This is a genomic window from Hymenobacter lapidarius, assembly GCF_001816145.1.
In the GTDB taxonomy this organism is placed as follows: domain Bacteria; phylum Bacteroidota; class Bacteroidia; order Cytophagales; family Hymenobacteraceae; genus Hymenobacter; species Hymenobacter lapidarius.
The window spans coordinates 1-55,572 of record NZ_MDZB01000098.1; the positions used below are offsets into that span (position 1 = coordinate 1).

The window sequence follows — 55,572 nt, forward strand, 5'->3', positions numbered from 1 at the left end:
CGAAAATCCTGCTCCTTCAGTAAATTACTGAGTATGCATGCTGCCCGCATTAAAATTGTAATTGATAAGCACAATACCACCTTGATTTAGACCATCGCCGCGCGGAGTTGCTATGCTCGCCTCCCCCCAACCAACCCTTCCTTCAAAACTAGCATCTTCGGGGCATGAAAAAACTAGGAATACTTCTTTTGCTGACTGGTATAAATGCATCAGCCCACTGCCAGACCGCTCCGGCGGCCTTGCCCGACTCTGTATCGAGCTTTCTCGATAAGAGCGTTACTCTATTGCAGACCTACTCGCTGGAACGCAACACCGTCAACTGGCCCCAACTACGCCAAGTGGTACACCAAAAGGCCCAGGGAGCTACTACCGTCCGGGACCTGATGCCCATTTATCCTTTCCTGTTCGAGCAACTGAGAGACGACCACGGCTGGCTCACCTATCAAGGCAAAACTTACAAATGGCATAATCCCGCCCGCTTGGCTTATGCGAATGAGGTAGTGAAGGCGGCGCTGAAGAAAAAGCCTGGCGTACTGGTGAAGATGCTGCCGGGCCGGGTGGGCTACATCCAACTGCCGGGCATCAACGCCGGGGGCAGCCTGGAGGCCATGCGCGTGGCGGCCCGAGCGGTGCAGGATTCGCTCTGCCGCCTCCCCCCTAACCAGGTCCGGGCCTGGATTCTCGACCTGCGCCTTAATGATGGCGGGGCTATGGTGCCCATGCTGGCCGGCATCGCCCCGCTACTCGGCGACGGGCATCTGGGCGGCTTCGTGGATAGCAACGGCCAGCCTGAACAGCAGTGGTACCTGCGCCAGGGCAACTTCTACATGGATACTATGAAGGTAACTACGCTGACAAACCGTTGTTCCGCTCGCCGCTCCAATTTGCCCATTGCCGTATTGCTCAGCGGGATGACGGCCAGCTCCGGCGAAATTGTCGCCATCAGCCTCAAGGGCCGCCCTGCCACCCGCTTCTTCGGAGAGACTACCTATGGGGCTACCACCGCCAACCAAAGCTACCCCATCAGTGGTGGGGCCTACCTCACCATTGCGGGCTCGCAGGATGCCGACCGTACCGGCACCGCTTACAAAACTAGCCTCCTCCCCGATGTACTCATCCTTGGTGGCGACAACTTTACCGACCTGAGCCAGGACGCTAAAGTGACGGCGGCGCTCAAGTGGCTGAAGAAGGCGCGAAAAGGTGGGCGAGGCTTGTAGGCACTGACGGTTTGCACACGCTCTGCACAAATAAGCCGCTAAGTTCTTATATCATTTTACAAACGGTCGTCTGCAACACGTAAAACCACGGCTTCAAAGGCTGTTTCCGGAGTCTTAACGGGCTCTGTTTTCCGATTTCTGAGAGGCCCTTTGGTTCTATGCAGAACCGGGGCTTTTCACATTATCAGGCTGGTTGCGGAGCACGAGACGGAGTAGCTACCACTGACCTTCGGGGGCCGTGCGGCGCTCGCAATGACAAGCGTAGCCCGTACCTTCACTGCACCATTCCCACCCCTGCTTTTATGTCGCACTACCACCGCCTCGGCCAGATTCCGCGCAAGCGCCACACCCAGTTCCGCCAGCCCGACGGCACCCTGTATTCGGAGCAGCTGGTGGGCACGCTGGGCTTTCACGGCGTGTCGTCGCTGCTGTACCACGTGCATCCGCCCACCCAAATCAAGCACGTGGGCGTACCCAAACCGTATGCGCCCAAGCTGCTGAAGGACCGGCCGCTGCAGCCCGAGCACCTGCGCACGCTGGCCCAGACCAGCACCGGCGGCGACTACCTCGCCGCCCGCCAAACGCTGCTCGGCAACGCCGACGTGACCATGAGCATCTGCAATCCTACGGACAAGCGGATGGCGTATTACTACAAGAATGCCCAAGCCGACGAGGTGATTTTTGTGCACGAAGGCCGGGGCGAATTGTGGAGCCAAATGGGCAAGGTGGCCTTCGAGCCCGGCGACTACGTGGTGGTGCCGCGCACGGTCATTCATCAGCTGCATTTTGAGGAGGGACCGGTTCGGCTGATGATAATCGAGTCCTTTAGCCCCGTGGAAACCGTGCGGCGCTACCGCAACCACTTCGGCCAGCTGCTCGAGCACTCGCCCTACTGCGAGCGCGACATGCGCCCGCCGAGTGAGCTCATCACCGAGGAATTTCCGGAAGGTGATTACTTGGTGTATACCAAAAAGGAAGGCCTGCTGCACGAGCTAACCTACGCGCACTCGCCGTTCGACGTGGTGGGCTGGGACGGGTACTTCTACCCGTATGCCTTCAGCATTCACGACTTTGAGCCCATAACCGGGCGCCTGCACCAGCCGCCGCCCGTGCACCAGACCTTTGAGGGCCACAACTACGTTATCTGCTCGTTTGTGCCCCGCCTTTTCGATTACCACCCGCTCAGCATTCCGGCGCCCTACAACCACTCCAACGTGGATTCGGACGAGGTGCTGTACTACGTGGCGGGTAATTTTATGTCGCGCAAGGGCGTTGATTTGGCCTCCTTTACCTGGCACCCCACGGGGCTGCCGCACGGCCCGCACCCCGGCACGGTGGAGGCCAGCATCGGCAAAAAGGAAACCCACGAGCTGGCCGTCATGTTGGACACCTTTCGCCCGCTGTACCTGACCGAGGCCGCGCTGTCCTATGTGGACGCGCGCTACCCCATGAGCTGGAACCCCGGCTTCGTGCCCGACCCGCCCCGCGCGGCCGACATGATGGACTAGCCCCATGAAGCTTTTTGCACTGTTTTTTTATCCTTATCCCATTCTTATGAAGATGAAGAAGATTCTCCTGTTTGCTCCGCTCGTGCTGCTGCTCGCCTTTATGGGCTGCAAGAAGATTGACCAGCTCCTCACCTTCAATGTAGACGTGACGCAGAGTGTGGTCATCCCAGGCTATTTGGTGGGCGCCCAGCTGCCCCCCGTGAAGGTAACCACCAAGTCGGAAGATTCCTTCCGGAACAACAAAACCACCCGCGACAAGGTGAAAAACGTGCTGCTCGACAAGCTCACGCTCACCGTGACCAACCCGGCCGGCACCAATTTCAACTTCCTCGACCGCATTGAGCTCTACATCAACACCACGCCGAATAACAAGATTTTGCTGGCCAAGCTCTACACCGTGCCCCGCGGCATGACCACCATCACCTTGGAGCCCACCACGGCCAAACTCGACGAGTACCTGAAGTCCGATACCTACGACCTCACGGCCGTAGCCACCGTCAACGGCTTCAACCCCGATGACTTCACGGTGCGCTCCGATGCTACATTCAAAGTGACGGCTAATCCGCTGTAAAACAACTCAGCACCAGTGCTGCTGCTCCACTACCCGCTGCGCACACCGCCACAAATTGCCAACGCCAGTTCAACCCCCAAACAGGGCTGGACTGGCGTTGTTAGTTGTGCCAGCAGGCAAAAAACGGCGGCTAGCGGTTGCGGCCGTACTGCTCGTGGCTGCTCACCCAGTCGGAGCTGCTGATGGCGGCGCCCAGGCTCAACTCGCCGGCCAGCACCACGCCGGCCACTATTTCGGCAAACTTGCGCACCGTGCCGCGGCCCACGCAGCCCAACATCTGCAGGCACTCGTTTTGGGTGGCAAGGCCGGTGCCGCCGCCGTGGGTGGCCACGATGAGTGAGGGAATGGTGATGCTGATGTACAAGTCGCCTTCCGGGGTGACTTCTGAATACAGAATCCCAGCCGACGACTCGCTCACGTTGGCCACGTCTTGCCCGGTGGCGATGAACATGGCCGTGATGCCGTTGGCGGAGTGCGCGCCGTTGTTGTTGGCCCCCGAGATGAAGGCGCCCACGTTGCTCACCTGGCCGTGGTAGGCCAGCTGCTCGGGTGTCACGCGCATGCGCTGCATCAGCACGTCGCGCTTCACCACGGCCTCGGCCACCACGCGCTTGCCGCGGGTGCGCATCACGTTGATTTGCGAGGCTTTTTTGTCGGTCGCAAAGTTCGATTCAAGGTAGAAATGCTCGACTTTGTGGTCCTTGTAGTTTTCCAGAATCCAGGAGCAGGCGGCGAAGGTGGCGCGGCCCACCATGTTCTGGCCCGCGGCGTCGCCGGTGCTGAAATTGAAGCGCAGGTAAGCGAATTTGTTGCTCAAATACGTGTCGATGTACTGCAGCTTAGCCACGCTGGAAGTGCTTTCGGCCTGGGGCCGAATCTGGTCGATGTGGTCTTCCACCCACTTGCCAAAATCGCGCGCCCCGCGCGCATCGTGGAACACAAACACCGGGGCGCGCTGCATGGCATCGCCCACCACGGTGCACTTTACGCCGCCGCACAGGTTCAGCACCTGAATACCGCGGTTGTAGCTCGCCACCAGCGTGCCCTCGGTGGTGGCCATGGGAATGAGGAAGTCGCCCTGGGCGTGCTCGCCGTTCACGGTGAGGGGCCCGGCCAGGCCCACCGGAATCTGGGCCACGCCCATGAAATGCTCGCAGTTGCCCTGCAACTGGTGGGCATCGAAGGAGAAGTGCTTAAGGTGCGTGAACTCCTTCTCCGAAAACTGCTCGGCAAAGCGCTGGCGGGCCGCAATGGCGGCGTCGGAGTAGTCGTCTTCCTCGGAGCGCGGAATGCGGGGCTTTTGGTTGGCCGCGCCCACAATGGCATCTTCCACTTCCACGTGCAGGTCGCCGAAGGCATCGGTTGAAAACCATACCTGCACCGGATGGATGCCCTCGGCCAGGGCGGGCGTGTCGAGCAAAAAGGTGAGGGCGCGGCCCACGGGCAGGTCAATGGCCCGGCCGTCGGCGTTGATGTCGGCCGCTGGCTGGAATTCGCCGCCGCCCAGGTCCACCCGAATGTTTCCGGCCGGAATCACCACCTCCCCAATCTGCACCTGCTTAAAACCGGTCACCTTCACGTTATCGAGCCGGTTTTTGATGCTGAAGGCGACGCCCGCTTCCTGGGGCAGGTTGTGCAGGCTGCCGCGGGTGTAGAGCAGCTTCAAGAGCATGGGGCTGGGAGTGAAAACCATATTGGTGGGCAATGAAGTGAGATAGGAGTGAGGCCGTGCGGTGCACAAAGGTGAAGGTGGGGAATTTTAGTCGGAATATCCAAGCACGGTGGCACCAGCGGCCCACCACGTTCCCGGCAACGAGCAGCAATGAACGGCCTTGATTGAAAAAAACAAGCCTTACTTCAGCCATTTTAATTAAAAAAAGGGGCTGCGCTAATAGAAAATAAAAGAGGTTTATTGTTGTGGTTTTTAGACGGTGAAAAGCAGGATGGGCGTGTGCCGCGCCGGCAATGGCCGGGGCGGGGGCAGCGGCTCCGGTTCAGCAAAGCCGGCCCTGCCTGGGCGAGGCCGCGAAACTCCTTCGCCTCGCCACGGTTGTCACCGGCTGGGCCGGGCCTTGCCAGAGCCCGCAAATGGGTGCCCGCGGCCACCTCCTTATCTTTACGCCCCCGTCAAGGCAGCGCCCATCGGTTGCCTCTACTACGCTATGTCCTTATCTGCTGACTATCCCCGCTTTTCGTTAGGACATTCCCTGACGATTGAGCAACGCGCTTTTTTTACCAAGTACGGTTTTCTGCACTTTCGCCCGTTTGCCTCCCCCGAGCACGTCCAGCAACTGCTCAACGCCACGCAGGAAGTGCAGGCCGAGTGGCTGGCCCAAGGCGTGGTAAAAGCCAACGGCGTGCCCATTAAATACGGCCGCGACGTGGACGGCTCGCCCATTGTGCAGCGCTTCGCCTTTGCCTCGCAGCACCACCCCGTGCTGCACGAGCTGGTGCAGGATGAGCGGTTCCGAGCCCTGTTTCCGCTGCTTGAGGCCGAAGGCGGCCGCGTGGGCGAAAACGAAAAGGACGGCCTCGTGGTGAACCACTACGTGAACGTGGAAGGCTCGGAGTTCTCCCAGATGGGCTGGCACACCGACTCGCTCCGTGACGTGTTCTACGGCAAGCGCATCGGCCCCATGCTCAACGTGGGCCTGCACCTGGATGGCACCAAAGCCACCAACGGCGGCCTGCGCATCATCCCCGGTACCCACCACCAGAGCCTGCACAAAATGCTGTTTCGGAAGAAGTACTACAAAGACGTGTACTACGACCCCAACGAAATTGCCATCGAAACCGAGCCCGGCGACCTCACCGTGCACGACGGCCGCATGTGGCACCGCGTGGCGCGCTCCCCGCTTACTGGCGAGGCCAGCCGCCGCCGCGTGATGTACGTGCCCATTATCGCAGGCAAGTACCAGCCCAAGAGCGAAGCCAGCCCCACGCCGTTCTACCTGCGCTTCCTCCACCTCGTCAAATAGAAAGTCAATCAGCAGTGAACAGTGAACAGTATTCTTCGTGCGGTTCACCACTGTACAGTTGTGCAGAAGTAAACGCACATTGAATGATTGGCAACTAATTGATAATCAAAACAAAAGCTTGCGGCTTGTAGCTTATGGCTAACCACTTAATTGCTCACTGTTCACTGCTAACTGAAAATGTACGCTCTCGTTACCGGCGCATCGCGCGGCATTGGCCGTGCCCTGGCCCTCTTACTGGCCCGGCGCGGCTACGACCTGCTTCTGGTGGCACGCTCCGAGGACCAGCTCACCGCCCTGGCGCAGGAAATAGGCACCCTGCACCAGCGGCAGGCCCGCGTGCTGGCCCTGGATTTGGCCGCGCCCGGCGCCGCCGAAACCGTGGCTGCCTGGGCCCGGCAACAAACCGACCAGTTGACCGTGCTGGTAAACAACGCCGGCTACGGCCTCTGGGGGCGCTTCGAGGCCCTGAGCCTGGCAGAACAGCAAAACATGCTGCAGCTCAACATGGCTCTGCCCGTGGCTCTCACGCACCTGCTGCTGCCCGCGCTGCACCAAGTGCCCCGGGCCTATGTGCTGAACGTGGCCAGCACCGCCGCCTACCAGGCCGTGCCGTCCCTGGCGCTTTACGCGGCCAGCAAGGCGTTTTTGTTGAGTTTCAGCCGCGGCCTGCGCTACGAGCTGAAGGCCACCAACGTATCCGTGACGTGCCTGAGTCCCGGGGCCACCACCACCAGCTTTGCCGACCGCGCCGGCATGGGCGCCGAGCTGCAGGCCACCGCCAACAAGGTCTCGATGACCGCCGAAGCCGTAGCGGAAGCCGCTGTGGCCGGGCTGCTGGCCGGCGAGGCGGAAGTGGTGCCCGGCGTCCTCAACAAGGTATCGGCGGGCCTCACCAGCTTCGTGCCCAAGGGCATTGTGGAGAAAATAGCGGCTGGCATCTACGAGAAGTATTTATAAGCTGGGCCGGCAACGGTCTGCCAGTGCCTGCCGCCGCAAGGGCTGCCCCATCGGGGCAGCCCTTTTTGCGTTGTCCAGAAACCGCCAAACTGAAAAAAAATCGTAGCATTGACAAGCAGAAAGTATTAAAAATGCATTAAAACAGGTATTTAATTAAAATAAAGTGAATTATTTCAATCCAATTCAGCTCCGTTATCGTAACATTTCAACAGGTGTGTGCTTTCCCGCCCGACCTGGTTGCTACACGATTTTCTTTTGGGCCCGACAGCGGCATTTGTTCACCTGCTGATTCGGTTTCTGCACCCGGTTTGTTTCCATTGCATTTCCGCACCAGGAGCAATGGACTGAGTACAATAATTCCAAGTACGAGTACTAGGTTGCCATACCGTCCCGGCGGTCATTTTATTTATTGCTAGTTCCCCTACCAATCACAACACTGGATTCCAGTGTTTTGTGATTGATGTTTTTGTAAAATATTGTAAGTCAGTATTTTAATTTGAGTTAACAAGTTTTGTTTGGTCCCATTTTTTACTTTTTTCATTTGCTGTCACCTATGAAAAACCTTTTAAGCAAGCCGCTGCACTGGGTGCTCGGGGCCTGTGCCGTCACGACCCTCTCGGTCTGGAGCGCTACTCGCCACATCCCACTGGAGGCCAGTAGCCACCGCGAAGCCCCGCTCATTGCCGACGACCCGTTGGCCGACGTCACGGACGTGTACGCCTTCCGGGCGCCCAATGCCCCGGACCGAGTCGTGCTCATCGCCGACTTCATTCCGTTCCAGCTGCCCCAGGGCGGCCCCACCTACTACACGTTCGGCGAGAACATCCGCTACGAAATTCACGTGAAAAACCGGTCGGAAACGCCCGGCGACGACGTAACGTACCGTTTTACGTTTAAGCAAGTCAACGAAGACCCCAGCACGTTTTTCTACATCCGGCTGGCCAAGCAGAACTTCAAAACCACTTACACTTGCGAGAAAAGCGTGGGCGGCGGCGCTTTCACCGCCATCGTCACCAACGGCGTGGTGCCCGCTTACAATGTGGGGCCGCGTTCCATCAACGGTCCGGCCGGCCTCAACCAGCCCGCGCCTTACGCCACGCTGCGTCAAAACGCCGTGACGAATGCCAGCGGCGGCGGCGGCGAACAAGTATTCTGCGGCTCGTCCGACGACCCCTTCTTCGTTGACCTCGGGGCGGTGTTTGATTTGGCCGGGGTGCGCATCAACCAGGGCGCCCGCGACGGCTTGGCGAAGTACAACGTCCACTCCATCGCGCTGAGCATTCCGATTCAGACCCTGCAGAAAAACAACCAGCCGGTATCAGCGGCCACCAGTATTCTGGACCCTAACTACATTATTGGCGTGTGGGCTTCCACCAGCCGCCCCACATTGCGCACCCTGAGCCCCACCGGCGGCCCTACCACCGACAACGCCACCTACGTGCAGGTGTCGCGCCTGGGCATGCCGCTCACCAACGAAGCAATCACGCCCATTGGCGGCAAAGACGTCTGGAACCGTCGCACGCCGTACAACGAGGACGCCATCACCGACGATTACCTCTCCAACCCCGAGCTGGCCCTGTACATGGACGACCGCCAGTTTGGCGGGGCGGTGCCGGCGTTGTCGGCCCTGCGCATCCAGACCAGCTCGCTGGCGGGCTTCCCGGGTTTGCCGGCCGGGGGCTTTGATTTTGGCAATACCCGCCCGGGCCTGTTTCCGCTCAAGGGCAGCCCGGCCGTGGCTGGTACCGCCCTCGACGACGCCGCGTTTGGCAACTACCTGCTGGTGGCAGGCAAGCCCCGCTCAGTCGACATTAAACCCATTTTCCACACTGGGGTGCCCAACCTGCGGCCGTACCAGCTGGCCACCGGCAAAGCCGGCAATCCGCTGGCGTTCGGCAAGCCGTTCGTGAACAACTTCCTGCCCCTGACGGCCCCGGGCCGCTCCAACCCCGGCGGCGACATGCTGCGCCTGAACATGGCCGTGCCCGTGACGCCCCGCAACTCGCCCGATTTCAGCAACCAGGGTCTGGTTGCGGCCGCCGTGCTGGGCCTCACCGACCCGCGCTTCAACACCAACGTGCCGGACACCAGCACCCCCGAGCCGGGCGATTTCCTGCCCCAGAACATCCCGAACATGGACGGCTTCCCCAATGGCCGCCGCCTGGAGGATGAGATAGTGAAAATTGAGCTGCAGGCCGTGAGCGGCGTGGTACTGGCCGCCCTCGGCCTGTGGTACGACGACTATACCCCCAGCAGTCCGTCGCCGGTAACGCCGCGATTAAAAGGCGTACTCAATTTCTCGACGGGAGTGGAAAGCAACGACGCGCCGTTTGCCGTCGGTTTTCCTTATGTGGCCACGCCCTGGGAGGGCTTCGCTACGCGTCGCTAACTCATTTCCTCATCCTTGATTCGTTCGAAGAAAATGACTTATAAAATTTTACGCACCTACCTCGTGCTGCCCGCGCTGGCAGCCACCGCGGTTGGGCTCTCGATGTGGAGCAACGTTCAACACACCCCGCTGGAGGCCAGCAGCCACCGCGAGGCCCCGCTGATTGCCGATGACCCGGTGGCCGACAACACCGACCTCTACGCCTTCCGCGACCCCAACGCCGCCGACCGCGTCGTGGTTATCGCCAACTACATTCCGTTTGAGCTGCCCCACGGCGGCCCCAACTACTCTACGTTTGGCGAAAACGTGCGCTACGAAGTGCACGTGAAAAACGACGGCAGCACCAATGTCGACGACATCACCTACCGGTTCACGTTCACGCGCACCAACGAGGACCCCACTACCTTCTTCAACATCCGGTTGAACAAGCAGAACCTGAAAACTACCTACATCTGCGAGAAGCTGGTGGACGGGGTGAGCCAGGGCAACATCATCACGGGCGGTGTGGTGCCGCCGAACAACATCGGCCCGCGCTCCATTGAAAGCCCGGTGGGCCTGGGCGCGCCGAATTACGAGTCGTTGCGCACCAATGCCATTACCACGGCTTCGGGCAGCGGCGGCGAGCGGATACTCTGCGCGCCGTCCGACGACCCGTTCTTTGCCGACCTGGGCGCCATCTTCGACCTGGCTGGCCTGCGGCCCGCCAACGCCACCGATGGCCTCTCGCGCAAAAATACCCACTCCATCGCGCTGAGCATTCCGATTCAGACGCTGCAGAAAACCGGCCGGGCCGTGACGACTGCCGCCAACATCCTGGACTCGGACTTCGTGATTGGCGTGTGGGCGTCGGCCAGCCGGCCGCAACTGCGCACGTTCGACGCCAACACCGGCGAAGGCGCCAGCGGCGCATGGGTGCAGGTGTCGCGCCTGGGCATGCCGCTCACCAACGAGGTAATCAACCCCCTGGGCAGCAAGGATGCCTGGAACGCGGCTTCTCCTTATTTTGAAGCCGCCATCACCGACGACTACCTCTCCAACCCGGAACTGGGCCTGTACACGGCCGACAACGCGCCCGTAGCGCCCGCCGCGCCCAAAACGGCCGGCCAGACCTTCTTCGGGGAAGCGGTGCCGGCTTTGAACGCCCTGCGGATGCAAACCAAATCGTTGGCCGGCCAGCCCGTTATCGGGCCGGACGGGTTCGACTTCCGCAACCAGGCCAACGGTCTGTCGGGCCTGGCGGGCAGCCCGCTGGTAACCGGCACGGCCTTCGACCCCACCTTGTTTGGGCCCTATCTGCTGGTGCCCGGCAAGCCCCGCTCGGCCGACATCAAGCCCATTTTCCACACGGGGGTGCCTAACCTGCCCCCGTACCAATTGGCGACCGGCAAAACGCCACTCTCAACGGGCAATGCGGCCGTAAATCCGCTTTCGGCCGGCAAGCCGTTCGTCAACAACTTCCTGCCCCTTACGGCTTCGGGCCGTACCAACCCCGGCGGCGATATGCTGCGCCTGAACATGGCCGTGCCAACGACAGACCGCAGCTCGGCTGACTTCAGCAACCAGGGCTTGCTGCAAGCCGCGGTGCTGGGCCTGACGGACCCGCGCTTTAACGCCAACGCCAGCCTGCAATTCATCCCGAACATGGACGGCTTCCCCAACGGGCGCCGTCTGGAAGATGCCGTGGACCAGATTGAGCTGAAGGCTATAGGTGGCCTCGTACTGGCCGCGACGGGCTTGTATTTCGATGATTTTATGCCGGGCAGCACGTCGGGCATCACCCCCAAGCTGCTGGCTGAGGTAACGTTTACCACCGGCGTTGAAGTCAACGACACGACGTTCCGCAGCTCCTTTCCCTACGTGCAGACGCCTTGGCGCGGCACCGGTTCGGCCAGCGGTCCGACCAACGTGCGCGTGATTCCGGACCTGACGGTGAACACCGTGATGCCCGTGGACGCCGGCGAGTATAACAACGTGACCGTGACAAGCTCGGGGGTGGCCATCTTCAACGGCCCTATCCGCATTAATGGCACCCTGACCGTGCAAACGGGCGGTGTGCTGAGCACCCGCGGCGTGCTGGCCACCAGTTGCCTGCCCATTACGGGCCCGGGTAGTTTCGTGCTGCAGGCCGGTGCCACGCTGCGGGTTTGTGATGCCGATGGCATTGCCGCCGGGGGCGCCACCGGGGCCATTCAGCTCACGGGCAGCCGCACGTTCTCGCCTGATGCCAGCTACGAGTTCAACGGCTTGGAGCCCCAGCGCACCGGTACTGGCCTGCCCAGCCAGGTGCGTAGCCTGACGGTGAACAACGCCGCCGGCCTGACCCTGAACAACGGCGGGGTCCGCATTGTGCAGACCTTGGCCTTGACCAACGGCAACCTGACCACGAGCACCGCTCAACTGCTCACGCTGCTCTCGACGCCCACGGCCGGTACGGCTCTGGTGGTGAACACCAACGGCGCCGTAACTGGCCCGGCCGTCATGCAGCGCGCCATCGATCCCGCCTTCAATGCCGGGTTGGGCTACCGCCATTACAGCTCGCCGGTGAGCAACACCACCCTGGCCGACCTGGCTACGCCGGGCTTCACGCCGGTATTCAACCAGGCCTACAACACGGCGGCGGTGCCGAATAACGTGACGCCTTTCCCCACGGTGTTTGGCTACAACCAGGCCCGCGTGGTGAGCGCCGCCAATTCGGTGGAAGCGTTTGACCAGGGCTTTGTGGTGCCTTCCGCCTCGGACCCCATGGGCCTGCTAACCGGCTACACGGTGAACATCGGAGCTAATCAAGTGGTGGATTTGAACGGTACGCTCAACAACGGCCCCATCAGCCGCAGCAACCTCACCCGTGGCTCGCAGCCGCAGAGTGGTTGGCAGTTCCTGGGCAACCCGTACCCGTCGCCGCTCGACTTCAGCCAGACGGCCGGTGTGACGCGCACCAACGTTGACGACGCGGTGTATGTGTTCCAGAGCACCGGTCAATACACCGGGCAGTACCGCAGCTACGTAAACGGCGTGGGCAACCCGCTGGTGGCGTCCATGCAGGGCTTCTTTACCCGGGTGAGTGCCGGGCAAACCACGGGCAGCTTCGCGCTCAACAACGCGGCGCGGGTGACCACCTTCGCGGCTGCTCCGAGCTTCAACCGCGGCACCTCCGAAACCCGGCCCTTGGTGAAGCTGCGCCTGCAAAACAGCAGCCCGCTCATTGACGAGACCTCCGTGTACTTTGAGCAGGGCGCCACGCCCGCGTTCGACGCCCGTTTCGACGCCTATAAGCTTACTAATTCGTCGCGGCTGAACGTGAGCAGCATCATTGCCAGCGACGAGCTGTCGGTGAATGGCTTGCCGATGCTGGTGGGTACCGTGACGGTGCCCCTCAACCTGACCGTGCCCGCCACGGGCAGCTACACGCTCAATGCCGTGGACCTGCTGAATTTCGGCGCCGGTACCCTGGTGTACCTGCTCGATACCGAGACTGGTGCCCGGATAAACCTGGCGGAGCAGCCCACCTACACGTTCAAGGCGCAGGCCCTGAACATGCCCGGCCGTTTCAGCCTGCGCTTCGGTCCCGCGGCGGCTCCCTTGGCCACCACGGCCGCAGCCCTTGCCAACCAGGTGCAGTTGTTCCCCAACCCGGCCCACAGCAGCTTCACGCTGCTGCTGCCCGCCGAGCTGGGCCGCGTACCGGTGACGGCACGCCTCTACAATCAAATTGGGCAGTTGGTAACCCAGCGCACACTGGCGGTTACGGCCGCGGGTGCTTCGGCTCAGTTTGATGTTTCGGGGCTGGCCCCCGGCGTGTACTCGCTGCGCCTGACCGGTGGCCCGGCCCCGGTAGTGAAGCGTGTGGTGGTTGAATAACGAATGCTGGATAACACAACCGGGGCTGGAAATGCCGGCCCCGGTTGTATCCCGAATACTTATTTGTTTAAACTCTTATTTAAACGACTTCGCAATGAATAAATCGTCTCTTGTACATGCATTCTACGGCGCTGTGGCCTGTGTACTGTTCACGGCCGGTGCCGCCCTGGCCCAGCCCGGTCCCGGTTCGGGTGGCCCCGTGCCCGGCACGCCACCCGACCCCGCGCAGGTGCCCATCGACGGTGGGGTGTCGCTGTTGCTGGCCGCCGGTGGCGCTTATGGCTTGAAGCGGCTACGCGCTGCCCGGGCCAAAAAATAACTTTCGAAGGATTTTCAGTTACCAAACAGCCTCGCCTATCCGGCGGGGCTGTTTGTGTTTGGGGTTGATGCCAGGCCCGCTAGAGCTTACCAACTCCACCCCGGCACACCCGCCCGGCCAGGTAATAAGCCAGCCACGCAAAGAGTGGCGCGGCTAGTACATCATAGGAGTAGTGCACGCGCTGCACCAGCACCAGCGCGCCCACGGCCATCGTGGTCAGGGCCAGGGCGCCGCGCCAGTAGCGGCCCCGCACCGCCAGGGCCAGCAGGGCCATGGTGGCTGTGTGGCCCGAAAAAAACAAGTCGCGCACCACGGGTTGGGTGGTTATTCCAAAGAGGCGGTCCACCATCGGGTCGTGCAGTATGACCAGGGCGGTGGGCGGGTCCAGCGGCAGCAGCCACAGCGTGAGCATGCGGAGCAATTGCAGAAAAAAATACGCCCATAACACCCGCAGCAGCAATTGTGGCCGGGGCAGCAGGAACGCCAGCGCGGCCGCAATGCTGCCATACATCAGCGTAAAGGTGGCCGCCGATACGTCGTGCACGGGCAGCAGCGCCAGCAACGGGTCGGGCAGGAGCTGGCCGGGGCGCGACTGAATGAAGTGGTAGAAGTGCGGCACCACGGCCAGCAAGCCCACCAGCAGCCCCAGCACCAGCCCCAGGCGCGCACGGAAGCCCGGCTGGTCCCAGGCCACGGGCCAGGACTTACCCAGCGGCTGGCTGGCCAGTGCTGCTGCTTGAGCCGGGGGCAAATCAACGGATTCCAGAAACGAAGCCATCGGATAGGATAAGGAGAGAGAAGACGACCACGGAAGCCGCCGCAAAAATACGCCGGCGCTGGAACAGTAGCCCGGGAGTTCCGGTCTGTGGCGTAACATTGCCTGTCGCGGCAGCCCGCGTCGTCCCATTGATTTCACTAACTCCCGCCCGTCCCATGCGCTTTGGTACCATCCTTTTTGCCGGTGTTTTGCTGAATACTGTTGGCCTGAACGCTCAGGCCCAAAACCCGGCCCTCGCCGCCCGCATTGCCCAACTGGCCACGCAGGAAGAAAGCAAGGTCATTGCCTGGCGGCGCGACCTGCACGAGCACCCCGAACTGGGCAACGAGGAAACCCGCACCGCCGGCATCATTGCCGCGCACCTCAAAAAACTGGGCCTGGAAGTGCAAACCGGCGTTGCTCGCACCGGCGTGGTGGGCATTCTGCGCGGCGGCAAGCCCGGCCCCGTGGTGGCCCTGCGCGCCGACATGGACGGCCTGCCCATCAGGGAAAACAACGAACTGCCCTTTGCCTCCAAAGCAACGGCCACCTACCTGGGCCAGCCCGTGGGCGTGATGCACGCCTGCGGCCACGACACCCACGTGGCCATGCTCATGGGCGCCGCCGAGGTGCTGAGTCAGGTAAAAAAAGACCTGCCCGGCACCGTCAAGTTCATTTTCCAGCCGGCCGAAGAAGGCTCCCTGCCTGGCGTGGAGGGCGGCGCCAAGCTCATGGTGAAGGAAGGGGTGCTGGACAAGCCCAAGGTGGACGCCGTGTTCGGCATCCACATCAACGCCCAGACCGAGGTGGGCAACCTGGCCTACCGCTCCGGGGGCATCATGGCGTCGTCGGACCGGTTCACCATCAAGGTGAGCGGTAAAGGCTCGCACGGTGCCTACCCCTGGAACAGCGTGGACCCCGTGGTGACGGCTGCTCAGATTATCCTGGGCCTGCAAACCATTGTGAGCCGCCAGGTAAAGCTGATTGACAACGCGGCCGTGGTGACCGTGGGCACCATCAACGCCGGGGTGCGCTACAACGTCATCCCGCCCGATGTGGAGATGAGTGGCACCATTCGCGCCCTGGATACGGAAGTGCAAAAGCAAATATGGGCGTCCATCAAGCGCATTGCCACCAACATTGCCGAGAGTGCCGGCGCCACCGCCGAGGTCACCATCGACCCCTACGTGCCCGTGACCAGCAACAACGCAGCCCTCATGGCCCGGATGCTGCCCACCCTGCAAACCGTGGCCGGCGCGGGCCACGTGCGCGAAATTAAGGCAGTGACGGGGGCTGAGGACTTCGCCTACTACCAGGAAAAGGTGCCCGGCGTGTTCCTCTTTGTGGGGGGGATGAAAAAAGGGCAGGACCCCGCCACCACTGCCGACCACCACACCGCCGGTTTCCGCATCGACGAAAGCGGCCTGACGCTCGGCGTTAAAACACTAGCAACCTTGGCCGCCGACTACCTGACGGCCAAAAAGCCCTGAGTAGCTACAGCGGGGCCGTGAAAGTTGCCTCGTAGGCAGCACTCACTGCCGGAGCGTTCAGCAACAAAAAACCCTTTCCAATTAATGGAAGGGGTTTTTTGTTGAAGGAGTAGCGCCGAAGGCTCCGGCAGAAGCCACCGCGCTACGAGCTAGCACCACCCACCGTACGCGGGAATCAAAACTGACACTCCCTTAGAGGCTAAGTATTGTGCCGAAAATTGAAATATGAGAAGAAGCCGGGACCCATGCCAGAAGCCTAGTGTTGAGCTAACTTCTTAAGTAAAAACTGGCTCAATTTTATTTCGCGTCAAAGGAATATTTCAATTTGTTATAATGCAATTCGGCTTTATCGGCTTGAACATAATTCGGGCATACCTGCGATTTTTTTAATTTAAACTATTGTTTGGAGTAAAAATGCCTATGTTGCGAAAGCATTGGTGCGAAAAAATAAAAAATTCGCACAATGCACAGTGCTCACTTACACTAATGTTGATACATGAGAAAACAATACTCTGCTGCTGCATTGCTAATGCTCGGCGCCTTGGCTTCCACCACCGCCCAGGCTCAGGATGCTACGCGCATCCAAAATAAGATAATTGGGGCCGACAACCAGCCCGAGCTGGTGGTGTTCAACGCCGCCGGTAAGGCCAGCTACAAAGCCGCCGACGCAGCCGTAGTGTTGCGCCAGCAGCTTAGCCTCACTACCGAGGACCAGATGCTCTCGGTTCGCACCGAAGCCGACCAGTTGGGTTTCACCCACCAAAAGTTTTCGCAGTACTACAAAGGCGTAAAGGTGGAGCACGCCAGCTACAGCGTGCACGCCAAAAGCGGCGCAGTAGAAAGCATCAGCGGTGACTTTGAGAAAATTACGGGTCTCAACACCACACCTTCGCTCAACGAAGCCGCAGCCCTGGCCCAGGCCTTGGCCAGTGTGGGCGCCCGCAAGTACATGTGGCAGAACGCCGCCGAGGAAGCCGGCCTGAAGCGCCAGGAAAATAACGCCAAAGCCACCTACGCCCCCAAAGGCGAATTGGTTATTGTGCGCGACGCCCGCCGCGGCGAGAGCGGCCCGATGGTGCTGGCCTGGAAATTCAACGTGTACGCTGCGCAGCCCATTAGCCGCGCCTTTATCTACGTGGATGCCCGCTCGGGCGAGGTGGTATTGAAGGACGACATCATCAAGCACGCGGCTGCTACGGGTACGTTCGCTACGGCCTACAGCGGCTCGCGCTCCATGGCCGACGGCACCACCACCAACGGCTACTACGTGCGCGAACTGACCCGCGGCAACGGCATCGAAACCTACAACTGCAAAAAGGGCAACAGCTACACCAACGCCGTTGACTTCGTTGACGGGGATAACAACTGGACGTCGACTGAATACAACAACACGAACATGGATAACACCGCGTTCGATGCCCAGTTTGGTGCCCAGGCCACCTACGACTACTGGAAAAACGTGCACGCCCGTAACTCCTACGACAACGCGGGCGCTAAAATTAAGAGCTACGTGCACTTCGACGACACCCCCGGCGACGGCGTAGGCTACGAAAACGCGTACTGGAATGGTTCGGTGATGACCTACGGCGATGGCGCGACGCGCTTCCGTCCGCTGACCTCAATGGACGTGTGCGCCCACGAAATCGGCCACGCCGTGTGCTCAAGCACCGCCAACCTGACTTACTCAAACGAGTCGGGCGCCATGAACGAAGGCTTCTCCGATATCTGGGGCGCCGCCGTTGAGTCGTACGCCGTGAACACGCTGGGCGCGACATCGTCGGGCGTAAAAGCGAAGTCTACCTGGCTTATCGGCGAGGAAATTGATAAAGTGCAGGCCGCCCTGCGCTCGATGAGCGACCCCAACGCCTTCAATCAGCCCGCTTACTACAAAGGCAACTACTGGTACACCGGCACCGGTGACAACGGTGGCGTGCATACCAACTCGGGCGTGCTCAACTATTGGTACTACCTCATCAGCGCGGGCAAAACCGGCACCGATGAAAAAGGCGTGTCTTACTCCGTATCCGGCCTCGGCATCAGCGCATCCGCCAAAATTGCCTACCGCACCCTGAGCGTGTACCTGACGTCTTCGTCCACATACTCCAACTGCCGCTCGGCCAGCATTCAGGCTGCCAAAGACCTGTACGGTGCCGGCTCCACGGCCGAGCAGTCGGTGACCAACGCCTGGGCCGCTGTGGGCGTGGGCGCCAAGTATAGCTCCACCACCACTGTTACGTACTGCGCCAGCAAAGGCACCAACGTGACCTACGAGTGGATTGACTACGTGAAGCTGGGCACCCTGGCCCGTACTTCGTCCGCCGACGGAGGCTACTACAACGGCACGGCCCTGGCCGCGCCCAGCATTGGTGCCGGCACGTCGCAAACCGTGAGCTTCAGCGCAGGTTTCTCGGGCACGGCTTACACCGAGTACTGGAAGGTGTACATCGATTACAACCAAGATGGCGACTTCACCGACGCCAGCGAATTAGTGGTGTCGGGCTCCTCTTCGAGCACTGGCACGCTCAGCGGCACCTTCACCGTGCCGTCTACGGCCAAAACCGGCAACACCCGGATGCGCTTGGTGATGAGCGATGCTTCGGCTACTACCAGTTGCAACAGCTATAATTACGGCGAAACCGAAGACTACACTGTCAGCATCACAGGCGGCGCTGCCATCGCGGGTTTTAGCGGTAGCACCTCCAGCAGCCTGACGGGCAATACCAGCCTGCTCGGCGACGAAGCGGCTCGCACCCTGCAAGTGTACCCCAACCCCGCTACGGATGCTGTGCGCATCGTGCTGCCCGGTAACGCCGAAGCCACGATGGTAACCGTAACCGACCTGCGCGGCGCCCGCGTATCGACCACCACCTTCAGCAACGGTACGCTGAACGTGTCGAGCCTGGCCCGGGGCATGTACACCCTGACCGTAAGCGACGGCCAGAAAACGTTCCACCAGCGTCTGGTGAAGCAATAAGCTTCCCGGATGTAAGTACCTGAAAAGGGCCGCTGACTAAGTCAGCGGCCCTTTTTTGTTCCGTGTTGGCGATGAGGGAAATGCAAAAAGCCCGTCAGCATTGCTGGCGGGCCTTTCGTTGGTCTGATTTGGCGGTGGATAGCGCCTTACCGCAGGGAGTAATCCAGCTTCAACATCACTGTTGCGAAACCGTCTTTGCTCTGGGAGGCTCCGCCCAGGCGGGTGCTGGCATCGTCCAGCTGGTCGGTGGACGTGATGTAGTAGTTGGCTTCAAGGCCGGCGCGCAGCCGGTCCAGCACGCGCACGCTGAAGCCGCCGCCCACTGGGACCACCCCGGCCAGGGCGGGGTAATCGTTGCGCTCGGAGGGCAGATAAGTAGTGCTGTTAGTGGGGCGCTCCGTACCATTGTAGGCGCTGGGATTGTATAGCAGAAAGCCTGCACCGGCTTGCACATAGAGCTGGAAAGTGGGGGCCTCCGCCAAAGAGCTGGCGTAAATGGATTCGTCGCGAAACAAATCGTAGCGGAAGAATACCGTCCCCAGGCCGTTGTTGCTGGTGAAAGCCAGGCCGCGCTCCCGGGCCTGGTCGCGGGCGCCCAGGTAGGCGTAGGAAAGCTCGCTGCCGATGTGGAAGTGGGGCGTCAGGCGCTGGAGCACGCCCACACTCACGGCGGGGCCAAAGAAATTGTCGCCCGGGCTGTTGCCCAAATCGCCGTTGTAGAGTGCTGTGCCCGCGGCCAGGGTCAGGTGCAGGGGCCCCCGGTAGTAGGGGCGGCCCTGGCTGTCGTAATGCCGAACCTTGTAATGGTACTGGGCCAAAGCAGAGTGGCTGCTGAAAATTCCAGCGGCTACTATCCCGAAAGCTAACGCGCGAAACCGCATACTATCCAATTAGAGTGAACAAAACCATTTATACGGCCGACAACGAGCAAACCGCTGAAAACAAGATGGCCCAAAATTTTATTTGAAGATGCCCTTCGGGTCGGCCAGCTTGTCTTTGAGGTCGCTGATGAGGTCAAAATCGAGGCTGCTCACGTTCATGGACTGGCCTTTGTGCACGGCGTCCCAGGCTTCGGCGTATTTTTCCTGGTAGTAAAGGCCGCGGGCCAGCTGCTGCCACGCCACAGCGTTGGCGGGCTCGGTGGTGGTGGCCCGCTGCAGCAAGTCCATGCCGGTGCTCAGGTCTTTTTTCTTTTTGGTTTTGCCGTAGCGAATGAGGTAGCTCGCGCCCAGGTCGCCCATGAGCAGCGTGTTGCCGGGAGCCAGCGCGTAGCCCTTGGCCAGCAGCTCAATGGCGGCATCGGAGGCGGCGCGGTTGCTGGCCACAATGCCCAGGCCGCGGTAGGCCTCGGCGTTTTTGGGGTCGAGCACCCACGCCAGGTTGAAGCGGTAGGCGGCGGTGTCGGGCTGGTTTTCGCCCAGGTACTCGTAGCCCTTGGTGGTGAAAAACGCGCTGGCTTCGGCAGCCGAAGCAAAGCTGGCGGCAATGGCTTTGAGCTGGGTTTCGCCGATAAGCTGGGTGGCCTGGGCAGGCGTGAGGCCCCCAAACAGGGGCTGCAGGCGGGCCGGTTGCGCGGCCGTGCCGGCCGCAGTGACCAAGCTGCCGTCGGCGTTAATGGCAGAAGTGGTGCGGCCTTTGCGCTGGGCCTGGGCCGGCGAAGCGAACAGCAGCCCCAGCAGCACAGCGGCGGCCAGAGACTGCGAAACGTTTTTGAGCGAAACGGAAATCAACACAGGAATGAAAATAAATAGGGTAGGAGCCCAACTACCGTAAAAAGGGGCGAACACGGTTTCAGACAAAGATAAAGCCAATACTTCCAAGCCCCTCCCCCGCTCCAAACGGGGCCATGGGCAAACTGTGGCGGGCCCAAGGGCGTAGGTGAGCCACCTCGCCAGTGGTTGGCGGCGGTCTTTTGTCCTTTATGCGTCGTTTCCTTTTGTTGATGCCCGTGGCCCTGCTGCTGGCCGCTGTGGTAGTAATGCTGGCCACTGAGTATGTAGTAGCTCGCCCCAGCCGCCGCGCCAAAGACGTGGCGTACCTGCCCGCCACGGCCCCCGGGTTTGATAAAGAGCGGCACATCCTGGATGTGTATTCGCCCAAGAAAAAGGCTCCCACGGCGGGCGGCTACCCGGTGGTGCTGTTCATTCACGGCGGCAGCTGGACCAGCGGCAGCAAGAACATCTACACCTTCATCGGGCGGCGCCTGGCCAAGCAGGGCGTGGTGGTCGTCGTCATCAACTACCGCCTGGCGCCGCCCGTGCACGTGCCCGAGCAGGCCGCCGACTGCGCCCGCGCCCTGGCCTGGACCGTGCAGAACATCACTTCTTACGGCGGCGACCCGGCCCGCGTCTTCGTAATGGGCCACTCGGCCGGCGGCGGCCTAGCCGCCCTGCTGGCCACCGACGATGCGCTACTCGCCGCCAATGGCCTGCCCCAAAACCCCGTGCGCGGCGCCATCATGGACGACCCCGCGGGCCTGGACATGTACAGCTACCTCAAGGAAATGAAGTACGAGGGCGACCAGCAATACCTCGTGCCCTTCGGCAACGACCCCGCCGTGTGGAAGGACCAGTCGCCCATCTACAAGATTCGGCCGGGCATTCCGCCGTTCCTTTTCTACATCGGCGGCGAAACTTATCCCAGTATCAGCGGCAGCTCGGGCCGCTTCCGCGACCGCCTCAAGGCCATTGGCCAGCCGGCGCCCTACACCGTCATTCCCGGCCGCCACCACATTCCCATGGTGCTGCAGCTTTATTGGCAGAATAATATTATCTACAAAGGCCTGCTGAAAATGGTGGGGGCGTAGCACCAGAACTGTAAGTTTAAGAACGTCATGCTGGGCGCAGCCGAAGCATCGCTACCGCAGCAGTTACTCCGAATTACTTGCACGGTAGCGATGCTTCGGCTGCGCTCAGCATGACGTTCTTTTTTATTGCCTTATTCCCTTTAACACCATCTCACCCAAACAACCCGCCCTGCCGCACAGGCTGCTCAAATTCCAGCAGCCACTTCTTGCGGTGCATGCCGCCCGCATAGCCCGTCAGGCTGCCATCGGCCCCGATGATGCGGTGGCAGGGCCACACAATGGCCAGCGGGTTCTGGCCATTGGCCGCGCCCACGGCCCGCACCGATTTCGGATTGTTCAGCAGCCTGGCCACGTCGAGGTACGACGCCGTGCGGCCGTAGCCAATGCCCCCCAGGGCCTGCCACACCTGGCGTTGAAACTCGGTGCCGGCTTCGGGCGCATAGGTCAGGTTGAAATCGCGCAGCTCGCGCCCAAAGTAGGCCCGTAGCTGCCGATGCCCGTCCTGCAAACAGGCGGGAACCGCGTGCGCCGGCGTCGCCGCGAGCCCTTCGTTGTGCTGGAAGCTGACCGCGCTCAACCCGGCATCGGAGCCCGTGAGCGAGAGCAGGCCCAGGGGAGAATCCAGGTACGCTGTAGTTGCCATGGTTTAAAAGTAGCCACGGCCCGTGACAGGCGGGCCGGTGCCTACCGATGGCCAGCCGCGAGCGCGGCGGCTACCACTACGGCCTGCGCCTCGTGCAGGGCTTCGGCGCTGGGCTGGTGCAGCACGCGGGCGGGGCCGGGCTGGCTCAGGTCGGCGTCCCAGAGGCCGGACTGATGCCACTGGTCGAGGTGGTCCCAGTCGGGCCGGTCCACAATAGGGTAGAGGCAGGCGCCCCAAAGCGGCAGGCCTTCGCTGAGGACGGCAGCGCATTCTTCCCCAATCATGCGCAGCCACTGCGGCCGGTGTTCGCCGGGGTGGCTGGTCTCGGTGAGGGCAAAGGGGCGGTGGTAGCGCTGGTAGGCGTCGCGCAGCAGCGTGCGCAGGGGGCGCCAGCGCGGGTCGTGCACCTCATCGTTCCAACCCAGTTTCCAGTCCGTGTGGTTCTGCCACTGGTTGTCATAGTAATAGTTGAAGCCCACCATGTCGAGCAGCTCGGGGCGGCCGCCCAGCTCCGGACACAGGCGCCCGGAGAGGATGTCGGTGGCCTGAAACTGGTTGCGGTGCCCTTCCTCGGCTTCGCGCCGCTGTTTGGGCGTGGGCTGCAACGGCGGCACGATGTTCACGAGCGGCTCGGTGGTGAGCATGCGGATGCCGGAGTCGGCTTCGCGCAGGGCGTGGGCGCCTTCAATGTAGGCGCGCATCAGGCCGTATTTCACTTCCCAGCCCTGGTGGTTGCAATAGGGCGTTGTGCCCCGGGCATCGCCCCCAAGCCAGGAAATAAAGCTCACCTCGTTGATGGGCGTTACGATGAGCACATCATCGGGCCGCTGGCTGCGGTAGAACGCCACAAAGGCGCGGCACAGCGCCGCAAAGCGCCGGGCAAACAGCGGGTGCAGCGGCGTGAGGTCGTCGGGGTAGCCGAAATGGCACAAGTCCCACACCTGCTGAATGCCGTGGCGCTGGCCTGCTTCCAGCATGGTTTGCACCGTGCTGAAATCGTACTGGTAAGGCGTCTTTTCGATGTGAGCCCAACGAATGCCTTCGCGCACGGTGCGCACCTGAAACGGGTGGAGCGCCGCGTAGTCTTCGTCGATGAGCTGCAAGTGGCCGGTGAGCGGCAGAAAGTCGACGCGGTGCCCAAAGGCGTTGAGCTGGTCAGTGCATTCATAGCCACCCCACCAAAACGAGCGGAAGGGGCTTGAGGAAGGTATTGTCATGGCAGATAAGCTAACAGGTTGCCCTGAGCGTGGTCTGGCTAGCCCGCCGCCGGTTGGGCGCTGCCCGCGCCGTGGTGCGTAAGCGCGCTGGCCTCAATAAAAATCCGTTTAAAGTCCGGGTATTTGGCCTTGATGGCGGTTTGCAGGCGCTCCACGGCTTCTTCAACTTCCACGGCGGTAAGCTGGTCGCGGAACGAAATGTCCAGGGCCAGCACGGCATCGGTGGGGCCCAGGTACATGGTGAGGGGCGTGCGCAACTGTTCCACAGCCGCGTCCTGACGGGCCAGGGCTTCGAGGTCGCGCAGTACGGCTTCGTCGGCGCCCTCGCCCAGCAGCAGGCCCTTGGCTTCGCCCAGCATAAATACGGCCATGCCCACCAGCAGCAGCCCGATGAGCATGGAGGCGCCGCCGTCAAAGTACAGGTTGTTGAGCAGGTGCCCGAAGTAGATGCCGGCCAGCGCGATGAGCAGGCCCACCAGCGCGGCCAAGTCTTCGAGCAGAATGGCGAACACGGCCGGGTCGCGGCTGCGGCGCAGGGCCTGCCAGAAACCGAAGTCGCCTTGGGTTTTGCGGAACTCGCGGTAGGCCAGCGTGCAGGCCACGCCTTCAAAAATGATGGCCAGGCCGAGCACCCAGTAGTTCCAGGTAGGGTCGTTGAGGGGGGCAGGGGTTTGCAGGTACTGGTAGCCTTTGTAAAGCGACATGCCGCCACCCACGGCGAAGATGAGCACGGCCACAATCACGGTCCAGAAGTAGATTTCCTTGCTGTAGCCGAAGGGGTGCTTGGCATCGGCAGGGCGGGCGCTGCGGCTCATGCCGAACAGTATCAGCATGCCGTTGCCACTGTCGACGAGGGAGTGAATGCCTTCCGACATCATGGCCGCGCTGCCCGTGAAAAACGCCGCCACGAACTTGGAAACGGCAATGGCCAGATTGGCCACAATGGCGCCGTAAACGACTATTTTGGAAGAAGAGGCACCGGCCATAACGGAGCAAATGAGGGAAAAAGAGCAGAATAGCTGCCTACGCCTACGTAGACTTAGCCAAGAGGTTAGTCGACCACGGCGCTGCCCACCCGCTCTTTTTCCCCAATGGCCTTGGCCTCGACAAAAATGCGCTTGAACTCCGGGTACTTGGCCCGAATGGCACGCTGGTGCACCCCAAACAGGATTAGCACGCCGTTGCCGCTGTCCACCAGCGAGTGAATGCCCTCGGATAGCATGGCCGAGGAACCCGTGAAAAATGCCGCCGTGAATTTGCTGATGGCAATGGCAATATTGGCCCCAATAGCCCCGTAAATGGCCAGTTTGGAACCGGAAGCAGTTGTACTCATGCCGGGCCTTACGGCATAATCCGCGCTGGTGTTGGCAAGCGGGGCCTTATGCCGCCCGCAGGCCTGGCCGGAGGTGGCTTCAACTCCCGATTTACCCTCCGCTACCGGGCAAAGGAGCAGCAGCCTACGGAGGAGGCTAGAACTAGCGCATCAGGCACTACTTTCGTCCCCATGTCCCAACCCACTTTGCAGCGCCGCCTCGGCATCGTTCAAGCCACTGCGCTAAATATGATTGACATGGTGGGCATTGGTCCCTTTGTCACCCTACCGCTCGTGATGGGTTTTATGGGCCCGAACTTCCTGCTGGCGTGGCTGGTAGGCGCAGGCCTGGCCCTGGTCGATGGCCTGGTGTGGAGCGAGCTGGGCGCGGCGTACCCCGAAGCGGGCGGCTCTTACCGCTTTCTCAAGCTGGCGTATGGCGAGCACAAATGGGGGCGGTTGATGTCGTTCCTCTACGTGTGGCAAACGCTGGTGCAGTCGCCGCTGGTGCTGGCCTCGGGCGCCATCGGCTTCGCCCAGTACTTCGGCTACCTCGTGCCCATGACGGAGTGGTGGCAGCCGAAAATAGTGTCCGGCGCCGTGGTGCTGCTGCTCATCGTGCTGCTCTATCGCCGCATTGAGGACATTGGCCGGCTGGGCGTGATGCTGTGGGTAGGCGTGCTGGGCCTCATGGGCTGGCTGATTTTCGGCGGCCTCACCCACGCCAACCACGAAGTGGCCTGGCTGCCCAGCGGCGGCGTCTCGGCCCTGCCGGGCGTGCTGCTGTCGGCCGCCATGGGGCAGGCCGCTATCAAAACCGTTTATTCCTACCTGGGCTACTATAACGTGTGCCACCTGGGCGGCGAAATCGTGAACCCGCAGCGCGTGATTCCGCGCAGTATTTTCTTCAGCATCCTCGGCATCATGGCCCTGTACCTGCTGCTGAACTGGAGCGTGGGCACCGTTATTCCGTGGCAGGAGGTGCAGAGCTGGCAGGCCGGCGGCGCGGGCGCCATTGCCGACAAGTCACAGTTCATCGTGAGCCTGTTTGTGGAGCGGCTCTACGGCGTGGCCGCCGCGCAGGCTGCCACGGCGCTGGTGCTGCTGGTGGCGTTTGCTTCGCTGTTTGCGGTGCTGCTGGGCTACTCGCGCATTCCCTACGCCGCCGCCGCCGATGGCGAGTTTCTGTCCGTATTCGGCCGCCTGCACCCCACCAAAAACTTCCCTCACGTGTCGCTGCTCATTCTCGGCGGCATAGGTTTCGTGTTCAGCTTGCTGTTTCGGCTGGGCGAGGTAATTACGGCCATTCTGGCAATGCGCATTCTGGTGCAGTTTGTGGGCCAGGCCGTGGGGTTGATGCTGCTGCGCCGCCGGCGCGGCACGGCCTCGCTGCCATTCAAGATGCCGCTCTACCCGCTGCCGGTGCTCATTGCCATTGCCGTGTGGCTGCTGATTTTCTGGAGCACGGGCCCGCAGTTTATGCTCTCCGGCTTGGCCGTGACGGTGCTGGGCGTGGTGGTGTTTCTGCTCTGGAGCCGCCGGCTGAAGCGCTGGCCGTTTGAGCAAAATAACGCATAGCCTATACCATTCAATAACCTGCGATGGTCCGTTTTGTGCTGCTTGTTTCCCTGCTGTGGCTGAGCTTGCCAGGCCTTGCCCAGGTCAGAAAACCGCTGCCCCTCGGCTACCTGCAATGGAGCGCCACCCACCGCCTGCAGCCCTCCGACTTCCAGTTTCGCCTGCGCCCCCAAAACAACCTAAACCAAAGCGTGGGCAGCATGGGCTTGCAGATGGACGGCATGGTGGGGGACCTGTTTGGCAAAAGGGCCAACCGGGTAGTCCAGAACGTTTTCCATAGCGCCGGTTCCTACCTCGATTCTACCGACCAAACGACCACGGCCCTGCAAATCCGCTACATCCAGACCCTGTGGGACATCAACGAAGTGGCCGCCCGGCACCTGCGGCAGGAACTACGAGCAGGCGCCAAACGCATGCTGCTGATAGGCAAGCCCGATATCAATGACTTGTTCAGGGCGGCCTATGAAAACGCCAACAAGCGGCAGATTCAATACGCCGACGAAACCAAATACGGCCTGTTCCTCGACAAGCAGGCAGTATGGGAGCGCCTGCTCGTCAGTGAATTGGCCGAGCTAGCCGCCTTCGCAGTACCCGACTAACCCAGTCGCTTCTCGTAGCAGAAAAACCGCAGCCCCGGCCGAAACCCCAGCGTAATCTCGCCCGCAAACCGGTAGCCCAGTTTCGGGAAAAGCCGTTGCGTAGCGGCGTTTTCCGAATTGGTGTCCACGCGCAGCACCTGCAAGCCTTGCGCCACCGCCTGCGCTTCGGCTTGCGCCATGAGGGCCAGGGCCACGCCGCGGCCCTGCGCGGCAGGGTCTACGGCCAAGCGGTGCGTCACCAGGGCCGGCTCGGTCACGTCCCAGTAGGCCTGGGCGTACTCGGCATCCTGGTCCTGGGTAAGGGCGGCCACACCGGCCACCGCGCCGTCCAGCTCGGCCACCCACAGGTGGTTGCGTTCAATATCGGCGGTGAATACGGCTTCATTTGGGTAATCCACCGACCATTGAAAGTTGCCGCTGGCGTTCATCAGCGGCACCACGCGCCGTATCAGGGCCAGAATGGCGGGTACGTCGGTCAGCGTGGCGCGGCGGGTTGCTGGCATGCTGGACGGGGTTTAGCCGCGGCGCAGCACGGCGGCCGCTTCTTTAGCGAAATAGGTCAGAATGGCATCCGCACCGGCGCGCTTGATGCTGGTGAGCACCTCCATCATCGTCTTCTCACCGTCGAGCCAGCCGTTTTGGGCCGCGGCTTTCACCATGGCGTATTCGCCGCTCACGTTGTAGGCCGTCACGGGTAGGTGGGTGCGCTCCTTCACGGCATGAATCACATCCAGATAGCTCAAAGCGGGCTTTATCATCACCATGTCGGCGCCTTCGGCCTCATCGAGAGCCAGCTCGCGCAGGGCCTCGCGCTTGTTGGCGGGGTTCATCTGGTAGCTCTTTTTATCGCCCTTTTTCGGGGCCGAATCCAGGGCATCGCGAAACGGGCCGTAGAAGGCTGAAGCGTATTTGGCCGTGTAGCTCATAATGCTCACGTGTTGAAACGCATTCTCATCAAGCACCCGCCGAATCCAGGCCACGCGTCCGTCCATCATGTCGCTGGGCCCGATGATGTCGGCGCCGGCGCGGGCCTGCGCCAAAGCCATCTGACCCAGTACTTCCAGGGTCGCGTCGTTGAGGATTTCGCCAGACTCAGCATCCACTACGCCGTCGTGGCCGTCGCTGCTGTAGGGGTCCATGGCCACGTCGGTCATCAGCACCACGTCCGGAAACTGCCGCTTGATGTCGGCCACGGTCTTCAAATACAAGCCCTCGGGATTGGCCGATTCCTTAGCCAGCCGGTCCTTCAATGAGTCGTTGATGCTTGGAAAAGGAGCGAAGGCCTTTATGCCCAACTCCACGCATTGCCCCACTTCCTCAATAATTTTATCAGCCGAATACCGGTAGATGCCCGGCATGGATTTCACTTCCAGCGCCTGGTTCTGGCCTTCGATGAGAAACAGGGGAAAGATGAAATCATGGGTGGTGAGGCGGGTTTCCTGCACCATATCACGGATAACTTCGGACTTGCGGTTGCGGCGAGGGCGGTGGGTGGGAAGCATAAGCTGGGATTACAGCAGGCGCAGGACCTTGGCGTGAAGAGTTGAAATAAGCGTGGCTTAAAAAGCGCAACGGTGCCACAAAGTTCGTCCCGAACCGCCAACTACCGCCCAAAAGGGTCGAGGTAGGCCACCAACACGGCCAGCGCGGCCAGTCCGGCCACAATGCCCCACACTAGTCCGCCGCTGAGCAGCAGCCCTACCAGTGCAATGGGCAGCATTATCAGACCCAAAACGCCCAGTACGGTGGTGCCCAGTCCCGCTTCGGCCGTGGTCTGTGGCCGCTGCAGCAGTGCCCGGCGGTGCGGCACAGCCTTGCTCGTGGCTACTTCAGCCAGAACCGGTGCTACTGCCACAGCCGGCGCTGGCGTTCGCAGTTGCCGCAATTGCTTGCGCGGCCGCACTCCAACGCGCGGCTGCACCGGCACCGCTACCAAAGCCGCTTTAGCCGCCGCCACCGGTTCTTCCACGGCCACGGGCACGGCCGCGAGCGCCAGCCGCATCCGCCCCGGCGCCGGCTGAAACGAAAAGCCAGGCCGACTGCTCTGGCAGCCGCTGGCCAGGCCCGCGAAAACCATTACCAGTGCCAGCAGGCGGGGTTGCAACGAACGGGGACGCGTAGAAAAAAGCATAAATGAAAAGCAGGGTTGGGAGCTGAGCTATGCTGTACGAATATCTGCCGGTTTCCGCTACCCGTGGGCCAGTTTCTCGGCCGCCTGCCAGCCTGTGCCGGCCCCCATGGCCACGCCCATGCCGTTGCAGCGCACGGCGGCCAGCACGCCGGGCTTTACCCAGTCAATAAGCGGTGCCAGCTCCGCGCCGAACCCCATCACCCCACTCCACCGGTAATCGATACGGGGCTGCTGGCCGGGCAGTATGACGTCGTGCAGCAGCTGTTCCAGGTAGTGCTGCACGGGTTCCGTCAGGCCGGGCACGGTGGTGGCTTCGGCAGCAAAATCCAGGTTGCGGCCCCCGCCCAGCAGCAGGCGCTGGTCCGGCAGCTGGCGGAAGTACGCATAGCCGTGGTCGTAGTGAAAAGTGCCCGGCAGGCGCACGTCCGGCAGGGGCTCGGTCACCAGGACCTGCCCGCGCCCCGGCACCACTCCCAAGTTGGGTAGCAGCTCGGCTGCAAAGGCATTGGTAGCCACCAGCACCTGGCCCGCCGCTATGCCAACCCCGTTGCTGAGATGCACCCGCGAGCCGCCGCCCGCCGTGGCTTCCATGGCTTCCACGCTGCAGCTGGTGAGCACGGGCACATCCACCGCCCACACCCGGGCCAGCAAGGCGCGCATCATGCGGCCGGCATCCAGGCTGCCTTCGCACTCGTTCTTGAGCAAAGTTCCAACGCCCGCAAACCCGAAGCAGTCACCCTCGCTACTAGCGTCGCTGAACGTGCGCGCGTGCCCCATTACCGGCGCCAGCAGCTCATTGAAGTAGTCAATTTTGGCGAGGCATTCTGTGGCCAATGCCTCCTCTTCGTGCCGGAACAACTCGTAGCCGCCCACCGGCTGGTAGTCCAGCTCGGCATCGCCAACCAGCTCGCGCAGCCGCGCCAGCCCGGCACAGCGGGCACTCACCACAGCTTGCAAATCGCCGCGCTTCTCCTGCTCTATCAATTCCGATATCGACCCAAAGCAGGCAAATCCCGCGTTCTTCGTAGAAGCTCCACTCGGCAGCAGGCCGCGCTCCAGCACCACCACCCGCCAGGTGGGGCGCCGCTGTTTCAGGTACAGCGCGGCCGTAAGCCCCACTATTCCAGCGCCGATAATTACGACGTCGCCGGCCCAAAAAACGATTGGTGCTCCCAGTAGGATAGCGCGAAGTTTTGCAAAATTTTAAAAGGAAAGTCCCGCAAGTAAGTCCCGCAAAAGGTAAGTCCGGCGAAGAAAACGTAGCGCGACTTACCTTTTAAAACTTCGCGAAACCTTGCGCTTAAAAGGCCAGAATAACCTCCTCAATTATATCGCAGGCCTCGTGCAGCTGCTCCTCCGTAATCACTAGCGGCGGGGCAAAGCGGATGATGTCGCCGTGGGTGGGCTTGGCCAGCACGCCGCGCTCCATGAGCGTCACGCACACGTCCCAGGCGGTGCGGCCGTCATCGGAGGGCCGGATAATCACCGCGTTTAGCAGGCCTTTGCCGCGCACCAGCTCCACGGTTTCGGGACGCTTGGCTTGCACCTGGCGCATCCGGGTCCGGAAAATTTCGCCCAGCCGGTGGGAGTTGGCGGTTAGGTTTTCGTCCAGCAGCACGTCGAGCGCGGCGCGCATCACGGCGCAGGCCAGCGGGTTGCCCCCAAAGGTGGAGCCGTGCTGCCCCGGCTGAATGGTCAGCATAATGGAGTCGTCGGCCAGCACCGCCGACACCGGCAGCACGCCGCCGCTCAGGGCTTTGCCCAGAATGAGGATGTCGGCGTGCACCGCCTCGTGGTCGCAGCACAGCAGCTTGCCGGTGCGGCCCAGACCGGTCTGGATTTCATCGGCCACAAACAGCACGTTGTGCGCGCGGCACAGCGCCGCGGCCTGCGCCAGATAGCCCACCGATGGCACCATTACGCCCGCTTCGCCCTGAATTGGCTCCACCATGAAGGCGCATACGTGCGGGTCTTTCAGCGCCTCCTCCAACGACGCAATGTCGTTGTAGGGCACCACCTGGTAGCCCGGCATGTACGGCCCGAAGCCGCCCGTGCTGTCGGGGTCGGTGCTGAAGGAAATGATGCCCGTGGTGCGCCCGTGGAAGTTGTGCTCGGCCACCAGAATGCGGGCCATGTTCGGCGCAATCCCCTTTTCCTGGTAGCCCCACTTGCGGGCCAGTTTCAGGGCAGTTTCCACGGCTTCGGCACCCGAGTTCATCAGCAGGGCCTTGTCGTAGCCAAACAGCTCGCACAGCTGCTTCTCGGCCGCGCCCAACTGGTCGTTGAAAAAAGCCCGCGATGTGAGCGTAAGCTGCTGGGCCTGCTTGGTCAGTGCCCCAATGATGCGCGGGTGGCAGTGGCCCTGGTTCACGGCCGAATACGCCGACAGGAAATCATAGTAATGCTTGCCATCCACGTCCCAGAGGTGCACGCCTTCGCCCCGGGTGAGCACCACGGGCAGGGGGTGGTAGTTGTGGGCGCCGTACTGGTCTTCGAGCTGCATCAGCTGCTCGGCGCGGCTGGCAGTGGCGGTAGGAGTGGAGGTCTGCATACGGTGGGGCGCGAGTGGTGATGAGAGTGCGAAATTACGGCTTTTCACTCCGCAAAGTCGCAACACACGGCTAGCGCAGCGGCAGGCGTTCGAGCTGGCGGGCCGCGTCGAGGTGCCGGCCCACGTAGTTGCCCTCCTCGCGGCCACTGGCGCGCAGCATGGTCCAGTCTACCACGGCCGTTTCGGGAAAGCTCACGGGCAGCGGCTCGGCCAGGCCGGTGGCACCCGTCAGGCTGGGCAGCAGCAGCGCCTGAATGCTGCCGCCGCGCCACCCCAGCACCCGGGCCGAAGCCTGGCGGAAGCTAGTGTCGGTAGCCTGCACCCGCACCGAGAGCAGCAGCTGGTCGCCTTGAGGTAGCCCCGCCAGAAACCGTTTTTTGGCGGCTGGCAGGGTCCGCAGCGCTTCGCGCAATGGGTCGGCCAGCCCGGTTTGGGCGCGGGCCAGGGCCGCCCGCAGGCCTGCCGGGGCCGTAGCAGTGGTCAGTACCACGGGGCGCTCGCCCTGGGCGGGTGCCTTCCGGGCAGCGAGCAGCACCGCTCCCATCAGGAGCAGCAACAGGAAAGCGAGGGTCGATTTCATGAGAAAGGGCCGAAAGCAGCGATAACAAGTTACGGACGGAAACACTTGCAACGAAGCCCGCCGTACCTTTGATTCACTCATGCCGCCCCCCGTACCCCAGCCGCTGCAGCCCGGCGATTTTTACTACACCCCCGAGGGCTACCTCGTCTTCACCGAGCAGTACCACCGGCGCCGGGGCAGCTGTTGCCAGAGCAGTTGCCGGCACTGTCCCTGGAATTTTCGGGCCAAAGCAGGCTCTCAGAGCGCATCCGGGCAGAAATAAGCGTGGGGTGCTTGGTGAATGCCAGACTTTTGCCGATATTTGCGGCCCGTTTCCCTGCATTGTAATTTTTAACCCTTCGATATTATGGCCCGTGTTTGTGATTTGACCGGCAAGCGTACCCGCGTTGGTAACAACGTATCGCACGCTAACAACAAGACCAAGCGCAAGTTCTATCCGAACCTGCAGAAAAAGCGCTTCTACATCCCCGAGCAGGATGCTTGGGTAACCTTGAAAGTAGCCACGTCCACCATCCGCACCATCAGCAAGAACGGCATCATGTCGGTCCTGAAGAAGGCCAAGGAGCAGGGCTTCATCGTTTACTAGCGTGAGTAACCGGGGCTGAGGATGCGCAAGCCCGGACTGGGCTGGTCGCTATTCGCCCCCCACACCCAAAGCCAGCGCCGATACGCTTGCCCCTGCGGCAACCGTATCGGCGCTGGCTTTGTCAGGTGGCAGCCTCGGAACACTGGCGCTGGGCCCACGAAGCAAAGGAAAAGCAGCCGTAGCCCGTAGTAGCAGCCGGGCATTCAGAGCTGTATTCCAGCATTGCCTGGGCGATATTTGTTGGCACTGCTGACGGGTTTTGACGGCGTTCTGCTTCGCCAACTGAAAGTTGGCAGTCGTTTTCCTTTGTCGTTTGCAAAAAGACCCGTACCTTTGCAGTCCTAAATTTTAAAAAAACAACACCCCCGTCGAGATGGCCAAGAAAGGAAACCGGGTGCAGGTTATCATGGAATGCACCGAGCATAAAACCTCGGGGATGCCGGGCACCTCGCGCTACATCACCACCAAGAACCGCAAGAACACCCCCGAGCGCATCGAGTTGAAGAAATTCAACCCCATCCTCAAGAAAATGACCGTTCACAAGGAAATTAAATAACCTGAACAATGGCTAAGAAAGTAGTAGCAACTCTGAAAACCACAGAGAACGCCAAGAACTGGGCAAAGGTGATTCGTGCCGTGAAATCGGAGAAAACCGGTGCTTATACCTTCCGCGAGGAGATGGTCCTGCTTGATAAAGTGCAGGAGTACTTGGCCACTGGCAACAAATAAGTTGCCCCAACCAGCTTCGTAAAAGTTTAAAAAGTCCCACCTTCGTGGGACTTTTTGCGTGTAATACGCCTGTCATACTGACGAAGGAAGCATCTTATCACGGCCGCTTTCGTCAGCGACACCTCCCTACCCCGAGCTTCGCGAGCGTGATAAGCTGTTTCGCGGGCTCAGCATGACAGAACCTCAATGGGCCTCTTCGATTTTTTTAAAAAGGACAAGGAAAGCACCACGCAGCAGGCGTCGCTTGACGCGGGCCTGGAAAAAACCAAAACCAATTTCTTCGACCAGCTAAGCAAGGCCGTGGTGGGCAAAAGCACCGTGGACGAGGCGGTCCTCGACGACCTGGAAGGCCTGCTGGTGCACGCCGATGTGGGCATTGAAACCACGGTGAAGGTGATTGACCGCATCGAAGCCCGGGTGGCGCGCGACAAATACGTGAGCACCGGCGAGCTGGACCGCATCCTACGCGAGGAAATTGTGGCCCTGCTGGAAGACAATAATTCCGGCTCCACGGCAGTACTCGACAGCGCCGGTAATAACGGCCAGCCTTATGTCATTATGGTGGTAGGCGTGAATGGCGTGGGCAAAACCACCACCATTGGCAAGCTGGCCCACCGCTTCCACGCCGCGGGCAAGAAAGTGGTGCTGGGCGCCGCCGATACCTTCCGGGCCGCCGCGGTTGACCAGCTCATCATTTGGGGCGAACGGGTGGGCGTGCCCGTGGTGAGCCACGGCATGAACACCGACCCCGCCTCCGTGGCCTACGACGCCGTGCGCAAAGGCGTGGAGCTTGGCGCCGATGTGGTCATCATCGACACGGCCGGCCGCCTGCACAACAAGGTGAACCTGATGAACGAGCTGACTAAAATCAAGCGCGTGATGCAAAAGGTAGTTCCCGATGCCCCGCACGAGGTGCTGCTCGTGCTGGACGGCAGCACGGGCCAGAACGCGTTTCTGCAAGCCAAGGAGTTTACCAAAGCCACCGAAGTCACGGCCCTGGCCATCACCAAGCTCGACGGCACGGCCCGGGGCGGCGTGGTGATTGGCATATCGGACCAGTTCAGCATTCCCGTGCGCTACATCGGAGTGGGGGAGAAAATGACCGACCTGCAGCTGTTTGACCGGCACACGTTCGTTAATTCGCTGTTCAAGAAATAACCTTTTTAAAAAGAGCCCCTCGCAACGGCCCGCCTCGTCAAGCCCTGCTTGATGGGGCGGGCGTTTACCTTCGCGCCATGAAAAACATTCAAACCCTGGCCGTGGTGGGGGCCGGCACCATGGGGCTGGGCATTGCGCAGCTGGGCATTCAGCACGGCCTGCCCACCATTTTATTCGACCTGAGCTCCTCGGCGCTGGAAAAGGCCCACACGGCCATTGCTGCCGGCTTGGGCAAGCTGGTGGCGAAGAACAAGCTCACCGCCGAAGCCCGCGATGAAGCGTTGGCCCGCCTTACGCCCACCACCGACATGAGCATCGTGCAAGCCGACCTCATCATCGAGGCCGTGGTGGAGCGGCTCGATGTGAAGCACCAGCTATTCCGGGAACTAGCCACCATCAATGGCCCGGAAACCATTCTGGCGTCCAACACCTCTTCGCTGCCCATTACGCAGCTCGCGGCGCCCGTTCCTCACCCGGAGCGGGTGGTGGGCATGCACTTCTTCAATCCGGCCCCGCTGATGCCCCTGGTGGAGGTAATTAGCGGCGTGGCCACCGCCCCCGCCGTGGCCGATGCTGTGGAAGCCCTGGCCAGGCGTTTGGGCAAAACGCCCGTACGGGCTGCCGATGCTCCCGGCTTCATTGTGAACCGCGTGGCGCGCCACTACTACGTGGAGAGCCTGAAAATTGTGGAAGAGAACGTGGCGTCTTTCCAAGTGGTGGATGAATTGCTGGAAGCCAGTGGATTCAAAATGGGGCCGTTCCGGTTGATGGACTTGATTGGCGTCGACACCAACTTTTCGGTGACCAGCGCCATGTTTGCCTCTTTCCATCAGGACGCCAAGTTTCGGCCCAGCCGCATTCAGCAGCAGAAAGTGGACGCCGGCTACCACGGCCGCAAAACGGGGCAAGGCTTCTACACCTACTAACAAGCTCCCCGCAATGACCACATGCCTATTCCTCTCGCCTGTTCGTGGCTTTTCACGCTGGTTGCCCCTGCTGGCGTTGCCCCTACTGGCAGCGTGCGGCGACAATGCCAGCGACCAGCCGCTGATACCCTACGCGCCGGTCAACCTGAGCATTAATATCACCAATCAGCAGTACGCGCCCCTGCGCTTTGACAACGGCGCCGTGACCCTGCCCGTGCAGGGTCCCGCCGGCCTGGGCGGTGTGAAAGGCGTGATTGTGGTCCGCCAGAGCGCCAGTACCTTCCTGGCATTCGAGCGCAATTGCCCGTATCAGCCCTATGATGCCTGCGCAACTGTCAGCATCGACCGAAATTCTCGATTGTTCATGCGCGACTCGTGCTGCACTTCGCAATTCGATTTGCGGGGCCAAGTCACTGGCGGTCCGGCCCCAAGGCCGCTGAAGCAGTACAGCACCAGTCTGCAGGGCAGCCTACTCAGCATCACAAATTAGCGGTTTGCGTAACTTTTTAGAAAAAAAAGTTGATTTTGGCTTGTGCTTTTTTAGAGAAGGTCGTAAGTTTGCAGTCCGAAACAAGAACAACCGGGTTTCGGGTAAGCAATTGCTTCCTTAGCTCAGCCGGTTAGAGCATCTGACTGTTAATCAGAGGGTCCCTGGTTCGAGCCCAGGAGGGAGCGCTAAAAAAGAAAATACCCACCTGATAAAGGTGGGTATTTTCTTTTTTAGAGAGTTGTAACCGCGCCCTTACGGACGCGCCATCCCACAAGGTGACGCGTGTAGCGAAGCCGCTGTACGTTGCAGGAGCGTTTCTTTCAGGTGTTCAGCCGCAGGACAAAAGCCGATTCGTCATGACTCAATTCCAACTACCCGCCCTCAATTACCTACAGTACCAGTTTCGGCCGGACTTGCAGGTGCTGGTGGGGCGGTGGCTGCACTAACCTTGTGATGAGGAACTGCTAGCCGGCTACTGCCGGATGCTCAATGTGGCCGTTGAAAACGGAGCCCGCCTGTGGCTCATTGATACGCGCCGCCGCACCCGCGCCACCCAACAAGCCACGCCCTGGATGATGGAGCAATTCATGCCGCAATTGCCAGGCCTCTGAACGGGTAGGTGCATCTGGCCTACCTGTTTATGCCCCTGCATTTGCATGAAATTGAGCACGACACCAACGTGCTACAAATCACTTACTTCAACGGACGCCCCTACCATGTGGAGCGCTTCACTGAGGAGTACGCCGCCATGACTTGGCTACAGGCCATGTGGGAGCAGGAATACACGCACCGCGAGTGATGACGCGGTACGCTTACTTGAGGATGGTGCTGCGGTTGTTCAGCCGAACCACTTGGCCGGCTCGCTTGCCGGTTTGCTTGATGCGCGCGGTGGGTGCTTTAGCTAACACTAGGCGCGGTAGCGAACAATCGGCCAGGGGAATCTCACGGCTAACGTAGCCCGCAGCTCCAATCGTGAGAATTTGGCCTTCGTAGACTGGGTCTGTAAACTGAAATTTTCCTTCGGAATCGGTGACGTAAACCTGGTGCGTGCCTTTTACTACCAAGGTAGCTCCCCGCAAGGGCTCGCCATTGGCCTCAAATACCTTGCCTATAATGAGCGCGCAGGCCAGCCGCATGGGCTGCGTGGCCGCAGAGGAAGAGCGTGAAGACAACGCAATGCGACCATCAGCACCACCGGCCTGGGCCATCGAAGTGTTGGCGCCTTGGGCAACTGCCGGATGGGCAGTGCCCGAGGCGGCAATTGCAGCGGCAAGGAAAAGAAAACGCATAAGAAGTAAGAAAAAAGTCGACTCCAAGGCCTGCTAAAACCGATAATACTACCGTTGTATTCACCTAACACGCACAAAAGAGGTCAGATGTTCCCAGTCATGCATACCCAGAGCCAGGAGGACGCGGTGTAAGGCCATTGGCCAATAAATAGCCATGCCCGTCTCCAAAATTGCCGCAACAGTCCGCTGCAACAATAGCACTGACTAAAGGAGTAAATAGACGGTATCAGCAACAAGATAGCACAATGTAGGGATTTAACGCAAAATATAAGAATAATTTACGTTTTAATTATAATTATCAAGCTTGCATTTTATCCACAGGCCTCAACAAACACAACGCGGTTGCCGAACGGGTCAATGACCTCGGCTTGCATCACCTTGTCGCTCCAATTGGTTTTTTTCAGGTTGGGGCGCATAAAAGGGTAGTCTTTTTGCGTCAGCAAATGGTGGTACGCCAGTAGGCCATTGATTTCGGCCATTACCTTCGACCCCGGACAACTGTCGCCGTGGTGGCCCGTGAGGTGCAGCACAATATCGCCGCGCGACACCTGCATGTACAGGGGACCTTGCGCCGGACGCTCCTCCCAATCGATGTGAAAGCCCAGCCATTCAACGTAGAATTCGCAGGCTTTTTGATAATCAAATATTCTGAATATTGGTGTTACCATTTAGTGTCTATAGTTTATAGCGGGCAGTTGTTGGGGGTTTATAAAGCTACTGCTTACAATTATGAAAAAAGGAGTGTCGTGTTGTAAACGCAAAGCTTGCAGGCGCTTTGGAGTGATGTAGCAAGTAGCAACCTGCTTAGGCCAATGCTGCTGTGAAGATTGGGACTGTTGAATGCGACTATGCTCAATTACAGTGCCGAGTGCAGCCGAAGCACTACCTTGAAACCGTTATTATGCTGTTTGAAAGGTGCTTTGGAAAATATCCGAACGGTCATACTGGGCTCAGTTGAAGCATCTCTACTGCTTCGTAAGCGTCATTCTGCAATGCGGCCTGGATGCTTTGGCTACGCGCTTCATGGCCATTTCTCTCAGACGATAGGGTTTTGGAATAGTCCTGTCTGTTTGTTCAGCAACAAGCGGTTAGGCACGTCTACGAGGCCAGGCGCTAAGGGGAAATGATACCAATTAGCATTAATTGGTTGATGCGCTACTACTTAACGCTATTCGACGTCATTGGACAGTGCAGAGGGGAGGCCTGAAAGCAAAAAAAGAGCTCAGCCGAAGCTGAGCTCTTTTCAAAGGGATGGCAGCCGGCAGCTTAGTGCTGAATGCTAACCTTGGTGCTGTACGTACCGCTGGTGGTGGTAACGCGCACCATGTAGATGCCGGGAGCAACCTGGCTGGTGTTCAGCTCAATGCCGCTTTTCTGCATTTGCGCAACCGGTACCGATACCGAACGCAGCACGGTTTTGCCCAACAGGTCAACCATGGTCACCTGCATGGGGGCGGCGCTGGACAGCTGTGTGCGAACGGTGAGGATGTCCTGAGCGGGGTTGGGGTAGGCCTCAAGCGAGCTGCCTGTAACGGCGCTGTTCTTGTTGGCCAGCACAATCACCTTGCTGGTAGGGGGCAGGTTAAAGCCTTCCACAATGCCCGTCACCTTGGGGGTGCCGTCGGTGCGGTCGCCCTGTACGGCGTTAAAGCCCATGCCCCGACGGGCAAACACGTTCCAAATCAGGTCGGCGTTGGCGGCGCGGTTGGTCAGGGAGTCGGCGCGCAACAGGGCGTCACGGCCATCAAGGAAACCGGGGTTGCACACTTGCAGCTTGCAGCCGTCAAGCACCAGTTTGAGCATCTTGTTATTGCCGCCGGTGGCGCTGAAGAAGTCGGTGTTGTAGCCGTACTTGTAGATGAACTGCCAGTTCAAATCCCAGAGCACCGTGGCCCATACCTCGCCCACGGCGTGAGTTGTCTGATACTGGCCCGCTCCCGTACCCAACTGCGCATAGGTGTAGTTGTTCTGCGCGAAGTCGGTGGTGTAGGGCTTGTTGCGGAAGCCGGGTCCCGTAGCATACGGTTGGCCGGAGTCGTAGGTGGCGATGTACCGCTTGGTGCTGCCGATGTCACCAGGGCGGGTCGTCATCCACAGCGCGAAGAAGTCGCTCCAGCCTTCGCCCATGGTTTGGTTACCGGTGGCCGAGTTGAGGCAGCTGGAGTTGGCCGGGCCGCCGGTGAGGCGATTCGAGATGCCGTGGCCAAATTCATGCGAAACCACACCGTTGTCAAACGAGCCGTCGAAGTCGGGCCCCAAAGCTGCCGTCGCGTTAAGGATGCCACCGGCTCTGATTGCTTCCCGCAGCTTGAAACCATCGGCGCCGCTGATGAAAATAGCGGGAATGCGAATGCCGACGGTGTCAGTACCACCAAAATTCACGAGGTTGGTGGTCGCCAGCGAGTCAAATACAATTACCGAAGTGGCGCCGTTGTCCTGGGCACGCTTCACTTTGGTGGCGAATGCGTTGGTAGCCCGGGGGTTAAGGGTGGTGAGCTGGGGGCAGCCACCGCGTTGAATGAAGGCAATGTTACCGGCTACTTCAGCCGCGTTCACGAAGGGTGAAGCGCAACCGTGGTCGCCGCCGTTGGCCGATACGCCGTCGTTCACAAGCACCAGCTTGCCAGATATTGGTTTTTTGGTGAGGCGCGGGCCAAACGATACACCCGCAAAACGGTAGGTGCCAGCCGCCGGCGCCGGGCCAGTAACGGTGAGAGCGTTGGCAGCAGTGTTGTCGAACAAATACATCTGCATCCGGCCGGAGGTACCATCTGCCGGCGTCGAGAAGTTGGCGTTGTTGCGGCCGCTGCCGTCCTGCGATTCTGCCCGGACTTGGTCGTTGCCCAGGCCCAGGCCGGTAATGTTTTTGTATTGGAAGTTGCCCGATACTTCGTCAAATCCCTTGCTCATCATCACGTCGTGGAGCATGTTGTTCCAGTAGAACAAGTTCGTGATGCCAGCCGCCAGGTTGCCCGCGTCGCGGGGCCCTTGCGTCTGAACAAACGGAAAGTCAAAATCCCGGGTGGGGCCGCCATCCGGCGAAGAAGCAACAGTTGTGAAGCCAGCCGTGCCACCGCCGGAGGTAGTCGAAGCGTTGTCGTCGTAGGCGGCTACGTTGTTGCCACGCGTTAGCTGCTTGCCGGTCGAAAGCAAGGAGTAGCTGTCGGCAAAGAAGCCGGCCGGAGCTTTGCTATCGCCCACCTGCCAGCCATAAGGCGAGTACCGCAGGTCGGTCGAGCTGAACGGAACCACCACACGGGGGGAAAGGACAGGGCTCTCGAAAGGAACCGGAATAACGGTCATGCTATTCGGCTGGCCCGTCACGCCTTTGGCACTGCGCACGGCGCGCATGTCCACAGGCTTGGCAATGGGGCGAATTTGGCGCTGGGCCTGCGCCTCCATCACGTTCTGGCGGAAAGTTGCCTTCTCGCTCACCACGTAGTCGTTCTGGTCTACGAGGCGGCCGGTTTGGGCATCTACGCGAGCGTTCCAATAATGCTCCTGGTCGAGCTGGGCAATGCTCACGTTCCAGACCAGCACCAGCTTATTGGCCACGCGAACGTACATGAGGCGCACCGGAATGTTCTCTTCCGAGATGCCGCCTTTGTTAAACACAATGCCATCGGCCGCCCGGCCCTCCAGCACGCGCTGCAGGCCAGCGGGGCGAGGCAGTGCCAGGCCTTTGGCGGCAGCTGCCACGGCCTGCTCTGCCGAAAGCGCTGCGGTAGCCGAAGGGGCTACTGCCGCCGCGCCCGGCATAAAGTCCTGCGTGAGGAGTACTGCTTTACCGTTTTTGTCGGTGTGTACGGCCCCCGTGGCGTTGAATACCGCAAGGCCATTCACGCGCTGGTTCAGGTAGGTGTGCGTGAGGCCGGTGCTGGCGTCGTAGTAGGAGCTGCTCACGTAGGGATTGGCCACGTCGGCAGCACTCAGGCCGCTTTGGGCCTTGGCTTTGGCCGAGAAGGAGGCCACCGCCTCGGTCACTGGCGTTTGCTGCGCCAGCGCCAGACCCGGTACCGCCAGTGCAATGGCCAGGGCCAGGGTGCGATAGCCCGAATTAGTAGGATTCAGAGTCATATAAAATGAAGTGTTGAAAAACTAGAAGCTTGAAGAACAGCCGTTGCACGGCTGGTTGTGGGAACGGTGACCGGACTAGTAGCGTGTAGCAGTTGTGCTGCAGGTAGCGTGTAGCAGTTGTGCTGCAGGTAGAAGAGTCCCGGGTGGTGAAATCTGGTGTCGAAGCCAAGCTCATTCGCAGCCTCTGTACGCGCTTATTGTTCTGGATAGAAGCAACAACCGGGGCAACAGCGAGAATTGAAAAGGCGTTCGACACCAGATTATTTTTCACAAACAGTAGTTGAAAATCGAATGCTCGATTACTTGGCAATGCTCACGCGGCTGGTCGTGTACTCGCTGCCGTTGCGCACCTGCAGGTAATAGATGCCGGGCGCGAGGCTGGTCAGGTCGAGCTTGTTGGTGTAGTTGTCGCGGGCCGAGCCCGAGTACACGCGCTGGCCGAGGGTGTTGGTCACCACTACATCGAGTGCGCCTTTGGCGTTGGCACCGCGGATTGAGAGGTCGAAACGGCCCGTGGTCGAAGGATTCGGGAATATGCTGATAGCGCGCAGCAGCGCCTCCGAGTTGGCCGAAACGGCCGTGGCGGTGATGGCGATGTCGTCGAGGTACAGGATGCCCTGGTTGGCGGCGCTCTTGACGCGGAAGCCTACGTACTGCGTGCCGGCCCCGGCGGGGAGCAAGGCTACTGCCGGCGTGGAAGTACCGTTGGCCAGTGCGTACGACGTGTTGGTGATGGCGGCGTTGGTGTACAGCACGTTGGTTTGAGCGGCTACCGTAGGAGCCGAGCCCGAGGTTACTTCCAGGCTTTCGGTGTAGGAAGAGGGGCTGTTGGCAATGCCCTCGCCGCGGTAGCGGAAGGATACTTGGTAGCGCGTGTTGGCCGCCAACGTCAGGGCGGGAGTAAAGAACCAATCGTTAGCCGCCACATTGCTCAGGGTCAGGCCATTGTAGCGAATGCTGCTGCTGCCCGAGTTGGGGTTAACTTTCGAAACGGCCCAGGTAGTGCCGTCGTTGTTGCCGTCCAGGGCCGTAAATCCGCAGGGGAGGGCCTGGCCAACGGGCAGGTTGTCGAAGTTTTCGGCGTAGGGGAACGCGGCAACCACCGTGGTGGCGGCGCAGCCCGTGCTGAAGTTGAGGGGGCCGGTGAGCAGGCTCGTGCCGCCGCCGGTGCAGTTGGTGCGCACGTACACTTGGTACAGGGTGCCGGGCTGCAGGCCGGTGATGGTGGCGGGGCTGCCGGTAGCCGTGACGGTGGTACCGCCCGTGGCCGGCTGAAACCCTACCGGGCCATAAATCAACTGGTAGCTGCCCGAGGTGGTGGCGTCGGTGAAGGAGATAACCGCGGTGGTGGGTGTCACGCTCGTTACGGCCAGGGCGGTAGGAGCTGCGCAGCTTGGCGCGGGCGCCAGGCCCACTTCAATGGCCAGGCGGCGGGTGAAGGTAGTAGCTGCCAAATCGGTCCATGGCGCGGAGCCGTTGGCCGAGATGTAGAAAGTAGTGGCCCGCAGGGGAACCTCATTCTGACTGAGAATGCCTACCCCAGGAGTCTCCAGCTCTTTCACGCCAACGTAAAATGAACCGGAAAGCTGCAAGGCGGGTAGGGCAACGGTAACATCGCCGCCAGCGGCCGTGCGATTTTGGGGCGGGGAAGAATAAATCAGGTTGCCGGGAACACCGCCCGTGCCTGCCGCATCGTGCACTACTACCTGGAAGGAAGTGGTATTATTGGCAATAGGGGCAAACGAAATCAAGGCATCTTTCAATACCACAGTGTTGGGTACGGTGTACTTCACGCTGAGCACGCCTCCTACTGCTCCGTAGCTCAAGGCACCCGCGTTGGCGGGCTGGCCCTGGTCGATGTAGCTCAGGCGGTCGGCGGTGACAAGCTGTGTTACCGTGGCCGAATTGTTGATGTCGTTCTCATCGCTGGCCACGCTAACCTTAATGATGTTGGTGCCGGGGGTGAGTGTAGCCGGTAGCGCTGGGAATGCTACCGTGCCACGAGTGCCCACGGGCAGGTTCACCGTCACCGTTTGGGTCAGGGTATTGGCACCCGTTATGTCTAGCGTGATGACAACGCCGTTTTGAGCAGTGGTGCCCAAATTCGATACGAACGCCCGAATTTGCTGCGGTAGCGCACTCGGAGTAGCAATTTTGCCCAAGGTATAAACGGCCAATACTGCAACATCCTTCGCAAGGAGAACTGCTGGCGTGAAGCGGTACGTGCGGCCAGCATCAGGCCCAACCGAGCGTCGGAAATTGTGCGTGCTCGTGCCGTATTGCCCCGTAATAAAGACAGTAGTGGACCAAGCCGCCCCCGACTGGGTTTTGTTTCCCAAAACGGTTTGCCCGGTCGCGCTGCCCGAACCCTTTATGCCCACTGTGGGAAAGCGGGCTGTCTCGGTCCCGGTTGTTGCCGGCGTGGCCGCGCCGTACACAAACTCCACAACGTTGGAGGTTTGATATAGCTTTACCTGAAAAGAAAAATTGTCGTACTGCGCGGCACTACCGCCCGTCTTGTCGCGCACGTTCTTCCACTGGATGGTGCAGACCTGGTTGGGAGCCGTGCCCGTGGTCGTTACCCGGTATTCGGCTCCGCCCGACCCCGATTCCAAATCGAAGTTAAACGGCATCAGCAAATTGACATCCGCCGCACTCGCACTCGAAATCGGGTCGATGCCAGGCAATTGGCCGTTTTCGTACTCGGCGTACAAGTTGGCCACCGACGGAGCTGCATTGCCCAGCCGCATAACTCCGTTAGTGTTCAGTACAAACTGCGTGAAGTTCAGCCCGTTATAAGTAAAGGTGAAGCCAATAGACTGGGCGGCTGAGTTGGCATCGTCCGTGTTAGCAGTGGTGATGGCCGTGCCCGTAGTACCCAAGTCGGTGTAGGTGCCCGCGAGGTTGGTTGCATTGGACGCCGAGTAGTTGAGCGCCTGGGCTTGTGCCGCCACGGTAGTACTGCCCGCAAGTATGGCCGCCAAGCCAAGTTTTTGCAGGCAGCGAACCCACGTTTCCCGAGTGTAAGTGTTTGTCATGTAAGAAAAAAAAGGAGAGAAAAAGAAGTAAGCGCGAAAATCGAGTCCAAAACTGCTCGTGCAACTATAAAAGTAGGTTGAATAGATGAATCGGACCTACAATATCTGGCTTTTTTACCAATTAACCAATACTTTATAACCATGAGCGGCAAAAATAAATAGTTATCTTATTCGGTGATAAGAGCAGGTTGTCGACGGATTAGAACTTAAGAGAATTAAAAGTGTAATCTGCAGTATGGGTAATATATTAGTTGTTGAATAGATATTCTATGGCGTAAACTAATGTTTTTGTGCCAGCCAATGGGGTGGTTGATGCGGTGGTATTATCTCGGTTCGGTTTCTGATAAAATTATACTTAATCCATAAGCGTGGCGCCCGAGGTAAGGGTGTGTAAGGACGTGCTTTATAATATTAATAGTTATATATTATGTGTCGCCTAGCCAGCACGCATAAAGCCTTTTGCTGAAACCCCAAAAACAGCTACGCAGGTAGCTGGGTTTTTGGGGTAACTGCTTCCTAGTTGGCGAATGCCTCGTTCAGCACGCCCGCTAGGCGGATGCCGGCTTTGAGAATCTGCTGCTCCACGGCGGGGGCAAAGGCCGGGTAGAAGCGGTAGTCAAACTTGGGGCTGGCGGCGGCAGCGGCATACGCCGGCGTGCACAGCTGGTAGGACTCGAACAGCCAGATGGCCACGTCATCCTTCTGCCATTGCTTGATTTGGGCACGGGTGGCGCGGTCGTAAGCAACTGCCATTTCCGAGTAGGTGAAACCCGGGTACTCCACCAGGTCGCCGTCCCAGATGCTGTGCAGGTTGGTGTCGTGCCCGCGCCAGCTCACCGGAATGCCATTGCCGCCCCGGTCTTCGGCGCGGCCCACGTGCAGGGGCTGGTGCACGTCGCCCACCAGGTGCACCACAAATTTCAGGGCCTGCAGGCGTTCAGCGGCGGTCTTGCTTCGGTCTTGCAGGGTGCTGCGCATCAGCCGCAGGGCCGAGTAGGCATCGGTGGGTGCGGGCGCAGTGGTAGCGGTGAGCTGCGCCGTGAAAGCCGTCAGGTCGAGGCCGGCGGCTACGTTGAGGTAGTGCCACGGTCCCGTCTCCTTGTACTGCGGGTCGGAGCGGATTTCATCGGGCCAGGTACTCACCAGCGGCAGGGTCTCGGTGCCCAGCAGCCGGGCTATCTCGCGTTTGGCTTTGGCCGAGAGGTGGTTTTCGGCGATGCGGGCCACGGCCCGGTGGCCAGTGGTGCCCCAGGCAAAGGCGCTGCCCGGCGCACACAGCAGCACCAGCAAGATAATACGTTTCAGAAACATGGGAAGCGGAAGCAAATGAATAGTGGGCGGAAAAGACCCCCTGAAAAAGCGGGGCCACAAAGCTAGAGCCGTTCGCGGCTTCGGCCGGTTTGCGGCCCCAGCGGCCAGCGGTGCGGTTGCATTTGCAAAATGTTTCGGCACAAATGGTTTGCTGCTGTAAATTTGTCTGCTCAGACACCCGCCACAGTGGGTGCTAATACAGAGCCGCTATGCAGTTGGAAGTACTTGTTGAGTCCCCTTGGATATCCATCGGCTATGATGCCAAAAACCACTGGCTATACATGGATTGGCGGGGCGAGCACAACCAGGACACCACGCACGCTGCCTGCCTGCTGATGCTGCAAGCCCTGCAGGGCCGGCCGTGCGCTAAGATTCTGAACGATAATTCCAACATCACCCACACCACCATGACGCTCACGGAATGGGGCTTGCGGTGGCTGGAGGAAATGCGCAATGCCGGCCTGGAGTACATTGCCTGGGTGCTACCCAGCAGCTTGCTGGCCCGCCAGGCCGTGGAAAACACCGTGCATTACCTGGAAGCCCCCCAGGTGGGCACGTTCGACGATGTGGCCTCGGCTTACGTATGGTTGCAGCAGCAGCAGCAGCAACCCGTGCCCCAGGCAGCGAGCCAAGCGTAGCCCGGCTATGGCCCGGCGTTGGCGGCGGGCCTGCTTTTCACGCGGCGCTCATGTACACCAACCCTGTCATCGACGACAATTTTCCGGACCCTGCCATCATCCGCACCCGCAGTGGCTGGTACTACGCCTACGGCACCCAAACCAAGCGGGCCGGCGTCGTCATCAATCTGCAGGTGGCCCGCTCGGCGGATTTGATTAACTGGGAATACCTGGGCGAAGGCCTGCCTGAAAAGCCTAGTTGGGCCACCGAGAGCCAGAAAATATGGGCGCCGCACGTGAGCGAGCACCACGGGCGCTTTTACCTGTACTACTCGGCCCGGCCCAATGGCGCTGACCACTTCAGCCTGGCCGTGGCCGTGGCCGATGCGCCCGCTGGCCCGTTCCTAGACAGTGGCCAGCCGCTGCTGGCCGGCCCCGGCTTCACCTGCATCGACCCCATGGCGTTTGATGACCCCGCCACCGGGCAGCGGCTGCTGTACTGGGGCTCGGGCTTTGGCCCCATCTGGGTGCAGGAGCTGGCCGATGACCGCCTGGGCTTCCGAGCGGGCAGCGCGCCGCAGGCCCTTATTCACCCCAGCACCTCTCACGACCCCCGCGACTACACCGGCTGGTGGAAGCGGCCTGGGTGCACCAGCGTGCGGGCTGGTACTACCTTTTCTTTTCGGGCGACAACTGCTGTGGGCCCGAGGCTCACTACGCGGTGCTCGTGGCTCGGTCCCGCCACGCCACCGGCCCCTTCGAGACGTATGCCGCTGCCACGGGCAACCCGCACACGGCCCTGCTGACCGCCAATGCGCATTGGCACGCCCCCGGCCACAACTGCGTGGTGACCGATGCCGCCGGGCAAGACTGGCTGGCCTGCCACGCCATCGACCCCCGCCAGCCCACCTTCGATGCCATCGACGATTCGGAGGGCCACTCGCGCCGCGTGCTGGTGCTCGATAAGCTGGACTATGCCGAGGGCTGGCCCGTGGTGGCGGGCAGCTCGCCTTCGCGGGAGCCCCGGCCCGCGCCAGTGGGTCGGTAGGCAGGTCGTGGTTTTACAATACGGGGCGGCTTGCGCGGCTTTCGGGTGTGGCAGTGGGCGGCCTACGCGGCGGTGTGAGGCAATTACAAGGACTTCATTGCGCTATAATCAAGCTGAACAAAGCCAGGCCAGTCACTTTTCCGTAACTTGATTTGGGGGCCACACTTGATTCTTGATTATGCCGTTTGCACTACCATTTCTTCGGAATATCAGCCCTCGTTGGGTCCTCTCTTTCGTTTTAGGGCTAGCTAGCGCGCTGCCACTGCTGGCCCAGGCCCCGCTCCCCGACACGCATTGCCTGATGCTGCCCCTTGAGCCCGCCCGCCGCGCCCAGCAGTCGGGGTTGGTCGTCGAAGCCGAAGTTCTCACGGCGCAGGGCTTTTGGAACGCGGACCACACCCGCTTATTCACCAGGCATCGCCTCCGGGTATTTTCCCTGTTGAAAGGCCAGGTAGCAGACACCACCGGCCTGGTGCTAATCACCGAAGGCGGTCGGCTAGACCTCGAGCAACAGGTATTAACCAACACGCTGCAACTCGTACCGGGCCAGCAAGGCGTGTTCTTTTTAACGCCGGCGCCGTGGTCCGGCCTGCCGGCCGTCGCTGGTAAAGCATGGACTCCTTTCGGCAGCGAGCAGGGATTCATTCAGTACAATACCGCCGAGGGCACGGCCACGGAGCCTTTTCGTCGGTACGCCGCTATCGATGGTGCTTTTTACAAAGAACTAACCCGGCACACGGGCCAAAACCGCCGGGTGCTGCGCGCCAACCCGGCCCTGTCTCCTGCCGTGCGTGCGGTGCAGCGGGGCACGCTCGCGCCCATAGTCACGGGCCTGGCTCCCCAGCAACTGCCCGCTGGCGCCGAGGCTGTGCTCACCATCAACGGCGACGGCTTCGGCAGCACCCGGGGCACCGGCTTTGTGGAGTTCCGCAACGCCGACGATGGCGGCGCCACCCGCGTAAAAGCCCGCGAGCGCGACTACCTCTCCTGGACCAATACCCGCATCCAGGTGCGGGTGCCTTCTGCCGCCAACGGGGGCCAGCCCGTGAGCAACGGCCACCCGGCCGGCTCGGGCCCGGTGCGCGTGACCACCAGTGACCAGCAAAGCGGCGACAGCCCGAGCGCGGTGACCATCATCTACGCGCTGACCAATGTGGAAAGCACCGACGGCACCCTGCTCCAGCGTCCCAACCACATTGCCCAAAACACCTCCGGCGGCATCACCTTTCGCTTCGGGCCCAATTTCACGGCCCGCGCCTCGGCGGCAGCTTCCTGGCAGCGCGCGCTGGCCACCTGGCGCTGCCAAACCGGAATGAACTGGGAGATGGGACCCGATTTCACTACCAACGCCATTGCTGAAGACGGCCAGAACGTGGTGGCCTTCGATACCGGTGCCGAACTGCCCGACCGCGTGCTGGGCCGCACCACTACCTACTATCGCGGCTGCTTTGCGCCCGGCGGCAGCCTGGTGTTCTGGGTGAAGGAAATCGATATACAGTTTGACGACGCCGCCGTGTTTCAGTTTGGACCGGCCCCGGCCCTGAGCGCCCTCAATCAAATTGACTTCGAAACCGTGGCGGTGCACGAGTTGGGCCACGCCCACCAGCTGAGCCACCTCATCCTGCCTGGCGCGGTGATGCACTTCGCCATCGGCCGCGGCCAGAACACCCGCGCCCTCAACCTACTCAGCGACGTGGCCGGCGGGCGGCAGGTGCTGCGCGCCCGCAGCTTCAAGAACCTGGGCTGCGGCGGACCGGCCATGCTGCCGGCCCCGCTCATCAGCTTCAATGCCCAAAACACCACCGGCATTGGCGTCACCCTGAACTGGGCCACCCGAGACGAATGCTTCCTGAGCAGCTTCGCAGTGGAGCGCAGCACCGGTGCCGATACCACCGCGTGGGTGCGCTTGGGCACGGTGGCCACCAAGCCCGGCGGGGGGCAGTACCAGTTTTTCGATGCCCAGACGCCCGGCGGCCTGCTCTACTACCGCCTGCGCCTGCTGCGGCCCGACGGCTCCCTCGACAACGTGGCACCCGCCCTGATTACCACCCAAGGCGCCAGCGCCACGATTTCCATTTTCCCCAATCCCGTGGTCGGCACCGATATCCTGCGTGTGCAGTACCCCGCGGCTGTGGAAGGCAGCGTGGTTTTTCGCTTGTACGACGAGTTGGGGCGCCGGGTCAGGGTTACCGGTCTCAGCGTTGTAGCCGGGCTGAACCTGCTGCCGCTCGATATAACGGGCCTCCGCCCGGGCTTTTATATCCTGCGGTGGGAGGATGCGCAGGGCGGCATGGGCAGCCAAAAGTTTGTGCGGCAATAAGGGCGCGCCCGCTCCCGGCCCGCGCCACTAAAAGCTGCGCCCCGCTACCGAAATAGCTGCGGCTTCCGCGGCCGGGGCCACCACGTAACTGCTCAGTTGCGTGGCGTCGAGGTTGCCGTTCAGCCACTCGGTTTCTATGTTTGCGCCCAGCCTTTTGTAGAAGTTGATGGCCGGCTCGTTCCAGTCCAGCACCTGCCACTTGAGGCGCACGGCGCCGGTGGCGCGGGCCTCGGCCACCACGGCATCAAAGAGCAGCTTGCCCAGGCCGCCGCGCCGGGCGGCTTCCGTCACCACCAGGTCCTCTAGGTACAGCATTCGGCCCTTCCAGGTAGAGTACGCCGTGTAAAAGAGCGCAATGCCGATGATTTGAGTTTCGGGGTTTTCCAGCACGAAAAAACTGAAAATAGGAGCGGGGCCAAAGCCGTCGCGCTGCATATCGGCCAGGGTGTTGGTCACGGCGTCGGGGGCCCGCTCGTACATGGCCAGCTCCTGAATGAGGGCCAGCACCTGAGGCAAATCGGCCTCCATGCCGCGGCGCAAGGTATAGTTAGTCATCGGTTGGGTGCAGGAGCTGGAAAAGGTGAAACGTAACAAAATGATACAAAAATGAGCAATGAAAAACGCCTCATCCGGCACCGTTCATTGCTCATTCATAACTGCAGGCTGCCTGAATTACATCTGGGGCTGCATTTTCTTGATGTCCTCGGTGGCATTCACGGAGTTCAGCTCCCGGTACTGCTCGGGCTGCTTGGCACCGGCGGTGGTGTCGGGGGCCGGGGGCAGCGGGGGCAGCGCGTTGGTGGCAATGTCTTCTTCCGTTTCGCCGGTAGATGGGCCACAGGAGGGCAACGTGAAGGAAAGCAGGGCAGCGGCCAGCAGGCCGGGGAAAAGCGTTTTTTTCATGTGTGGGAAAACGAATTGGGGCGCAAGTTACGCACGGAGTGCGGCTTGCGATGCGAGAAATTGCAGGCTGTCCTACGGGGAATTGCGGCCGGCCGTTGGGCTGGATAGGCACTGCGCGGTTGAGGGCGCTTATTCTAGCACGGTAAACCACGGCACTCCCAGGCGCCCGTTGTGCAGGGCAATGTCCACCTTCTGGCCTGTGCGTACGTGGTTGTAGTACTCGCTGCTCACCTGCACATCCTCGGCGGAGGCAACCGGCTCCCAGGCATTCACTTTGAGATAGTAGCTGGTGTGGTTTCCCGAAGAAATGTGCTTGTCGAGCACCTGCGTGGAGTATTCAATAGCCGGCGAATCATCGTACACCGCGTTGACAACGGAACTTGCCCCGTATCCATAAACGCCCGCCAGCAACACGATTGTGCCGCCCACGCTGGCCACCGAACCGGGCCGAAACAGAAACTGCCGGCTGCCTATGGCCAGCAGCAGCCCCGCCCCAACCGCTGTAGCGCCCACTACGGGCCACATGAGCGCATAGCTAATCAGCTCATAATCGAATAATGCCCGCAGCGACAGACCCAAGCAAGGAAAGAGAATGGCTGCTACGACGGACGGGTAGCCGGAATTCTGTTTTTCATCTATTCGCAGAGAGTGGGGCATGAGCCACAGGGCCGCAGTGGCCAGCACTGGCACCAGCAACCCAGCCAGAATGGCCCAGTCATAGGGGGCGGGGAATGAAAACCAGCCAGGCACATACCACGCCACCGGCAATATTCAGTGTCCGGGCAACCATTGCGGCTTTGGCCAATGTCTCCGCTCTTTCTTCGGCATTGCGGCCTAGGTCGTGGTCTTCGAGCAGCCCCGCCGTGGCGCGTTCCAAATCTACCCGGTTCAAATCGGGGTAGCGTGCTACCAGCCATTGCTGAATCTCCTCGTACCGCTCGGTGGTATGACCGATTTTTAGCTTTGGCAGGTGGGGCGACATCGGAACGATGTGCGTGTATTTATCGTCGGCCCGAAATCCTTTTATCTCGTGCGCGGCCAAGGTTTTGGTTTTAAACGCGCCCACCTGGCTCACGGACTGCTCCTGAACCACAAGGCGCCCTTTGGCCGTCTCAAATAACCCATAAACCAGAAAGGCAGCCATTCCCAGCCCTAAAATCGCAAAGCCCGCCAGGAAGTACCCAGGTACGGGGTTCTCTCCATTCATCAGCATAAAAGGCAGAGCCAGAAAGAGCAGTATAAGCAGGGGAGCTCCAACATAAATCAGGATGCGGTAAGCTTTAGCAGTGCGGTATTCTTGAGGAGCGGTTTGCAGCGGAGCGGCCAGCATGGTGACAGAAGTAGAAAGCGAGGAGGTAGAATGGTAAGCCGAGAAGCTATATCGGCCCAATATACGCTGCTGCCAAGCTCCCCTCGCCCCGCTATTACCTTTGCCTTCCTCGGCCACTTATTGCCTGTTCCCGCGTGGTTCCTCTCTCCGTCGTCATCATCACCTTCAATGAAACGGCCAACATTGCCCGCTGCCTCCAGGCGCTGGGCGACGTGGCCGATGACGTGGTAGTGGTCGATTCCTTCTCCACCGACAACACCGTGGACATCTGCCGGCAGCACGGCGCCCGCGTTGTGCAGCATGCCTTCGCCGGCTACGTAGCGCAGAAAAACTACGCCACCACCCAGGCCCATTTTGACCACGTCCTGCAGCTCGACGCCGACGAAGTCCTGACCGACGAGCTGCGGGCGTCCATCAAAGCCGCCCGGGCCAACTGGCAGCACGCCGCTTACAGCCTGGCCCGCCTCACCAACTACTGCGGCCACTGGGTGCGCCACGGCGGCTGGTACCCCGACCGCAAACTGCGCCTCTACGACCGCCGCCTGGGCCGCTGGACCGGCCTGCTCCTGCACGAGCGTTACGAAGTAAACGCCGGCCTGACCACCGGCCCGCTCGTCGGCCACGCCCTGCACTACAGCTACCACAGCATTGCGCAGCACGTCAGCCAGCTCAACAAATTCACCAGCATCACGGCCCAGGAGCTGGCCCTGCGCGGCAAAACCAACGTCAGCTTGTTTCACCTGCTGTTCAAGCCGCTCTGGAAATTCGTGCACGGCTATTTCTTCCGGCTGGGCCTGCTCGATGGCTTCGCGGGCCTCTGCATTGCCAGCATTTCGGCCTGGGGCGTGTTCCTGAAATTTGCCAAGCTGAAAACCCGCACCGAGCAAGCCGAAGCATGAGCCAGACCTTCCTCGTGTCCCGCACCGATGCCATCGGCGACGTGGTCCTGACCCTGCCCGTGTGCGGCCAACTCAAGCAGCGCTACCCCAGTTGCCGGGTGGTGCTCATTGGCCGAACCTACACGGCGCCCGTGGCCGCGGCCTGCCCCTGGGTCGATGAGTTTTTAAACTTAGATGAGTTGCTGAGGCAGCCGGAAGCAACCCAAGTTGCCACCTTGCAGGCATTTGCAGCGGCCGCCATCGTGCACGTCTTCCCCAACAAGCTGCTCGCCCGCCTAGCCCGAAAGGCCGGCATTCCCGTCCGCATCGGCACCCGCAACCGCTGGCAGCACTGGCTCACCTGCAACCGCCTGGTGGCGCTCAGCCGCCGCCACTCGCCCCTGCACGAAGCCCAGCTGAACCTGCAGCTGCTCCAGCCGCTGGGCTTCAGCGACCCGCTCAGCCTGCCCGAAATTGCCAGACTGGTGCGCCTGTACCCCACTGAGCCGCTCGCCGTGGCGATGCAGCAGTTGCTGCAAGCCCGCCATGCCGGCCAGCTCAACATTATCCTGCACCCGCGCAGCCGGGGCAGCGCCCGGGAGTGGGGCCTCGACAATTTTGGCCAGCTAGTCCGCCTGCTGCATCAGGCCGGTCACCGGGTTTTCGTCACCGGCACCGCCGCCGAAGGGGAGGAGCTTGCCGCGTGGCGGCGGCAGCACGCCGCCTGCCTTGCGGCCGACCTCACGGGCCAGCTTACCCTGCCGCAATTCCTGGCCTTCATTGGCGGGGCCGATGGGCTGGTGGCGGGCAGCACCGGGCCGTTGCACTTGGCGGCGGCACTGGGTCGGTATGCGCTGGGGCTGTATCCGCCCATTCGGCCCATGCACCCGGGCCGCTGGGGGCCGCTGGGCCCGCACGCCGAATTCACGGTTTTCGATAAGCCCGCCTGCGACGACTGCCGGGCCGAGCCGGCCTCGTGTCACTGCATCCGGGCCATTGCGCCCTTGGCAGTTGCCGCTCGGGTACTTGCCTGGTCGCCCTTGAAGCAAGTAAAGCACGGTTGAACATTAGCCGTTTTGTGCCGTTAGTCTGTTTCTAAATCCTGGCCATGCAACCAACCCGGCGCCGAAATCCGTACATCAAGCATTATTGCCTGCCAAAAGCAGCGCTCCCGCTGGCAGTCTGCCGCCCAGACTAACCTGCTGAGTTATTGTTCAGCTGAAAATTTAGCGCAACATCAACCCGGAATGAAGCACTCCGGCTATTTTAGTATTCGGGTCTTGTTTCAGCTAGTTTTGTCCCAATCAGCTATTATTTCGTAGGTTTCGGCTTACAATTCCCCCCGCCCACCTGTATGAGCGATTCTCCCGAACGGGTTAAACTGAGTAAAGAGGAAAAAGACCGGCGCTTTCAGGCCGAGTTGATGCCCGTGCTCGACCCGCTCTACAACTTTGCCTATCGCCTCACCCTCGACGAGGACGATGCCAACGACCTGGTGCAGGAAACCTACCTCAAGGCGTACCGGTTTTTCGAATACTTTGAGCCTGGTACCAACGCCAAGGCTTGGCTTTTCCGCATCCTCAAGAACTCGTTCATCAACGACTTCCGCAAGAAGAGCAAGCAGCCCGCCAAAGTTGATTACAGCGAGATAGAAGGGTATTACAACCCCGACGATGTGGAGGCGGAAGGCGAAATTGGTGCTTCGTCGTCCGACATGCGCCAGCAGTCCGCCCGCGATTTGATTGGCGACGAAGTGGCCAGTGCGCTAAATTCTTTGCCCGTCGATTTTCGCACGGTTATCATCCTCTGCGACCTTGAAGGTTTTACTTACGAGGAAATGGCCAAAGTGCTTGATATTCCGATTGGTACGGTGCGTTCACGCCTGCACCGGGCCCGCAATTTCCTAAAGGATAAGCTCGAGAAATACGCGCAGTCAATGGGATATGGCAATGATGCAATTGATGACGAAACGGAACTAACAGAGGCTGAAAATAATTAACCTCCCGAATAGCAGCTGCCGCGGTGTCGCGCTTCCTTATCGTTTCACATATCCCTGTCTCTCACCTTCTTTTCTCGTTTCAACTATGGACCAATCTGCTACTACTTCAACCAATACGTCGGCCCCCGTTGCCATTGCCCCCGACAACGGCCCCGACTGTGAACGCGTGAACACTGTACTAGACCAACTCATCGAAGGCCAGCCTGTGACGGCGGAGGACGAGGATTACCTCTACGACCATGCCAGCGACTGCTCGCCCTGCTTCGACGACATCAAGAAGCAGCAAATCTTCATTGGTTTCCTGAACCAGCGCGTATCCCGCCGGCCCAGTCCGCTGAGCCTGCACGACTCCATTTTGGCACACGTGGGTGCTCAAATGGCCTAATACCGGAGCTACTGGCTAGCTTTGCGTGATGCAAGGCAAAATCATCGTGTTTT

The 55,572-nt window shown here is 60.7% G+C and carries 53 protein-coding genes, 1 tRNA gene and 1 pseudogene (1 of these 55 only partly in view); 32 read left to right on the forward strand and 23 right to left on the reverse strand.

The window, feature by feature from the left end:
* Positions 1-239: 239 nt before the first annotated feature.
* The 3 genes from BEN47_RS08295 to BEN47_RS08305 all read left to right on the forward strand — a co-directional run bounded on the left by BEN47_RS08295 (position 240) and on the right by BEN47_RS08305 (position 3,296).
* A complete protein-coding gene (locus BEN47_RS08295) occupies positions 240-1,217 on the forward strand; it encodes a S41 family peptidase (protein WP_158010929.1) in 978 nt (325 codons plus the stop codon).
* Between the two features lie 302 nt (positions 1,218-1,519).
* Complete coding sequence (locus BEN47_RS08300) at positions 1,520-2,725, forward strand: homogentisate 1,2-dioxygenase (RefSeq protein WP_070727137.1); 1,206 nt, start codon at positions 1,520-1,522, stop codon at positions 2,723-2,725.
* A gap of 52 nt (positions 2,726-2,777) precedes the next feature.
* The gene (locus BEN47_RS08305; RefSeq protein ID WP_125921579.1) at positions 2,778-3,296 is read left to right on the forward strand and encodes a hypothetical protein; all 519 of its coding nucleotides are present in this window, start codon (positions 2,778-2,780) and stop codon (positions 3,294-3,296) included.
* A 130-nt stretch (positions 3,297-3,426) separates the two neighbouring features.
* On the opposite strand, the gene BEN47_RS08310 is transcribed toward BEN47_RS08305, so the two are convergent.
* Positions 3,427-4,989: a hydroxymethylglutaryl-CoA reductase gene (locus BEN47_RS08310; RefSeq protein ID WP_070727141.1), complete on the reverse strand. Its 1,563-nt coding sequence runs from the start codon at positions 4,987-4,989 to the stop codon at positions 3,427-3,429.
* Between the two features lie 469 nt (positions 4,990-5,458).
* Here BEN47_RS08310 and BEN47_RS08315 point away from each other — a divergent pair, with 469 nt between their 5' ends.
* The 5 genes from BEN47_RS08315 (at position 5,459) to BEN47_RS08335 (ending at position 13,797) form a co-directional block, all read left to right on the forward strand.
* Positions 5,459-6,274 carry a phytanoyl-CoA dioxygenase family protein gene (locus tag BEN47_RS08315; RefSeq protein WP_070727144.1) on the forward strand — a complete coding sequence of 272 codons (816 nt, stop codon included), beginning with the start codon at positions 5,459-5,461 and terminating at the stop codon, positions 6,272-6,274.
* A 177-nt stretch (positions 6,275-6,451) separates the two neighbouring features.
* The gene (locus tag BEN47_RS08320; RefSeq protein WP_070727146.1) at positions 6,452-7,231 is read left to right on the forward strand and encodes an SDR family NAD(P)-dependent oxidoreductase; all 780 of its coding nucleotides are present in this window, start codon (positions 6,452-6,454) and stop codon (positions 7,229-7,231) included.
* 553 nt (positions 7,232-7,784) lie between these two features.
* On the forward strand, positions 7,785-9,620 hold the full coding sequence (locus tag BEN47_RS08325; protein ID WP_083322278.1) for a DUF4331 domain-containing protein: 1,836 nt from the start codon (positions 7,785-7,787) through the stop codon (positions 9,618-9,620).
* Between the two features lie 33 nt (positions 9,621-9,653).
* On the forward strand, positions 9,654-13,478 hold the full coding sequence (locus tag BEN47_RS08330) for a DUF4331 family protein (RefSeq protein WP_070727147.1): 3,825 nt from the start codon (positions 9,654-9,656) through the stop codon (positions 13,476-13,478).
* Positions 13,479-13,572: 94 nt separating this feature from the next.
* Positions 13,573-13,797 (forward strand): PID-CTERM protein-sorting domain-containing protein, encoded by a 225-nt coding sequence (locus tag BEN47_RS08335; protein ID WP_070727149.1) that lies wholly within the window; start codon positions 13,573-13,575, stop codon positions 13,795-13,797.
* 79 nt (positions 13,798-13,876) lie between these two features.
* Here the strand turns inward: BEN47_RS08335 and BEN47_RS08340 are convergent, their stop codons facing one another.
* Positions 13,877-14,575, reverse strand: coding sequence for a phosphatase PAP2-related protein (locus tag BEN47_RS08340; protein ID WP_070727151.1), 699 nt, complete (start codon positions 14,573-14,575; stop codon positions 13,877-13,879).
* A 155-nt stretch (positions 14,576-14,730) separates the two neighbouring features.
* Between BEN47_RS08340 and BEN47_RS08345 the strand changes: the two genes are divergently transcribed.
* On the forward strand, positions 14,731-16,044 hold the full coding sequence (locus BEN47_RS08345) for an amidohydrolase (RefSeq protein ID WP_070727152.1): 1,314 nt from the start codon (positions 14,731-14,733) through the stop codon (positions 16,042-16,044).
* Positions 16,045-16,540: 496 nt separating this feature from the next.
* A complete protein-coding gene (locus tag BEN47_RS08350) occupies positions 16,541-19,018 on the forward strand; it encodes a M4 family metallopeptidase (protein WP_070727154.1) in 2,478 nt (825 codons plus the stop codon).
* A 146-nt stretch (positions 19,019-19,164) separates the two neighbouring features.
* On the opposite strand, the gene BEN47_RS08355 is transcribed toward BEN47_RS08350, so the two are convergent.
* Both BEN47_RS08355 and BEN47_RS08360 read right to left on the reverse strand, forming a co-directional pair.
* Complete coding sequence (locus tag BEN47_RS08355) at positions 19,165-19,836, reverse strand: hypothetical protein (RefSeq protein WP_125921580.1); 672 nt, start codon at positions 19,834-19,836, stop codon at positions 19,165-19,167.
* A 141-nt stretch (positions 19,837-19,977) separates the two neighbouring features.
* Positions 19,978-20,751, reverse strand: coding sequence for a tetratricopeptide repeat protein (locus BEN47_RS08360; protein ID WP_125921581.1), 774 nt, complete (start codon positions 20,749-20,751; stop codon positions 19,978-19,980).
* A gap of 188 nt (positions 20,752-20,939) precedes the next feature.
* On the opposite strand from BEN47_RS08360, the gene BEN47_RS08365 reads away from it, so the two are divergent.
* Positions 20,940-21,824: an alpha/beta hydrolase gene (locus BEN47_RS08365; protein WP_070727160.1), complete on the forward strand. Its 885-nt coding sequence runs from the start codon at positions 20,940-20,942 to the stop codon at positions 21,822-21,824.
* A gap of 151 nt (positions 21,825-21,975) precedes the next feature.
* On the opposite strand, the gene BEN47_RS08370 is transcribed toward BEN47_RS08365, so the two are convergent.
* The 4 genes from BEN47_RS08370 to BEN47_RS08385 form a co-directional block, all read right to left on the reverse strand.
* Complete coding sequence (locus tag BEN47_RS08370; protein ID WP_070727162.1) at positions 21,976-22,467, reverse strand: methylated-DNA--[protein]-cysteine S-methyltransferase; 492 nt, start codon at positions 22,465-22,467, stop codon at positions 21,976-21,978.
* A gap of 41 nt (positions 22,468-22,508) precedes the next feature.
* Positions 22,509-23,684 carry an amine oxidase gene (locus BEN47_RS08375; protein ID WP_070727164.1) on the reverse strand — a complete coding sequence of 392 codons (1,176 nt, stop codon included), beginning with the start codon at positions 23,682-23,684 and terminating at the stop codon, positions 22,509-22,511.
* A 38-nt stretch (positions 23,685-23,722) separates the two neighbouring features.
* The gene (locus BEN47_RS08380) at positions 23,723-24,670 is read right to left on the reverse strand and encodes a cation diffusion facilitator family transporter (RefSeq protein ID WP_070727165.1); all 948 of its coding nucleotides are present in this window, start codon (positions 24,668-24,670) and stop codon (positions 23,723-23,725) included.
* 65 nt (positions 24,671-24,735) lie between these two features.
* Entirely contained in the window at positions 24,736-25,017 is a 282-nt protein-coding gene (locus BEN47_RS08385; protein ID WP_070727166.1) for a cation efflux transmembrane domain-containing protein, read from the reverse strand.
* 171 nt (positions 25,018-25,188) lie between these two features.
* Here BEN47_RS08385 and BEN47_RS08390 point away from each other — a divergent pair, with 171 nt between their 5' ends.
* Together BEN47_RS08390 and BEN47_RS08395 are read left to right on the forward strand one after the other, a co-directional pair.
* On the forward strand, positions 25,189-26,574 hold the full coding sequence (locus BEN47_RS08390) for an APC family permease (RefSeq protein ID WP_070727169.1): 1,386 nt from the start codon (positions 25,189-25,191) through the stop codon (positions 26,572-26,574).
* A gap of 35 nt (positions 26,575-26,609) precedes the next feature.
* Positions 26,610-27,173: a hypothetical protein gene (locus BEN47_RS08395; RefSeq protein WP_125921582.1), complete on the forward strand. Its 564-nt coding sequence runs from the start codon at positions 26,610-26,612 to the stop codon at positions 27,171-27,173.
* On the opposite strand, the gene BEN47_RS08400 is transcribed toward BEN47_RS08395, so the two are convergent.
* The 6 genes from BEN47_RS08400 to BEN47_RS08425 all read right to left on the reverse strand — a co-directional run bounded on the left by BEN47_RS08400 (position 27,170) and on the right by BEN47_RS08425 (position 32,435).
* Positions 27,170-27,676, reverse strand: a complete 507-nt coding sequence (locus BEN47_RS08400; RefSeq protein WP_070727173.1) for a GNAT family N-acetyltransferase — start codon at positions 27,674-27,676, stop codon at positions 27,170-27,172. The two genes, BEN47_RS08395 and BEN47_RS08400, sit on opposite strands and share 4 nt — an antisense overlap.
* A 12-nt stretch (positions 27,677-27,688) precedes the next feature.
* Positions 27,689-28,675: a porphobilinogen synthase gene (hemB, locus tag BEN47_RS08405; RefSeq protein ID WP_070727175.1), complete on the reverse strand. Its 987-nt coding sequence runs from the start codon at positions 28,673-28,675 to the stop codon at positions 27,689-27,691.
* Between the two features lie 101 nt (positions 28,676-28,776).
* Positions 28,777-29,304 carry a hypothetical protein gene (locus tag BEN47_RS08410; protein ID WP_125921583.1) on the reverse strand — a complete coding sequence of 176 codons (528 nt, stop codon included), beginning with the start codon at positions 29,302-29,304 and terminating at the stop codon, positions 28,777-28,779.
* A 57-nt stretch (positions 29,305-29,361) separates the two neighbouring features.
* Positions 29,362-30,486 (reverse strand): NAD(P)/FAD-dependent oxidoreductase, encoded by a 1,125-nt coding sequence (locus tag BEN47_RS08415; protein ID WP_083322257.1) that lies wholly within the window; start codon positions 30,484-30,486, stop codon positions 29,362-29,364.
* Between the two features lie 118 nt (positions 30,487-30,604).
* The gene (gene rocD / locus BEN47_RS08420; protein ID WP_070727180.1) at positions 30,605-31,855 is read right to left on the reverse strand and encodes an ornithine--oxo-acid transaminase; all 1,251 of its coding nucleotides are present in this window, start codon (positions 31,853-31,855) and stop codon (positions 30,605-30,607) included.
* Between the two features lie 70 nt (positions 31,856-31,925).
* Positions 31,926-32,435 carry a hypothetical protein gene (locus BEN47_RS08425; RefSeq protein ID WP_070727183.1) on the reverse strand — a complete coding sequence of 170 codons (510 nt, stop codon included), beginning with the start codon at positions 32,433-32,435 and terminating at the stop codon, positions 31,926-31,928.
* 79 nt (positions 32,436-32,514) lie between these two features.
* Between BEN47_RS08425 and BEN47_RS08430 the strand changes: the two genes are divergently transcribed.
* From BEN47_RS08430 to BEN47_RS21395, 10 genes are all read left to right on the forward strand, one after another.
* Positions 32,515-32,697, forward strand: a complete 183-nt coding sequence (locus BEN47_RS08430) for a C1orf53 family protein (protein WP_070727184.1) — start codon at positions 32,515-32,517, stop codon at positions 32,695-32,697.
* Positions 32,698-32,781: 84 nt separating this feature from the next.
* A complete protein-coding gene (gene rpmB, locus BEN47_RS08435) occupies positions 32,782-33,021 on the forward strand; it encodes a 50S ribosomal protein L28 (protein ID WP_070727186.1) in 240 nt (79 codons plus the stop codon).
* 373 nt (positions 33,022-33,394) lie between these two features.
* Positions 33,395-33,577 carry a 50S ribosomal protein L33 gene (gene rpmG / locus BEN47_RS08440; protein WP_035567317.1) on the forward strand — a complete coding sequence of 61 codons (183 nt, stop codon included), beginning with the start codon at positions 33,395-33,397 and terminating at the stop codon, positions 33,575-33,577.
* An 8-nt stretch (positions 33,578-33,585) separates the two neighbouring features.
* Positions 33,586-33,750 (forward strand): DUF4295 domain-containing protein, encoded by a 165-nt coding sequence (locus tag BEN47_RS20240; protein ID WP_083322258.1) that lies wholly within the window; start codon positions 33,586-33,588, stop codon positions 33,748-33,750.
* Between the two features lie 186 nt (positions 33,751-33,936).
* Positions 33,937-34,908 carry a signal recognition particle-docking protein FtsY gene (gene ftsY, locus BEN47_RS08445; RefSeq protein ID WP_070727188.1) on the forward strand — a complete coding sequence of 324 codons (972 nt, stop codon included), beginning with the start codon at positions 33,937-33,939 and terminating at the stop codon, positions 34,906-34,908.
* 77 nt (positions 34,909-34,985) lie between these two features.
* Complete coding sequence (locus BEN47_RS08450) at positions 34,986-35,834, forward strand: 3-hydroxyacyl-CoA dehydrogenase NAD-binding domain-containing protein (protein WP_070727190.1); 849 nt, start codon at positions 34,986-34,988, stop codon at positions 35,832-35,834.
* A gap of 13 nt (positions 35,835-35,847) precedes the next feature.
* A complete protein-coding gene (locus BEN47_RS08455; protein ID WP_239691544.1) occupies positions 35,848-36,324 on the forward strand; it encodes a Rieske (2Fe-2S) protein in 477 nt (158 codons plus the stop codon).
* Positions 36,325-36,435: 111 nt separating this feature from the next.
* A tRNA-Asn gene (locus BEN47_RS08460) sits at positions 36,436-36,509 on the forward strand.
* Positions 36,510-36,806: 297 nt separating this feature from the next.
* Positions 36,807-36,935, forward strand: a complete 129-nt coding sequence (locus tag BEN47_RS22465; protein WP_262490389.1) for a hypothetical protein — start codon at positions 36,807-36,809, stop codon at positions 36,933-36,935.
* Between the two features lie 29 nt (positions 36,936-36,964).
* Positions 36,965-37,123: a hypothetical protein gene (locus tag BEN47_RS21395; protein WP_158010933.1), complete on the forward strand. Its 159-nt coding sequence runs from the start codon at positions 36,965-36,967 to the stop codon at positions 37,121-37,123.
* Between the two features lie 13 nt (positions 37,124-37,136).
* Here the strand turns inward: BEN47_RS21395 and BEN47_RS08465 are convergent, their stop codons facing one another.
* The 5 genes from BEN47_RS08465 to BEN47_RS08485 all read right to left on the reverse strand — a co-directional run bounded on the left by BEN47_RS08465 (position 37,137) and on the right by BEN47_RS08485 (position 46,039).
* The gene (locus BEN47_RS08465; protein ID WP_070727191.1) at positions 37,137-37,613 is read right to left on the reverse strand and encodes a carboxypeptidase-like regulatory domain-containing protein; all 477 of its coding nucleotides are present in this window, start codon (positions 37,611-37,613) and stop codon (positions 37,137-37,139) included.
* A gap of 311 nt (positions 37,614-37,924) precedes the next feature.
* Positions 37,925-38,281: a glyoxalase superfamily protein gene (locus BEN47_RS08470; RefSeq protein WP_070727193.1), complete on the reverse strand. Its 357-nt coding sequence runs from the start codon at positions 38,279-38,281 to the stop codon at positions 37,925-37,927.
* 598 nt (positions 38,282-38,879) lie between these two features.
* Positions 38,880-41,690: a M36 family metallopeptidase gene (locus BEN47_RS08475; RefSeq protein WP_070727195.1), complete on the reverse strand. Its 2,811-nt coding sequence runs from the start codon at positions 41,688-41,690 to the stop codon at positions 38,880-38,882.
* A 299-nt stretch (positions 41,691-41,989) separates the two neighbouring features.
* Positions 41,990-44,728, reverse strand: a complete 2,739-nt coding sequence (locus tag BEN47_RS08480) for an NIDO-like domain-containing protein (protein WP_070727198.1) — start codon at positions 44,726-44,728, stop codon at positions 41,990-41,992.
* 516 nt (positions 44,729-45,244) lie between these two features.
* Positions 45,245-46,039, reverse strand: a complete 795-nt coding sequence (locus BEN47_RS08485; RefSeq protein ID WP_070727200.1) for a S1/P1 nuclease — start codon at positions 46,037-46,039, stop codon at positions 45,245-45,247.
* Between the two features lie 209 nt (positions 46,040-46,248).
* On the opposite strand from BEN47_RS08485, the gene BEN47_RS21400 reads away from it, so the two are divergent.
* From BEN47_RS21400 to BEN47_RS08505, 4 genes and pseudogenes are all read left to right on the forward strand, one after another.
* Positions 46,249-46,677, forward strand: coding sequence for a hypothetical protein (locus BEN47_RS21400; RefSeq protein ID WP_070727202.1), 429 nt, complete (start codon positions 46,249-46,251; stop codon positions 46,675-46,677).
* 50 nt (positions 46,678-46,727) lie between these two features.
* Positions 46,728-47,201 (forward strand): annotated as a pseudogene (locus tag BEN47_RS22470) (family 43 glycosylhydrolase); the annotation flags it as partial.
* A 101-nt stretch (positions 47,202-47,302) separates the two neighbouring features.
* Positions 47,303-47,704, forward strand: a complete 402-nt coding sequence (locus tag BEN47_RS22475) for a family 43 glycosylhydrolase (RefSeq protein WP_262490390.1) — start codon at positions 47,303-47,305, stop codon at positions 47,702-47,704.
* A 301-nt stretch (positions 47,705-48,005) separates the two neighbouring features.
* Positions 48,006-50,024, forward strand: coding sequence for a T9SS type A sorting domain-containing protein (locus tag BEN47_RS08505; protein ID WP_070727208.1), 2,019 nt, complete (start codon positions 48,006-48,008; stop codon positions 50,022-50,024).
* 27 nt (positions 50,025-50,051) lie between these two features.
* On the opposite strand, the gene BEN47_RS08510 is transcribed toward BEN47_RS08505, so the two are convergent.
* The 4 genes from BEN47_RS08510 to BEN47_RS08525 all read right to left on the reverse strand — a co-directional run bounded on the left by BEN47_RS08510 (position 50,052) and on the right by BEN47_RS08525 (position 52,257).
* Positions 50,052-50,579 carry a GNAT family N-acetyltransferase gene (locus tag BEN47_RS08510; protein WP_070727210.1) on the reverse strand — a complete coding sequence of 176 codons (528 nt, stop codon included), beginning with the start codon at positions 50,577-50,579 and terminating at the stop codon, positions 50,052-50,054.
* 117 nt (positions 50,580-50,696) lie between these two features.
* Complete coding sequence (locus BEN47_RS08515; RefSeq protein WP_070727212.1) at positions 50,697-50,927, reverse strand: hypothetical protein; 231 nt, start codon at positions 50,925-50,927, stop codon at positions 50,697-50,699.
* A 129-nt stretch (positions 50,928-51,056) separates the two neighbouring features.
* Positions 51,057-51,584, reverse strand: a complete 528-nt coding sequence (locus tag BEN47_RS08520) for a hypothetical protein (protein ID WP_158010937.1) — start codon at positions 51,582-51,584, stop codon at positions 51,057-51,059.
* Positions 51,585-51,642: 58 nt separating this feature from the next.
* Positions 51,643-52,257: a hypothetical protein gene (locus BEN47_RS08525; protein ID WP_070727215.1), complete on the reverse strand. Its 615-nt coding sequence runs from the start codon at positions 52,255-52,257 to the stop codon at positions 51,643-51,645.
* A 134-nt stretch (positions 52,258-52,391) separates the two neighbouring features.
* On the opposite strand from BEN47_RS08525, the gene BEN47_RS08530 reads away from it, so the two are divergent.
* The 5 genes from BEN47_RS08530 to gmk all read left to right on the forward strand — a co-directional run.
* Entirely contained in the window at positions 52,392-53,156 is a 765-nt protein-coding gene (locus BEN47_RS08530) for a glycosyltransferase family 2 protein (RefSeq protein WP_070727217.1), read from the forward strand.
* Positions 53,153-54,199 (forward strand): glycosyltransferase family 9 protein, encoded by a 1,047-nt coding sequence (locus tag BEN47_RS08535; RefSeq protein WP_070727219.1) that lies wholly within the window; start codon positions 53,153-53,155, stop codon positions 54,197-54,199. The genes BEN47_RS08530 and BEN47_RS08535 overlap by 4 nt, the downstream gene beginning before the upstream one ends.
* Positions 54,200-54,489: 290 nt before the next feature.
* Complete coding sequence (locus BEN47_RS08540) at positions 54,490-55,134, forward strand: sigma-70 family RNA polymerase sigma factor (RefSeq protein ID WP_070727220.1); 645 nt, start codon at positions 54,490-54,492, stop codon at positions 55,132-55,134.
* Positions 55,135-55,219: 85 nt separating this feature from the next.
* Positions 55,220-55,519, forward strand: a complete 300-nt coding sequence (locus BEN47_RS08545; RefSeq protein ID WP_070727222.1) for a hypothetical protein — start codon at positions 55,220-55,222, stop codon at positions 55,517-55,519.
* A gap of 28 nt (positions 55,520-55,547) precedes the next feature.
* Positions 55,548-55,572, forward strand: partial view of a guanylate kinase gene (gmk, locus tag BEN47_RS08550; RefSeq protein ID WP_070727224.1) — the 5' portion only. 560 nt of this gene lie beyond the right edge of the window; 25 of the gene's 585 nt are visible here — the first part of the coding sequence; its start codon is at positions 55,548-55,550; its stop codon lies beyond the right edge, outside the window.

What these genes read in the sequence shown, in the direction of transcription:
- BEN47_RS08300 (WP_070727137.1), top strand. Translation starts at nt 1,520, where the DNA reads ATGTCGCACTACCACCGCCTCGGCCAGATTCCGCGCAAGCGCCACACC.
- BEN47_RS08305 (WP_125921579.1), top strand. Translation starts at nt 2,778, where the DNA reads ATGAAGAAGATTCTCCTGTTTGCTCCGCTCGTGCTGCTGCTCGCCTTT.
- BEN47_RS08310 (WP_070727141.1), bottom strand. Translation starts at nt 4,989, where the DNA reads ATGGTTTTCACTCCCAGCCCCATGCTCTTGAAGCTGCTCTACACCCGC.
- BEN47_RS08315 (WP_070727144.1), top strand. Translation starts at nt 5,459, where the DNA reads ATGTCCTTATCTGCTGACTATCCCCGCTTTTCGTTAGGACATTCCCTG.
- BEN47_RS08320 (WP_070727146.1), top strand. Translation starts at nt 6,452, where the DNA reads ATGTACGCTCTCGTTACCGGCGCATCGCGCGGCATTGGCCGTGCCCTG.
- BEN47_RS08325 (WP_083322278.1), top strand. Translation starts at nt 7,785, where the DNA reads ATGAAAAACCTTTTAAGCAAGCCGCTGCACTGGGTGCTCGGGGCCTGT.
- BEN47_RS08330 (WP_070727147.1), top strand. Translation starts at nt 9,654, where the DNA reads ATGACTTATAAAATTTTACGCACCTACCTCGTGCTGCCCGCGCTGGCA.
- BEN47_RS08335 (WP_070727149.1), top strand. Translation starts at nt 13,573, where the DNA reads ATGAATAAATCGTCTCTTGTACATGCATTCTACGGCGCTGTGGCCTGT.
- BEN47_RS08340 (WP_070727151.1), bottom strand. Translation starts at nt 14,575, where the DNA reads ATGGCTTCGTTTCTGGAATCCGTTGATTTGCCCCCGGCTCAAGCAGCA.
- BEN47_RS08345 (WP_070727152.1), top strand. Translation starts at nt 14,731, where the DNA reads ATGCGCTTTGGTACCATCCTTTTTGCCGGTGTTTTGCTGAATACTGTT.
- BEN47_RS08350 (WP_070727154.1), top strand. Translation starts at nt 16,541, where the DNA reads ATGAGAAAACAATACTCTGCTGCTGCATTGCTAATGCTCGGCGCCTTG.
- BEN47_RS08365 (WP_070727160.1), top strand. Translation starts at nt 20,940, where the DNA reads ATGCGTCGTTTCCTTTTGTTGATGCCCGTGGCCCTGCTGCTGGCCGCT.
- BEN47_RS08370 (WP_070727162.1), bottom strand. Translation starts at nt 22,467, where the DNA reads ATGGCAACTACAGCGTACCTGGATTCTCCCCTGGGCCTGCTCTCGCTC.
- BEN47_RS08375 (WP_070727164.1), bottom strand. Translation starts at nt 23,684, where the DNA reads ATGACAATACCTTCCTCAAGCCCCTTCCGCTCGTTTTGGTGGGGTGGC.
- BEN47_RS08380 (WP_070727165.1), bottom strand. Translation starts at nt 24,670, where the DNA reads ATGGCCGGTGCCTCTTCTTCCAAAATAGTCGTTTACGGCGCCATTGTG.
- BEN47_RS08385 (WP_070727166.1), bottom strand. Translation starts at nt 25,017, where the DNA reads ATGAGTACAACTGCTTCCGGTTCCAAACTGGCCATTTACGGGGCTATT.
- BEN47_RS08390 (WP_070727169.1), top strand. Translation starts at nt 25,189, where the DNA reads ATGTCCCAACCCACTTTGCAGCGCCGCCTCGGCATCGTTCAAGCCACT.
- BEN47_RS08400 (WP_070727173.1), bottom strand. Translation starts at nt 27,676, where the DNA reads ATGCCAGCAACCCGCCGCGCCACGCTGACCGACGTACCCGCCATTCTG.
- hemB (WP_070727175.1), bottom strand. Translation starts at nt 28,675, where the DNA reads ATGCTTCCCACCCACCGCCCTCGCCGCAACCGCAAGTCCGAAGTTATC.
- BEN47_RS08410 (WP_125921583.1), bottom strand. Translation starts at nt 29,304, where the DNA reads ATGCTTTTTTCTACGCGTCCCCGTTCGTTGCAACCCCGCCTGCTGGCA.
- rocD (WP_070727180.1), bottom strand. Translation starts at nt 31,855, where the DNA reads ATGCAGACCTCCACTCCTACCGCCACTGCCAGCCGCGCCGAGCAGCTG.
- BEN47_RS08425 (WP_070727183.1), bottom strand. Translation starts at nt 32,435, where the DNA reads ATGAAATCGACCCTCGCTTTCCTGTTGCTGCTCCTGATGGGAGCGGTG.
- BEN47_RS08430 (WP_070727184.1), top strand. Translation starts at nt 32,515, where the DNA reads ATGCCGCCCCCCGTACCCCAGCCGCTGCAGCCCGGCGATTTTTACTAC.
- rpmB (WP_070727186.1), top strand. Translation starts at nt 32,782, where the DNA reads ATGGCCCGTGTTTGTGATTTGACCGGCAAGCGTACCCGCGTTGGTAAC.
- rpmG (WP_035567317.1), top strand. Translation starts at nt 33,395, where the DNA reads ATGGCCAAGAAAGGAAACCGGGTGCAGGTTATCATGGAATGCACCGAG.
- BEN47_RS20240 (WP_083322258.1), top strand. Translation starts at nt 33,586, where the DNA reads ATGGCTAAGAAAGTAGTAGCAACTCTGAAAACCACAGAGAACGCCAAG.
- ftsY (WP_070727188.1), top strand. Translation starts at nt 33,937, where the DNA reads ATGGGCCTCTTCGATTTTTTTAAAAAGGACAAGGAAAGCACCACGCAG.
- BEN47_RS08450 (WP_070727190.1), top strand. Translation starts at nt 34,986, where the DNA reads ATGAAAAACATTCAAACCCTGGCCGTGGTGGGGGCCGGCACCATGGGG.
- BEN47_RS08455 (WP_239691544.1), top strand. Translation starts at nt 35,848, where the DNA reads ATGACCACATGCCTATTCCTCTCGCCTGTTCGTGGCTTTTCACGCTGG.
- BEN47_RS22465 (WP_262490389.1), top strand. Translation starts at nt 36,807, where the DNA reads ATGCTCAATGTGGCCGTTGAAAACGGAGCCCGCCTGTGGCTCATTGAT.
- BEN47_RS21395 (WP_158010933.1), top strand. Translation starts at nt 36,965, where the DNA reads ATGCCCCTGCATTTGCATGAAATTGAGCACGACACCAACGTGCTACAA.
- BEN47_RS08465 (WP_070727191.1), bottom strand. Translation starts at nt 37,613, where the DNA reads ATGCGTTTTCTTTTCCTTGCCGCTGCAATTGCCGCCTCGGGCACTGCC.
- BEN47_RS08470 (WP_070727193.1), bottom strand. Translation starts at nt 38,281, where the DNA reads ATGGTAACACCAATATTCAGAATATTTGATTATCAAAAAGCCTGCGAA.
- BEN47_RS08475 (WP_070727195.1), bottom strand. Translation starts at nt 41,690, where the DNA reads ATGACTCTGAATCCTACTAATTCGGGCTATCGCACCCTGGCCCTGGCC.
- BEN47_RS08480 (WP_070727198.1), bottom strand. Translation starts at nt 44,728, where the DNA reads ATGACAAACACTTACACTCGGGAAACGTGGGTTCGCTGCCTGCAAAAA.
- BEN47_RS08485 (WP_070727200.1), bottom strand. Translation starts at nt 46,039, where the DNA reads ATGTTTCTGAAACGTATTATCTTGCTGGTGCTGCTGTGTGCGCCGGGC.
- BEN47_RS21400 (WP_070727202.1), top strand. Translation starts at nt 46,249, where the DNA reads ATGCAGTTGGAAGTACTTGTTGAGTCCCCTTGGATATCCATCGGCTAT.
- BEN47_RS08505 (WP_070727208.1), top strand. Translation starts at nt 48,006, where the DNA reads ATGCTGCCCCTTGAGCCCGCCCGCCGCGCCCAGCAGTCGGGGTTGGTC.
- BEN47_RS08510 (WP_070727210.1), bottom strand. Translation starts at nt 50,579, where the DNA reads ATGACTAACTATACCTTGCGCCGCGGCATGGAGGCCGATTTGCCTCAG.
- BEN47_RS08515 (WP_070727212.1), bottom strand. Translation starts at nt 50,927, where the DNA reads ATGAAAAAAACGCTTTTCCCCGGCCTGCTGGCCGCTGCCCTGCTTTCC.
- BEN47_RS08520 (WP_158010937.1), bottom strand. Translation starts at nt 51,584, where the DNA reads ATGCCCCACTCTCTGCGAATAGATGAAAAACAGAATTCCGGCTACCCG.
- BEN47_RS08525 (WP_070727215.1), bottom strand. Translation starts at nt 52,257, where the DNA reads ATGCTGGCCGCTCCGCTGCAAACCGCTCCTCAAGAATACCGCACTGCT.
- BEN47_RS08535 (WP_070727219.1), top strand. Translation starts at nt 53,153, where the DNA reads ATGAGCCAGACCTTCCTCGTGTCCCGCACCGATGCCATCGGCGACGTG.
- BEN47_RS08540 (WP_070727220.1), top strand. Translation starts at nt 54,490, where the DNA reads ATGAGCGATTCTCCCGAACGGGTTAAACTGAGTAAAGAGGAAAAAGAC.
- BEN47_RS08545 (WP_070727222.1), top strand. Translation starts at nt 55,220, where the DNA reads ATGGACCAATCTGCTACTACTTCAACCAATACGTCGGCCCCCGTTGCC.